This window comes from Stagnihabitans tardus (assembly GCF_009925085.1).
Lineage (GTDB): Bacteria > Pseudomonadota > Alphaproteobacteria > Rhodobacterales > Rhodobacteraceae > Stagnihabitans > Stagnihabitans tardus.
Map to the genome: position 1 here is coordinate 166,415 of NZ_JAABNR010000005.1, position 54,626 is coordinate 221,040.

The following is a 54,626-nucleotide window of genomic DNA, read 5'->3' on the forward strand; positions in this document are numbered from 1 at the left end:
GGGGCCGGGGCCCTGGAAGGACGTGGCCAGCATCGTGACCGGAATCCCCTCTGAGGTTCCCGCCCCGCCAGAGCCCGATCCGCTGTTGCCCGATGGCCCCCTGGCGCAGAACAAACGGCTGGTGGATGAAAGCGCCCTGACGCGGGATGCGATCACCAACCTGTTGAATTCCGTGCCGGTTTCCGATCCCTTGAGCCAATGACGCTCATCTTTGAGTAAGGAATGCCCGCTAACCTGTCGTCAAGCCTGACAGAATGGGGGCGACAGGGTGAAACCCGACCGAATCGAATATGCGCTGATGGCGGCCTGGCTTTGCCTGCCGCAGCTTGCGCTGGCCGCGCCTGATCCGTCAGGCCTTTGCGACCGTGCTGCCGGAATGGCGGCAGAGGAATCCGGCGTTCCGGTGGATATTCTCCTCGCGATCTCGCGGGTGGAAACCGGGCGGACGCAGGATGGCATCCTCTCGCCCTGGCCCTGGACGATCAATGCCGATGGCGCCGGCGCTTTCTATGACAGCAAGGAAGAGGCCGTCGCCGCCGCGACCTCGCATCTGACCGATGGCACCGGGACCTTCGACACCGGCTGCTTCCAGATCAACTACAGCTATCACGGGCAAGAGTTCATCGGGCTCGAGGACATGTTCGACCCGCTGTCGAATGCCCGCTATGCCGCGAAATTCCTGAACCAGCTCTATGCCGAGATGGGGAATTGGGCCGATGCGGTGGCCGCCTATCACTCCCGCACCCCCGACAAGGCCGAGGAATACCTGGCCGCCGTCAAATCCGTGATCGAGGGGCCCGAGGTGGCCGAGGCCGCCGCCGCCCCCCTGCCACGGATCAACAATTTCCCGCTGTTGCAGGCGGGCACGCCGGGGCTCTTTGGCTCCATCGTGCCGCAGACCGGCGGGTTGCAGCCGCTGATGGGCGCCGTCGCGCCCCTGATCGGAGGCTGAGGCGTGAAGTTCGACAGCGCCACCCTCTATCGTCCGACGATCCTCCTGGCGCTCGCGCTGATGGGGATCATCCTGATGATGGTCCTGCCGATCCCGGCCTGGGTGATGGACATCGGCCTGGCCATCTCCTTCGCGCTGGCCATCCTGATGCTGACGGTCACGCTCTTCATCGAGCGCCCGTTGGAGTTTTCGGCCTTCCCGACCATCCTCCTGGCCTCGCTGATGCTGCGGCTGTCGCTGAACGTGTCCTCGACCAAGCTGATCATCGGGCAGGGCCACACCGGAACCGATGCGGCCGGCCATGTGATCGAGGGTTTTGCCACCTTCATCATGGGGGGCAACCTGCTTCTGGGCCTGGTGATCTTCCTCGTCCTTCTGATCGTGAACTTCGTCGTGATCACCAAGGGCGCGGGGCGGATGGCCGAGGTTGGGGCGCGATTTGCCCTCGACGGGATGCCGGGCAAGCAGCTGGCCATCGACGCCGACATGGCGGCCGGGGCCATCACCCATGCCGAGGCCAAGGCGCGGCGCGAAAAGGAACTGGCCGAGACGAATTTCTTCGGCTCGCTCGACGGTGCGTCGAAATTCGTCAAGGGCGATGCGATCGCGGGGCTTCTGATCACGGCGCTGAACCTGATCATGGGCCTGATCGTCGGGGTCTTCGTCCATGGCATGCCCATGGGACATGCCTTTGAAACCTATTCGATCCTGACCGTCGGCGACGGCCTGGTCAGCCAGATCCCCGCCGTCATCATCTCGGTCGCCTCCGCGCTCTTGCTGGCGCGCGGTGGCTCGACCGGGGCAGCGGATGTCTCCTTCTTCGAACAGTTGGGCCGCTATCCGGGGGCGCTTGGCACCGTGGCCGCGCTGATGGCGCTGATCGCGGTCATCCCGGGGATGCCCTTTCTGCCTTTCATGGGGGGCGCACTGCTCTTGGGTTGGGCGGCCTGGCGGGCACGGACCTTGCCCCCACCTCCCGCGGCGGAGGCGGCGCCGACCACGCCACTGAAGAAGACCATCGCCGACGTCCTGGACTTCGACGAGATCCATATCGAGTTTGCGCCCAACCTCGTGAACATGGTGCTGGACCCGGCCACCGGGCTCGACGCGCGGATCACCAACATGCGCAACCATGTGGCCGCACAATATGGCCTGATCCTGCCCGAGATCCGCCTGACCGACGAGCCGAGCCTCGCCGCCGGGACCTATGTCATCCGACTTCAAGGGGTCGAAAAAGTCCGCGACCGGCTCTTGCCCGAACGCGCCCTGGTGCTTTTGGCCGATGGGGTCTCGGCCCCCGATGGGATCGCCGTGGCCGAGCCGGTCTATGGCGCCCCCGCCCGCTGGATCCAGCCCGAGATGCAGGAGGAGGCCGCGCTCGCCGGCCTCACCGTCGTCTCTGCGCCCGAGGTTCTGGCCACCCACCTGCTGGAGATCATCAAGGCCAATCTTGCGCGCCTTCTGACCCTGCGCGGCATGCGGCGGCTGATGGACGAGTTTACCCGCGTCACCGATCCGCAGCGCGCCGATCAGAACAAGCGCCTGCTGGAGGAGCTCATCCCCGAGAAGATCCAGGTCGATACGCTGATGTCGGTCCTGCGCCTTCTCTTGGAGGAACGCGTTTCGATCCGCAACCTGCCCCTGATCCTCGAGGCCACGGCCGAGGCGCGGGGCCTGGGCGCGCCCGAGGCGATCTGCGAACATGTCCGCCAGCGGCTGGGCTTCCAATTGGTGGCCGAACTCAAGCGCGGCGACGGGACGATCCCGCTGATCCAGCTTGCCCCCGAATGGGAGAAAGCCTTCGCCGCCCACCAGGTCGAGGGCAACCGCGACGTGGCCCTGCCGCCCGATCTTTTCTCACGCCTCGCCAATGGCTTGGCCGAAAGGCTGAACAAGGCGGCCGAAAGCGGGACCTTCCCGGCCTTGGTCACCTCGACGCTGCGACGGCGGTTCCTGCACACGGTCATGGGGGCCAAGGGGCTCTCGGCGCCGGTCCTGTCCTACGAGGAAATCGGGATGGAGGCGCGTCCAGCCCTGGTCGGCGTGGTGCCGCCATGAACGCGATCATCCAACAGGCGCTCGACTTTGTCCGGCCCCTGCAAGACCTGATCTGGATCGCCGGGCTGATCTTCCTGCGCGTCTCGGCGGCCGTCTCGCTGATGCCCGCCTTCGGCGAGCAGTCCGTGCCGCAAAGGGTCAAGCTGATCATCGCGCTCTCCTTCACCGCCGTGATCTTTCCCGCCGTCTCGCCGCTGATGCGCGACCTGCCCTCCCTGCCCATCGCCGCGGCGGAGGAGGTCTTGGCCGGGCTCTGCCTTGGCATTGGCATGCGGCTTTTCATCTTTGCCCTGCAGATCGCGGCGGCGATTGCGGCCAACACGACCTCGCTGACCCAGATGTTCGGCGGCGCCTCGCCCGAACCGCAGCCCGCCTTCGGCAACCTCCTGACCATGGCGGCCCTGGCGCTCGCCGTGACCACCGGCCTGCATGTCCGGGCCGCAAGCCTCTTCATCCTGTCTTACGAGGCCTTTCCGGCCGGGCGCTTCCCCAGCATCGCGGATGTCTCGGACTGGGGGCTGCAAAACGTGGTCCATGCCACGACCCTGGCCTTCTCTCTGGCCGCCCCCTTCGTCATCGGCTCGATCATTTACAACCTCGCGCTTGGCGTCATCAACAAGGCCATGCCGCAGATGCCGGTCTCGCTGGTGGGCGCCCCGGCGATGACGATCGGCGCGCTGATCCTGATGGCGGTGGCTTCGCCCATCCTTCTGGGCATCTGGCTGCATGAGTTCCATGGCTTTCTGGCCCAGCCGACAAGGCTTGGACCATGAGCGAGGACAATGACGCCGAGAAAAGTCACGAGCCGTCCCAGCGACGGCTTGATGAGGCCCGACGAAAGGGCGACGTCCCGAGGTCGATGGACCTGGCCTCGGCGGCGGTTTACGGTGCGGCGGTCCTCTCGGTGATGGTCACGGGGGCCTGGGTCGTCGACCGTTTTGGCAGCTCGGCCATGGGGTTGATCGAACAAAGCGACCGCATCTCGCTGATGATGACCCATGGCGCGCGGCCGATGACGAAAGAGCTTCTGATCGACTTCGGCCTGCCGCTCTTGCCCTTGTTCCTGATCCCGATGCTTGCGGCGATCCTTGCCATCGCGGCGCAGCGCGGCTTCATCTTCGCGCCCGACAAGATCGCGATGAAGGGGGACCGCATCAATCCCCTGACCGCGCTGGGCCAACGCTTTGGGCGCGAGGGGATTTTCAATTTCCTCAAGGGCCTCTTCAAGCTGATCGCGGTCTGCGTCATCGTGGCGATCATGGTGCCCGATCATGCCCAGGCCGTGCTCGCCACTGCCAGCCAGGATGCGGGGCAATCTTCCGTCCTGATGATGCAGATCATGATGGAGTTCCTGATCCTCTCCTTCCTCGTCAGCCTGGTTTTCGGCGGGGCGGATTACGGCTGGCAATGGTTGCAGCACCGGCGCCGCAACATGATGACCCGGCAAGAGGCGATCGAAGAGCACAAGGACCAGGAAGGCGACCCACACGTCAAGATGCAGCGCCGCCAAAAGGGCCGCGAGATGGCGATGAGCCAGATGCTGGCCGCTGTCAGTGGCGCGGATGTGATCGTGGTCAACCCGACGCACTATGCCGTGGCGCTGAAGTGGAAGCGGGGCGACCGCAATGCGCCGGTTCTCTTGGCCAAGGGCGTGGACGAGGTTGCGGCCCGGATCCGCGAAAAGGCGATCGAGGCCGGCGTGCCGATCCACCGCGATCCGCCCACCGCGCGCGCGATCTATGCCAGTGTCGAGGTGGGCGATCCGATCCGGCCGGATCAGTACAAGGCGGTCGCGGCCGCCATCCGCTTCGCCGAGACGATGCGCAAACGGGCAAGGAGACGGGGATGAGCGAGAAGCAGAAGCTGGGGCGGCTGACCGAGATCAGCCAGCTCTTGTTCGATCAGAAGATGATGGTGCTGGAACGTGCCGCCCGTGCCCGGCAATCCAGTCTCGACCGTCTGGCCGAGCTCGACCGCCCCATGGAGGCCGCCGACCTGCCCCTTGTCACCGCGCAAGAGATCGCCTTTCGCCACGCGCTCTGGGCCGATCACAAGCGCCGCGAGATCAACGAGATGCTGGCCCGCCAGACCGCGGAATGGATCGAGGCGCGGGAGGAGGCCTCCCGCGCCTTTGGTCGCAACCAGGTCTTGAACCGGCTTCGCTCTCAGCTGTCCTGACGGACGAGGTCGGTGATCAGCACATCCTTGACCTTCTCGCCCAGGATCGACTTGGCGGATTCGAGCAGGGCCTCGCGCAGGATCACCAGGTTGGCGCCGTCAGTATAGACCCCGGCGAAGCCACCGGCATTGGCATGGTCGAAGAGCACCTGCAGGAACATGTCGCGCAGCTTGGGCTCGACATTGTAGACCTCGGGCGAGGCGCCGGTCTCGACCTCCAGGCTGAAGGAGAGGATGACCATGGCCGAGATCTTGCCGCCCTCCATCACCGGGACGACGAACTGGTTCTGCAGCTTGGCGAATTCGGGCAGGATGGCGGCCTCGCCCTCCCCCTCGGCATGGGGGTCGGCGGCGGCATGTTCGGTGGCGGCGCCCTCGGCCGCGGGTTCAGGGGCGGGGCGCAGGAAAAAGCCCGCGCCGCCGCCGATCAGGAGACCAAGGATGCCGAGGATGACGGGGATGAGTTTCTTGACCATGGCTCAGAACGGCAGGATCTGGTCGGTGACTTGTTGACCCCAGGGCGGGGATTGCACGTCCGAGATCGTCCCGCGCCCGCCGTAAGAGATCTGGGCATTGGCGATCTTGTCGTAATTGACCTCGTTCTGGCGCGAGATGTCGTCGGGGCGGATATAGCCGGTGACCAGGAGGTCGCGCATCTCTTCATTGACCAGGACCTGCTGCATCCCCTCGATCCGCAACACGCCGTTCGGCAGTTCCTCGACGATGGTGGCGGCGAGGCGCAGGGTGACCTTCTCGTTGCGCGTGATGTTGCCGGTGCCCGAGAAGGTCGAGCTCGAATCGGTCGACACCAGGCTGGAGGAGCTGGCGCCCTCGGGCAGGATCGCCGCGTCCAGACGCTGCGGGATGCCGAAAAGCTGCGGGATGCCGGCCGTGGTCGTCGACTTGCGCGTCCGGCCCGAGCTGTCCTTCAAGGTGGCCTGGTCGTCGATCTCGACCACGACGGTCAGGATGTCGCCGCGATGGCTGGCGCGGTGATCGCCCAAAAGCGAGGACCTCTGCGCCGTCCAGAGCGAGGAGGCGCTGGTCGCCGTCGCAGGCTCGCTGCTTTCGGGCAGGGCGGAATACATGGCGGCACGCTCGTTGCTGCTGTCGAGCGGCGAGAATTCGGGCGCGCGCCCGACCCGGTCGAGATTGCCGCAACCGGCAAGGATCAGGCAGGCGGCGATGGTCTTCTTCATTCACTCATTCCTTGGCTTGCGCCCACGCGGATCGTGCCATCAGGCGCCACGATCCCGGTGACGGTCTGGCGCGATGTCATGTTCATCGCGCGGATCGGGTCACCCGCCCCGCCACGGTCCAGGGCGCGGCCTTCGACGCGGATGGTCAGGCCCTTGGATTGGAAAAGCAGGATGACGTTCTGATTGCGGTCCACCAGGGTCGGTGCACCGAGGTCTTCGGCCCGGATCGCCCGTCCGGCGTAAAGCGTGACCCGGGTCTCTTTGCCCACGGCCTGATCCGTCTCGGTCAAGGCGCCGGGAATGGCTGCGGCGACGAGGGCCACGTCTTCGGCAGAGATGACGGACTTGGCCTTGATCGTGCGTGTCGCAATCATGCTGTCGGCCAGGGCCGGAGCGGTCAGAAGCAGCATCACGGCAAGGGCGCGCATCACTTCACCTGCGTCGTCGTGGCCATCATCTCGTCGGCCGCCGTGATCACCTTGGCGTTCAGCTCATAGCCGCGTTGGGCCTTGATCAGCTCGGTGATCTCGGCCACGGCATCGACGGTGCTTTCCTCGAGATAGCCCTGCCGCAGGTTGCCGAACCCATCGACCCCGGGCGTCCCGGTGATCGGCGGGCCCGAAGCAGAGGTTTCAAGGAAGAGGTTCGAGCCCGTCGCCTCCAGCCCCTTTTCGTTGGTAAAGGTCGTCAGGGTGAACTGGCCCAGAAGTGTCGGCTCGATCTGGCCGTCGAAATAGGCATAGACCTCGCCATTGCCGTTGACGGCGATGCGGTTGGCATCCGAGGGGATCGTGATGCCGGGGTTCACCTGGTAGCCATCCGAGGTCACGACCAGCCCATCGACCGACCGTTTCAGCGCCCCGTCGCGGGTATAGGCGGTTCCGCCCGAGGGCAGCTCGACCTCGAGATAGCCGGTGCCGTCGACCGCGAAATCCAGGTCGCCCCGCGTCTCGCTGAGCGAGCCCTGTTTCAGGATCACCGAGACCGAGGTCGGCCGCACGCCCATGCCCAGCTGCACGCCGGTGGGCAGCATGGTCCCGGTCTGCGAGGAAATCGCCCCCGGCCTTTGCACCTGTTCATACATCAGGTCGGCAAAGTCGGCGCGGCGGGCGTTGTAGCCCGTGGTCGACATGTTCGCCAGGTTGTTCGAGACGACATCGACCTTCATCTGCTGGGCCGACATGCCGGTCGCGGCGATTTGCAGCGCGTTCATCTATGCCTCCTATCGGCCAAGGGTCTGAATGACATTGCGGGCGCGATCATCCTCGCGGTCGAGGAAGCTCTGCCCCATCTGGTAGGCGCGCTGGACCGAGATCATCGTCGCGATCTCGTTGATCGGGCTGACGTTGCTCTCTTCCAGGTAGCCCTGCATGATCTTGGAGCCCGTGACCGGCTGGTAACCGCTGGCGGTGAAGAGCGTGCCTTGGGAGTGGGTCAAGGTCAGGGGATCGGTCGGGTTGAACAGGCCCATGCGCCCGATCGGCGACCCATTGGCCGACAAGGTGCCGTCCTGCGCGATCGTCACCTTGCCCGCGCCCGGCGGGATGAAGACCCGGCTGCCGGATTCGTCCAGCACGGGGAAGCCGTCTTCGGTCTGCAAGGTGCCGTCCGGGCCGATCACGAAGGCCCCGGCCCGGGTCAGCATCTGCTGCGCATTCGGCCCCTCGACCATGAAAAACCCTTCGCCCTCGACCGCGAGGTCGAAGGCGCCGCCGGTCTGGCTCAGGCCCGCCTGCATGATGTCGACCACGCGGGTGTTGCCATAGCCCATCGACAGCGAGGGGCTGTCCCCGGTCTTGGCGACCCATTCGGAGAACAGCGTCCCCTCGCGCTTGAACCCGGTGGTCGTGGCGTTCGCGATGTTGTTGGCAATCGCATCCATCTGGTTCAAGAGACCCGATTGGCGCGAGAGCGTGATATAGCCGGTGCTGTCCATCTTATCCTCCCGCGATCAGCGGCAGGATCGACCCGTTGAAGAAGGTGAGCAGGGTCGAGGTCATGAAGCTCATCGAGACCCAGAAGACCAGGATCATCGCGCCAACCTTGGGCGCGAAGGTGAGGGTCTGTTCCTGGATCGAGGTGAGCGCCTGGAAGAGGCCGATGACGAGACCGACGACGAGGCCGACGCCCAGGAGCGGCAGCGACATCTTGACCGAGATCCACAGCGCCTCGCGCAGCGCGTCGAAAAGGACAGCCTCGTTCATATCGGCATCCTCAGGATTTCCTGGTAGGCCTCCACCACCTTGTCCCGCAGGGTGGTGACGGTTTCCACCGCCAGCTGCGAGTTGGCGAGCGCCTCGACCAGGGCCTGGCTGTCGGCTTCGCCTGACATGGCCGCCTTTGCCGTGGTTTCGCCCCGGGCGAGGGTGTCTGCGAAAGACTGCGCAAACTTCGCCAACCCGCTTTCAGCAGTATCCGGTTGCGGCGTTGCCGCCGCCGCCGTGCGCGCCTTTGCATAAAGCTCGGCTGCGTAGGACGTTCTGACATCCATTCTGGATTACCTCCGCAACAAATCGTACAGGCCCTTGGTCATGTCCCGGGCCTGGTCGAAGATTTTGAGGTTCGCCTCATAGCTGCGCTGCGCTTCGCGCGCGTCAGCGATCTCGACCACCAGATCGACATTCGATCCATCATAGTGGCCGGTCTCATCGGCCAGCGGATTTCCCGGATCATAGACCTTGTCCAGGGGACTTCTGTCCAGCTGAACCCTTCCGGTCTCGACCGTGCCGCTGTCGATGTTTTCGTGGAACGACACGAGCTTGCGTTGATAGCCGGGCGTGTCGACGTTCGATATGTTTTCGGAGATGTGGCGCAGGCGGTCGGCCTGGGCGCGCATCCCGGAGGCTGCATAGGACAGCGAAGAGATCATGTCGGTCATGGCTTACTTCCGACCGAGGCTGGCGCGCAGGATGTCGCGAGCATTGCCATAGACCGCCATGGCCATGTTGTGATCCTTGCGGATCATCACCGATTTGACCATTTCTTCTTCAAGCGAGACCGTGTTGCCATTGGGCGAGGCGCCGCCGGTCGAGGGCCGGGGCACCTCGGTCATCACGGTTCCAGCAGAGGTGAAATGGCCCGGACGGGTGGCACGCATGCCACCGGGGGCGCTGTCCTGGTAGACTTCGGAGAATTCGGGCAGGTCCGTGGCCTTGTAGCCCGGCGTTGCCGATTGCGCGACATTCTTGGCCACCAGCTCCATGCGGCGCGAGGCATGTTCTGCCATGGCGCCTGCCATACGGGTGACATTCAGTGTTTCCAACATCTCGGGCTTCTCCCTCGACCTTCATAAACCAAGGCTTAAGGGTGATTCCTTTAGAAAGGGTTCAAGAGAACAGAGGGAGAATCCCGTGGCCGGAATATTTGATGCACTGGTTTCCGAAATTTCTACGGTTTCCCGTAAGGCCCGGTTAGGACGTGTGGCTGAAATCGGCCGCGGCACCGTGGTGGTGAAGGGGCTGGAGGATGCGGCGACGCTCGGCGACCGGGTCATGATCGGCACCAACCTTGGTGGTGAGGTCGTGGCCCTGCGCGCCGATTCCATCACCGTCCTGACCGACCGCATGGCGGAGGGCTTAGGGATCGGGACCTCGGTCCGGCTGATGGGGCAGGCGGGGATCTCTCCGGACAATTCCTGGATCGGGCGGGTGATCGACCCCTTCGGCAACCCCTTGGATGGACGCATCATTTTCAAGGGGCCGAGGATGCGGCCACTCTTGGCAGCGGCGCCCTCGGCCTCGACCAGGCGGCGCTTGGGGGAGCGGCTGGAGACCTCGGTCGCGGTCTTCGACACCCTGCTGCCCCTGGTGCGCGGGCAGCGGATCGGTCTTTTCGCGGGCTCTGGCGTGGGGAAATCGACGCTTCTTGGCAAGTTCGCGCGGGGGGTCTCGACCGATGTCGTGGTCATCGCGCTGATCGGGGAACGGGGCCGGGAACTGCGGGAGTTCATCGAGACGGTCCTGGGGCCCGAGGGGATGAAGCGGGCGGTCGTGGTCACCGCCACCTCGGACCAGTCGCCCCTCGTGCGGCGGCGCTGCGCCTGGGCTGCCATGGCCGTGGCCGAACATTTCCGCGACCAGGGGCTGCATGTGCTGCTTCTGGCCGACTCCGTCACCCGCTTTGCCGAGGCGCATCGCGAAGTGGCGCTGGCGGGGGGCGAAGAGGCCAGCCTGCGCGGCTATCCGCCCTCGGTGGCCCCTGCGATCATGGCCTGGGCCGAACGCGCAGGCCCGGGGGCGGAGGGGTCGGGGGATATCACGGCGATCTTCTCGGTGCTGGTCGCGGGGTCGGATATGGAGGAAACCATCGCCGATATCCTGCGCGGCGTGCTGGATGGTCACGTCGTCATGGACCGCAAGATCGCCGAACGCGGGCGCTATCCGGCGATCGACCTGTTGCGGTCGGTCTCGCGAAGCCTGCCCTGGGCGGCCAGCAAGGAGGAGAACGAGGCGATCAACGAGGCGCGCAAACTGCTTGGCGCCTATGACCGGGCCGAGCTGATGATCCAGGCCGGGCTTTACACCAAGGGCTCGGATCCCCTGGTCGATGCCTCGATCCGGGTCTGGCCGGCCTTGGACGCCTTTATCGGCGAGGATGCGCCAAATGACGGTGCGGCGGGCAGTTTCCGCAGGTTGCGGGCCGCGCTGGGCCGCAAATCAGCGTAGCCGCGTCTGCAACAGCGTCAGCGCGATCGAGGTGGAGGAGGTCTGGCTCGTCAGCTCCTCCGCCTGGGCGCGGGTCAGGAAGCGCTTGACCAGGCTATCCACCTTGGTCGTATCGGAAAACTGGCTCAGGCTGCTGTTGCCGAAAACCGTCTTGGCCCGTGATTGATAGATCGCAAGCTGCTGGTCCAGGTCCAGCGAGCCCACCGATTTCGGAATGCCAAGCGCCTTTTGAAAGACCGAGGCGAGGGCCGCATTTCCAATCACTTTCAACCACTTCGTCGTGTCGGACCCGGTCGAGGCGGCAAGGCTCGCCACCTCGGACTGGGCGTTCAGGGCCAGGCGAAGGTTCTGGTCCTGGTTGCCCACGGCGACTTCGAACTGCTTGTCCAGGAACTTGGTGACGATCTCTTGCCCAAAGCTCGACACCTGGGTCGAGGGCGTCGCCAAATCAAAGCCGAAGGCCTGGGTCAGGGACAGATAGCGCTTGTCCGTCATGCGGTTGGCCAGCGCCGTCGTGGTCAGCGACCCATCGGCCAGGATCTTCTTGATGAAGGCCTTGTTGTTGATGTCATCGTCGAGCCCGAAGGCCCCCAGCGCGACGCGCAGGAGCCTTCGGTCCTTGACGAGGTCGTCCGCCGTCTTCACCTTCGCGATATTCGCCTTGAAATACTCCGTATCGCGGAGAACGTCGGGCGACTTGTTGAAGGCGGCGGTCTGAACCGATTTCGTGCGGTTCAAGAGGGTCCAGCCCGCATAGCCAGTCAGGGGCAGGACCGGTTGGTAGGTCACGACGCCTCTCCCTCGCGGGCGGCGGCGGCAGCGGCGAAGAGACGCTCTTCGCGCGGAAGAAGGGCGCGCAGAGCCTTCAGCACCTGGTAGTGCTGGTCGTCCAGCACGGCCTTGGTGGCCATGTTCAGCTGGGTCCGGCTGTCGTGATCGGTCAGAACCTGGCTCAGCTGTTCGATCCCGCGCAAAAGCTGTTGGCGGGTGTCTTCGGCCGTGGCATCGCCGGTCAGGACCAGCTGGGCCACGTAGCACACCCGTTTGACCGGGGTGTTGGCCTCCTGCGGGTGGATCGCATCGCGCAACCGCAGGATATTGGCGTTGGGGGTCATGATGGCCAAGCGCGAACGCTTGTCCCCATTCTCCACCACGGCGCCGTTGATCAGGACCCGCTCATGGGGCCCCAGCTTCAGGACAAGGCCGCTCATGATGCGCCCCCGTCGCCTCTCAGTCCGCGCATGACGGCGGTGTTGATGTCGATCAGCACCTCCACCGAGGCGCGGTTGTCCAGGACCGAGCGGGTATGCCCGGCGGTGAACTCGTACAGGTAGAAGAGCTGGGCGCGCAGCGGAGGCGGCAGGCCATTGCCCTTTTCGGCGACATCGGCGGCCAGCGCCGACCAGAGTTGCAGGTTTTCGGTCAGGGCCGTGGCCAGCATCGGGAAGTCTTCCTTCCGCCGCATCCAGGCCATCGACAATTTCTGGGTACACCGCGCGAGCAGGTCGTATTCGTGGGCACGGGGCGTGCGCACGGGGGCCTCGCGGCGGCCATAGGCCGCGCGGGCATTCGAAGTAGCAGTGGACACGATTTATTCCTTCCGGTCTTGCGTGGGGTTGCGCAGCTGGACCGGGGGGCCGGTAGAAAGGCCCCCCGGATCAGTCGCTTACCGGAAGAGGGAGAGCAGGGCTTGCGGCTGCTGGTTGGCGATCGACAGGGCCTGCGTCGACAGCTGCTGCTGCACCTGGAGGGCCTGCAGGCGGGCGGAGGCTTCCTCCATATCGGCATCGACCAGCGAGCCGATGCCAGCCTTCATGGAATCCACCAGCTTGCTGACGAAGTCCTTTTGCGTGTCGACCCGGGTCTGGTCCGAGCCGAAGGAGGCAGAGGCGTTGATTGCGGTTTGCATCATGGTCTCGATGTTGCCCAGCGCCGCCGCAGCATCGGTCGCATTCGCCACGCTGATCGAGGACAAGGCACCAAGACCACCGGCCCCGGCATTCTTGAACTGAAGCGAGACGTTGATGTCGGTGTCGACCGGCGTCGAGGCGTTCGACTGGGTATTGTTGGTGATGACGAGCGTTCCGGCATTGGCCTGGTCGTAGTCCACCGTCAGGCCGGTGATGCCCAGCGATTCGATGGCCTTCTTCAGGCCGACTGCCACCAGATCCGAGGGCGAAGCCGAGGCCACGTCCTCGGCCGTCACCGTATAGCTCGCCGCCTTGCCGCCGATGTTGATCGACACGCTGTCCCCCGCCGCGAAGGCGTCGGTGCTGTCATCGATCACGATCGTGCCGGTGTCCCCGCCGCCGTCGATGGTGAAGCCCGCGGTGTCCATCGCGGTCGAAACACCATCAGAGCCTGCGAGCACGCCCTTGGCCACATAGGCGCCGATCGAGAGGTCCTGCGCCGTCACCCCGATCGAAGAGGCGGTCACCGACGAGCCCGAGCGGTCCAGCGAGGCCAGAATCGGCACGGTGGTGGTCTGCGAACCGTCGACGAGGTTCAGCCCGTTGAACTGGGCGGCACCGATCACCGACTGGATCTGGCTGCGAAGCGCAACGATATCCGTCTGGATCTTGGCCCGGTCGACGTTTTCGCCCTGGGCCGCGACGATCTTGGTCTTCATCTGGGTCAGGTAGCTGGTCACCGTCTCCGCGGCCTGGCGGGCCACGGCGATGGTCGAGGACCCAAGCGCGAGGCTGTCCGAGATGCCTTTGAAGCCCTCGACGTCAGCCTCCATCACCTTCGAGATAGCCCAGACAGCAGCATTGTCCTTGGCCGAAGCCACACGTTTGCCCGTCGAGATCTCCGCGGTGGTCTGGCTCAGACTGGTGGAGATGGTCTTCATCGTCTGAAGAGCCACCATCGCACTGTTGTTGGTCAGAATGGACGACATTTCCGTTTCCTTTGCGGTCAGCCGGCGCTTTGCGCCCGGCCTGTTGCACCATCACTCAAGATGGCCGTTGGGCTTTCTATCCAATGCGACCGGTCTGCCCGGGACGCGCCACCCCACCTGGGATGCAAGGTCAATCAAACGCCTCAAGCGCTAAGAGTTTCCTAATCGCCAAGGGGCATTTTCCTGCGATTTGATTGAAGCTCGTTTCAGATCAGAAGCGTCCAAGGGGCGGACCGCCCGCTGCACCGGGATCAGGCGTCTCGTGTCGGCCCGTGCGGTCATAGGTCACCATCCCGCGGGCGACTTGCCGCACCTCGGCGAGGCGCCGCAGGGCAGAGCGGATGCCCTGGGTCGTGGCCCGCAGCGTGGCTGCATTGCGGTCGGCCCGGGCCCGGATCAGCGCCACCGCCGCCGCATCCAGCCGCTGGGAGGGCTGGTCGAGCTCTGCCTCCAGCGCCTGACCAAGCGGGCCGAGCGCGGGGTAGTCATGTCGCAACAGCGCCCCGTGGATTTCGTCCAGGAGAAGCACTGCCTTGGGATCAGGAAGGGATGTCATCGCGTTCCGCCAATGCTTTGAAGATGGATTCGGCCAGCCCGATGCCGCCTGCCTTGACCATGGCCTTGGCCTGTTCGGCGCGCAGGAAGGACGAGAACTGGTCCTCGCCGCTGCCGCCGGCAAAGTCCGATGTCGCATTCAAGCCCGTGTAGGACAGCATTTCCGACAGGAAACCGGCCTCGAGTTCCTCGGCCTTTTGGCGCAGGAGCTTCTCCCGCTCTGGCGGGAGGGTCGGTTGAGCCGCCGGTTGCGGGCGGCTGGGGGGCAATTCCATCGGTTTCTCCGATCATGCGGATTTTCTGCACTATCCGGCATCCGGGTAAACAAGTGGTAACTCTTCACGCTCTAGCTTTCCGGAAGTTTCGCAAGCGCAGTTTCGGCAGAAGTCGGGAACAGATGGACAGTATCGAACTCTTGGCCGTTCCGGTGGGAACGATGACGACCGCTCAGCCGCAAGAGCTTCCGGCGGACGATGGTTTCGCTCAGGTCCTGGGGGCAGAGGGTCGCCTCGACAAGGAGACATCCGCGCTTCCCGTCCCGGCCAAGCTCCCCGGACCGCGACCCGACCTTCTCGCGGCACCCCAGACTCCTCCGCCAGAGACCTTGCCAGAACCCCTGCTGGTTGCTGTGCCCGAACAGGACCTGCAATCCGCCCCCCCCGCGCCAGAGGACCCCGCCCCCGAGCCGCTCGAGGCTGCGGATGCGACCGATCCCGCGACACTGGTGCTTCCCGTCCCGGTGATCGCCGCCCTTCCCCCGCCATCCGCCCCCACGCCGGTCGAGGAGGGGGCGGCCCTGCTCCCCGCTGCCCCGGCAGAGGCTTCCCGCGCTGCGGTTCAGGCCGCGCCTGATCGCGGCGTCATTGACCCGGAAGCGGAGCCTGTGACACAAGGGCAACCCCCGGCCGAGCGGCGCCCGGAAGCTGGCCCGCGTCTGGAAACGGGGGCGGAGGGGGCTTCGACCGAGCTTGCCCCCGCTCATGCCCCGCGTCTTGGCGACAGCGGCTACCAGGCCGCCCGGCAGGCCCTCGGTGCCCCGCTGGCAGAGGGCGCGACGGCAGCAGCGCCCGGAAAGGCGCTTCCCGTTCAAGGCATTGAAATTCCAGAGAGTAACGATCCCAGGCTCCAGCAGGACACCCCTGCCCCGGCCACATTGCTGCCCGAGGCCGCGCCGACCTCGCCTCGCCCCTCAGCCGGACAGATCCAGGCGTCGATCTTGGCCGACCTCCCCGCATCCGAGGCGCCTGCCGCCCCTGAAGCCCTGGATGTGCCAGGGGCCCCCCCTCTCAAGGCACCAAACCAGACCGCTCCGCTGCAGGGCGAACGGGCCCCCGATGCCCCTGTCGCAAGCGCGCGCCCTCAGCCCGCCTCGCTGGAAACAGGGCCCGCCGCCCCGGACTTGAACCTCGTCTCGCTGCGCCACCAGGCAGCCCTGACCGAGGTGCAGGAAGGGCCCGCGCCTTCTGCGCAAGATGTCGTCCAGGTCGCCGCGCTTGCCCCTTCGGCAACGGCAGAGGTCTTGCCCGATCCGGAAATCGCCGAAGTCTCCCTGCCCGGGGCGGCTCAACGGACCGCCACGCCGCCGCTGGAGGCCGAGGCCAGCCTGCCGGCTCCGCTGCCCCCTGTGTCACGCCTTGCCGCGCCTGACCCCGTCGAAGCGCTCCCCCGCATCAAGCAGGAACCCCTGCCCGCGACCCGGCAGGAATTGGCGCCGACCGACCCGCTGACGGCAGCCGAGGAGGGTGGGACCGCTGCCTCCCGTCCGATCCTCTTGCCGGCCAGCTTGGGCGAATCCGTGATCCTGACGCGGAGCCTCCCCTCCTTTGCTTTGGCCACGGGCGATTCGGTCGCCCTGCCAAGGCCGGCGACGGCAGTTGCGGCACCGCCCCTCTCGATGACGGCCCTCGTTTCGCCTGTATCTGAAACGCTGGCCCCCGTGATCGAGGCCCCCCAAACCCTGGCTCCCGTGAAGCTTGAGCCTGAAACCCCGGCCCCAATCCCGCCGGAGCCCGCGCCTCGATCGCTTGCCGCCCCGACCCTCGCAAGCCCGACCCTCGCAAGCCCGACCCTCGCAAGTCCGACGCCTGAGAGTCTGGCCCTTGAAAGACCGGCCCCTACGAGACTGGCTCCTGAGAGTCCTGCGCTTGCTCCACAGCCCCCGGCTCCTGCCACCCGCCCCGACGCAACGGCGACCGCAGCGCCCCAGGTCTTCACCCCGGATGGGCCGCAGCCCCTTCCGACCGAAGGGGCAGAGCCCGTTGCACTGCCGGGCAAGGTCCAGGCCGACCCGGCTTCGGCGGAGACCTCCGCTCCTCGAGATCTCCGCCGCGCCACCCCGGAGGGGACCTCCGCCGAGGGCCCTTCCCCCGAGCTGCGCCCGATGGGGACCGAAAGAGAGGCGTCCCGCGCGACCACCTTGCCCGACGCCGCCCTGCGCCAAGCTCCCCTGGCCGTTCCCCCAAACCCCAAGGCCGAAACCCAGCGCCTGTTGCAGGCCCTGCGGGCGGAGCCCGTGGTCGTCCCCGCGCCGCAGTCCCAGGACACCAGGGTCACAGAGGCCGCAAGCGCGGCGACCGCTCGGCCGATTGCCGACCTGGCCCCGGCCCCGTCAAGTCCCCGCCAGACCGAGGCCACGACCTTGGCCCCACAGACCGCACGGCCGCCGGTTCTGCCCGATCTGGCCCTGCCTGTGGACCCCGTGCCCCCGGCGAATCTGGTCGGCGAAGCGCTTGTCGACGCGGTCTCGGCGCCGGTCACGCCCGGGCCGACCCCCGCCGACCCCAGGCCCGCGGCCCCGGCAGAACGACACGCCCAGCCCCTGGCCCAACCCTCCCGGCCCCATCCGGCCCAGCTTCGCCCTGCCGATCCCCCGTCGATGGCCGATGTGGTGTCCCAAGCTGCCCGGGCCGAGGCCGGCCCGCGTCCCGGCCCCGTCGACGAGGCTCCGCGCCCCTCCCGGCGCATCGCCACAAGCGCCGAACCCCTGGCCCCCAAGGCGGAGGGCCGCGCCGCCGATCCGGTGCAGGTCGTGACCGAGGCCCCCTTGGCCGCCGCTCCGCCTCCCGATCTGCCCCGCAAAGAGGTCGAAGTTGCACCGCAACCCGTGGCCCCATCTGTGCAAGAGGCAAAGGCCCCTGCACAACAGACCTCCGCCCCCGTCGTCGCGCCCTCGACTCTCGCCGCCTCGGAAGCCACGCGCAAGGCGGTCGAAACCGCCCGCGACTTCGCACCCCGACTGGTGAAACGCATCGCCGAAACCGGATCGCGCAAGTCCGAAATCGTGCTGGAACCGGCCGAGCTTGGAAGGCTGCGCTTCGAGCTGATCACCCGGGGCGACCGGGTCGAGGTCCACATGACCGCCGAACGCCCCGAAACGCTTGAGCTCTTGCGCGCGAATGTCACCGAGTTGCGCCAGGAATTCCGCTCGGCCGGGCTTGATACCGGCACGATGAACTTTGGCCAATGGGGGCAGGGCGCCCGCGAAGAGCGCAACCTTGCCCCCTTTGCCGACCCCTTGGCCGAGCCCGGCTTCGACGCCGCGCCCATGGCCGCCCTCACCCCGCCGCCCGAACGCCGCAGCGTCGCGGGCGGGCTCGATCTCAGATTGTGAAAGGATCAGCCATGGCTGTGACCGCAACCACCTCGACGACCACGACCACGACCCCGACGACGACCGCGGCTTCCTCCACCGCGGCGGACAACAAGAAGAATTACGAAACCTTCCTCAAGATGATGACGACGCAGATCAAGAACCAGGATCCGCTGAACCCGATGGATGCCGACCAGTTGGCCGTGCAATTGGCGACCTTCAGCCAGGTGGAACAGCAGACCAAGACCAATGATCTTCTGTCGCAGATGGTGTCGCAGACCAATCTGGGCGCCATGGGGCAGATGGTGGGCTGGGTCGGCAAGGAGGCCAAGGTGACCGCCCCGGTGGCCTTTGATGGTGCAACGCCGATCGGGGTGGAGCTTCAGCCGCGCACCGGGGCGACAAAGACCGTGCTGGTGGCCAAGGATGGGGCGGGCAACATCGTCAGCCAGACCGAAGTCGCGGTTACGCCCGGGACCTATGAATGGCAGGGTCTGGACAATGAGGGCGACGCCCTGGCCAAGGGCAAATACACGCTGAGCCTGGTCAGCTACTCGGCCACCGGAGAGCTGGGGACCGACCCGGTCTCTTACTACCAACGTGTCAGCGAGGTGCGCAGCAGCGGCAGCGGGGTCAATCTCTATCTCGCCAATGGCACCGAAGTCGCGGCTTCTGCCGTGACCGCGATCCGCGAGGCGGCGAATTGATCGCTTGGGCGGGGTCGCCCGAGCCCCGTCTGAGCGCTAAGAATTCCCTTTCCCGTCCAGATCGGCTAAGCCCGGTTGAAACAGCAGCGGGATCAGCCCTTGACCATCTATCTTCATCAGAACGACCTGCCCGACGGCCTGAACCTTGGCGCCGTCGTGGCCATCGACACCGAGACCATGGGGCTCGACCCGCGCCGCGACCGGCTTTGCGTGGTGCAGCTTTCGGCCGGTGACGGTCACGCGCATCTGGTGCAGATCGCCAAGGGCCAGACCTCGGCGCCGAACCTGACCCGTCTTCTGACCGATCCCAATGTGGTGAAGCTCTTTCATTTCGGGCGCTTCGACATTGCCGCGATGCAAAAGGCCTTTGGCGTGCGCACGGCTCCGGTCTGGTGCACCAAGGTCGCGGCCAAGCTGATCCGCACCTTTACCGACCGGCATGGGCTGAAATACCTCTTGAACGAGCTGGTGGGCGTCGATGTGTCAAAGGCGCAGCAGACCTCGGACTGGGGTTCGGTGACGCTGACCGAGGCCCAGAAGGAATATGCGGCCTCGGACGTGCTTTACCTGCACAAGCTGAAGGACGCGCTGGAGGCCGTGCTGATTCGCGAAGACCGGCTCGACCTCGCGCAGCGCTGTTTCGACTTCCTGCCGACCCGGGCCGAGCTGGATCTCCTGGGCTGGGACGAGCCGAATGACCTCTTCCACCACTGACCTCCTCGCCACCGCGCGGCGGGTCATCGCCACCGAGGCCGAGGCGCTGACCGCGCTGGGCGCGAGCCTGGACGGCAGTTTCACCCGCGCGGTCGGGCTGATCCTGGCGACCAAGGGGCGTGTGATCGTCTCGGGCATGGGGAAATCGGGCCATATCGCGAGGAAGATCGCCGCGACCTTTGCCTCGACCGGCACGCCCGCCCATTTCGTCCACCCGGCCGAGGCCAGTCATGGCGACCTTGGCATGGTGACCGAGGCCGATGTGGCGCTGGTCCTGTCGAACTCCGGTGAGACGCCGGAGCTGGCCGATCTCCTGGCCCATACCCGCCGCTTCAGCATCCCGTTGATCGGCGTGGCCTCCCGGCCTGACAGCACCCTGATGCGCAATGCCGATGTGGCGATCCTTCTGCCCCCGGCGCCCGAGGCCTGCCAGACCGGGATCGTGCCCACGACCTCGACCACCATGACGCTGGCCCTGGGCGACGCGCTGGCCATCGCCTTGATGGAACACCGGAAATTCACGCCAGAGCATTTCCGCGTCTTCCATCCGGGCGGGAAACTCGGGGCGAAACTGCTCAAGGTCCGCGACCTGATGCACACCGACCTGCCCCTGATCGGCGCCGATGCCCCGATGAGCGAGGTGCTTCTGACCATCACCCGTTACGGCTTTGGCGTCGTGGGCGTGACCGAGCGGGGCAGCCTGCGCGGCATCGTCACCGACGGCGACCTGCGGCGGCATATGGAGGGGCTCCTCTCCCACACCGCGCGCGAGGTGATGACCCGCGACCCCCGCACCATCGGCCCCGAGGCCCTGGCCGAGGCCGCCCTGGCCATCATGAACGACCGCAAGATCACCTGCCTTTTCGTCAAGGAGGGCGACACGCCCTGCGGCATCCTGCATATCCACGACCTTCTCCGCGCTGGAGTGGTCTGACATGGCCTTGGCGCGGCTCGATAATTTCCACTCGCGCCTGGTTCTGTGGCTGAAGATCGTCCTGCCGCTGGTGGCGCTTGCGCTTCTGGCGACGCTCTTCCTTCTGGGCCGCAAGGTGCAGCCCGAGGATGCGATTCCTTATGCGACGGTCGATGTCGAAGACCGCCTGCGCGAGCCGCGCCTGACCCAGCCGGAATATGCCGGGATGACCAATGACGGCGCCGCGCTGACGATCAAGGCGGCCGAGGCGCGGCCCGGGGTGGCCGGTTCGACCGACGCGGGCCAGGCCAAGGCGCTCAGCGCCTTGCTGGAGATGCCGCAGGGCGGCACGGCGGCGATGATGGCGGGCGCCGGGCGTCTGGATGCCGAGGGGGACCGGGTCGTTCTGACCGATGGGGTCAGCCTGACGACCTCCACGGGCTATCGGCTCACCATGCCGGGGGTGACCGTGGGCTTGACGCAGACCGATGTGACCTCCCAGGGCGCGGTCCTGGCCTCGGGGCCCTTGGGGCGGATCGAGGCCGGGGGGATGCACCTGGGGCAGGATGCTGCCGGGGGTTATATTCTGGATTTCACCCAGGGCGTGCGGTTGATATACCTGCCCCCAAAGGGGAATTGAGATGCGTTTGGCCGTTCTGATCCTGTCGATGTTGCCCCTTGCCGCCTGGGCCCAGGAAACCGGCGTGACGCTGGGGGGGCTGAAGGCTGACCCTTCGGCGGCGGTCGAGGTGACCTCGGACCGGCTCTCGATCAACCAGAAGGACGGGCTGGCGGTCTTCGACGGCTCGGTCGTGGTGGTGCAGGGCACGATGCGGCTGACGGCGGCGCGGATCGAGGTGACCTACGGCGCCGATGGGACCTCGATTGCCGCGATGACGGCGACGGGCGGGGTGCAGCTTGCGGCGGGCGAGGATGCGGCACAGGCGGCCGAGGCGGTCTATCGCCCGGGGGATTCGGCGCTGACCATGACCGGCGATGTGCTTTTGACGCAAGGGGGCGCGACGATCGCCGGGCAGAAGCTGGTGATGGATCTGCGCACCGGGCTTGGCACGATGGAGGGCCGCGTCACCACGACCTTCGCCCCCAAGGCAAAGGGCGGCTGATGGTGCAGGTCATCGAAGGCACGGGCGGGCTGGCGGTCCGCAACCTGCGGAAAAGCTACAAGAAACGGCTGGTGATCCGCGATGTCTCGCTGGACCTTGGCCGGGGGGAGGTCGTGGCTTTGCTCGGCCCCAATGGCTGCGGCAAGACGACGACCTTTTACTCGATTGCGGGTCTCGTGCAGCCCGAAGGCGGCCAGGTCCTGATCGACGGGCGCGATGTGACGGGCCTGCCGATGTATCGCCGGGCGCGGCTGGGGATCGGCTATCTGCCGCAGGAAATGTCGATCTTCCGGGGGCTTACGGTCGAGGAGAATATCCTCGCCGTGCTGGAGATCGTCGAGCCCGACCGCATGAAGCGGCGCGAGCGGCTGGAAGAGCTTCTGTCCGAGTTCTCCATCGACCACATCCGCCGCGCGCCCGCGCTGGCCCTCTCGGGCGGTGAGCGGCGCCGGGCCGAGATCGCCCGCTGCCTCGCCGCCAATCCGCTTTACCTTCTGCTGGACGAGCCCTTCGCGGGCGTTGATCCCATTGCGGTGGCCGAAATCCGCCATCTCGTCCATGACCTGAAGTCGCGCGGCATCGGCGTCCTGATCACCGACCACAATGTCCGCGAAACGCTCGAGATCGTGGACCGCGCCTATATCCTCCACGATGGCCAGGTGCTGAAATCGGGCACGGCGGATGAAATCGTGCGGGATGACACGGTCCGCCGGGTCTACCTGGGCGAGAATTTTCGGATCATCTGACAGTTTCGTAACCGCTTGTTGACAACTGGATGGCCTGATCCCCAAATGAGAGGGATGAAGGCAGGAACCGCCAGTTCTTTCGGCCCCATGCGGCCCCCACCGGGGCACCGCGGCTGGTTGGCGGTGTGCCCAAAACCCCCCAGTTTTTCGACCCTTCCCCAAGGACGGGTTTCATCGCAGAGGAGGCGAAACATGCGGTATCAGATCTCTGGCAAGCAAATCGACATTGGCGAGGCGCTGCAGACCCATGTGAAGGCGGAAATCGGCGAGATCATCGAGAAATATGCGCAGCGTCCGACCGATGCGCATGTGGTGTTCTCGCGCGCGGGGCATGAGCATGTCTGCGAGGCGACGATCCACCTGTCGACCGGGCTGACCGCCCAGGCCAAGGGCCATTCCTCCGAGATCTATGCCGCTTTCGAATCCTGCCGCGAGAAGATGGACAAGCAGATGCGGCGCTACAAGCGGCGTCTGCGCAATCACCACGCCACCCGCACGACGCCTGTTGAGTTCGGCATGTCCGCGGCCTATATCCTCGCGCCGAGCGAAGAGCCGGAGGAAGGTGACCAGGCGCCGCTGCAACCCGTGATCGTGGCCGAGATGGAGAAGAAGATCTCCACCCTTTCGGTCGGCGAGGCGGTGATGCAGATGGAGCTGAGCGGCCTGAAGTTCCTGGTTTTTCGGAACGAGAAAGACAATGGGGTCAATGTGGTCTACCTCCGCGAGGATGGGAACATCGGCTGGATCGACCCCAACAATGTGAAATAAGCCCCCGAGGGGGCTGAGCAGGTGACGATGGAACTGTCCAAGCTGTTGATGCCCGGAGCGGTCCGGGTTGTCGGGCAATTGACCGGCAAGAAGCGCCTGTTCCAGGAGCTTGGAGAGATGGCGGCCCAGGCCTATGGCCTGAACGCCGCCGCCGCCACCGATGGGCTGCAAGAGCGCGAGATGCTCGGGCCCACCGGCGTCGGCCACGGCATCGCTTTGCCCCATGCGCGGCTGGATGACATCGACCGGATCGTGGCGGTCTTCCTGCGGATGGAAAAACCGCTGGACTACGATTCGGTCGATCGTCAGCCCGTCGACCTGGTCTTCGGCCTTTTCGCGCCCAAGGACTCCGGGGTCGAGCATCTGAAGGCCCTGGCCCTGGTCAGCCGCACGATGCGCGACAGCGGCATCTGCGCGAAACTGCGCGCCAATACCGACACGGCCAAGCTTCATGCCATCCTGACCGAGGCGCGGTCGACCCAGGCGGCATGAGGCGGCTGCTTTTCGCCCTGGCGCTGCTGCCCGCGCCGCTTTCGGCCGAGCCCGGAATCGCGCATTTTTCGGGGCTTCTGCCGTTGAACGCCCCGGATGCGCCCGAGACGGCGGCGCTTCTGGCCTTCCTGCACGACAATGACGGCAAGCTGGTCTTTCTGGATATCGACATCGACACCTCGGTCTCGATCCAGCCGCAGATCGATGCCATGCGGGCCTGCGGGTTGCTGGCCGACGAAGAGGGGTTCGACGCCGCAGACCTTTTGAACACGCCGCTCGGGATTCCGACCCTGCGGGATGGCCAGGTCAATTGCTGGAACTCGGTCACTTTCGAGACCCCACGCAGCACACTTCCGATGAATGCCGCCTCCATGGGGATCGTGAGCTGGCGGCAGGAGGGATTCTTCCTCGTGCAAGGCCTGATGAAGGGCGGTCAGAACCCGCCCAGCTACCACCTGCGCGAGATCGCGGCGGATGCCGCAACCTGGGCCTTGCAGGTGAATAGCCGCTAACCCAGCATCAGTCCGGCCCAGAGCCCCAGGCCCAAGAGCGCCGCCGCTCCCACAAGCGTCAGCGGCCAGCCCAGGCCCCGGGGCGCCGGGGGCTCGGGGCGGTTCGTCTGCGCGATCAGCACATCCTCGACCAGCTTGGGGAGTTTCGGGCCGAAGCGGGCCAGGACCTTGATCGTATCGGCCAGGTCGCGTGCCAAAGCGATCGGCCCGACATGGGAGCGGATATAGCCCTCGACCACCGGTTTCGCGACCTGCCAGATGTTGATATTGGCGTCCAGGCTCCGCGCCACGCCCTCGACCACGACCATGGTGCGTTGCAGAAGGATCAGCTCGGTCCGCGTCTCCATTCCGAAACGTTCCGTGACTTCAAAGAGATAGGCCAGGAGCTTGGCCATGGAGATCCGGTTGGCCTCCATCCCGAAGATCGGCTCTCCCACCGCCCGCAGGGCCATGGCAAAGGCCTCGACATCGCGGTCGGCGGGGACGTAACCGGCCTCGAAATGGACCTCGGCGACGCGGCGGTAATCGCGGCGGATGAAACCGTAAAGGATCTCGGCATAGACGCGACGGGTATAGGCGTCGATCCGGCCCATGATGCCGAAGTCGAAAATGATCAGGTCGCCATTCGGCGCAGCCTTCAGGTTGCCCTGGTGCATGTCGCCATGGAAGAAGCCATCCCGCAGCGCATGGCTCAGGAAGACCTGCAGCACCTTGCCCCCCAGGGCCACGCGGTCGATCCCCGCCCGGTCCAGCGCGGAAAGGTCGGCCAGGTTGATCCCCTCGGCCCAGCCCATGGTCAGGACATTGCGCCCCGAGAGCCGCCACAGCGGCTCGGGCGCCTGGATGCCGTCCTCGGTGCCGATATTGGCGACGAATTCCGAGGCCGAAGAGGCCTCGAGCCGCAGGTCCAGCTCGGCCATCACCACGCCTTCGAAATGGGCGACGACATCCAGAGGACGCAGGCGGCGGGTCGAGGGCAGGAAAAGCTCGAAGAGGCCAGCGGCGAAGTAGAAGGCGTCGATATCCTTGCGGAAGGCGCGCTCGATCCCGGGGCGCAGGACCTTGACCGCGACAAGCCGCCCGTCATCGGCCAGGCGCGCTTTATGGACCTGGGCGATGGAGGCGGCCGCCACGGGCTCGGAGAAGTCGGCGAAAAGCGTGTCGACCGGCTGGCCCAGCTCTTCGGCCACCATCTGGCGGGCGACCTCGGTCGGGAAGGGCGGGAGCTGGTCTTGCAGGTATTTCAGCTGCTGCGCCATGTCCTCGCCGACGATGTCGGGACGGGTCGAAAGGATCTGGCCGAACTTGATATAGGCGGGCCCCAGCGCCGTGATCGCCCGCACGACCGGGGGCAGGGCCGGGTCGCCCCTCAGCCCCAGCCATTTGAAGGGCCAGCCGAGCGTCCGCACCAGCGCCCGCAGCTGCCAGGGGGCGGAGAGCCCCTCCAGCACCGCATCCATGGCCCCGGTGCGTTCAAAGGTCGCCCCGGTGCGGATCAGCCGGATCAGGTTGTGGGGGCCCCGCATCAGACCTTCCAGCCGGAGTGCAAGGCGGCCACGCCCATGGTCAGGTTGCGATACTTGACCTGTTGGAAGCCCGCCTGGCGGATCATGCCGGCGAAGGTCTCTTGATCCGGGAATTTGCGGATCGATTCCACCAGGTATCGATAGGAGTCGCGATCCCCCGTCACCAGCTTGCCCAAGGGCGGGATGACGTTGAAGGAGTAAAGGTCATAGGCCTTTTGCAGCAATTCGTTCGGGATCTGGCTGAACTCCAGCACCATGAGCCGCCCGCCGGGTTTCAGCACGCGGAAGGCCTCGTTCAGCGCCTCTTGCACGCGGGTCACGTTTCGGATGCCGAAAGAGATCGTGTAGACGTCGAAAGTATTCGCGGCGAAGGGCAGGGCCATGGCGTCGCCCACGACCCAGGTCAGGGCCTGGGCCAGGCTTTCCGCCTCGGCGCGCTTCTGGCCCTCGATCAGCATGGATTCGGTCATGTCCAGCACGGTTGCGGTCGCTCCGGGCGCGCGGGAGAGGAAGCGGAAGGCCACGTCTCCCGTCCCGCCCGCCACATCCAGCAGCTTCTGGTCGGGCCTCGGCGCCAGCCAATCCATCATCGCGTCCTTCCACAGGCGGTGGACGCCGCCCGACATCAGGTCGTTCATGATGTCGTATTTCGAGGCCACGCGGGTGAAGACGCCATGGACCAGCCCGGCCTTCTCGGTCTCGGGCACGGTCTGATAGCCGAAATGGGTGGTCTGGTCCGCCATGGCACTTGCCCTTCCTCGTGTTCCGCCCACCTTATAGGCGCGTGACGCTGCCGCCTCAACCGAGGGAATTATGCCGGAACTGCCAGAAGTCGAGACGGTTCGTCGCGGGTTGATCCCCGTGATGGAGGGGAGGCTGATCGCCCGGGCCCAGGTGAACCGGCCGGATCTGCGCTTTCCCCTGCCGGTCGGCATGGCAGAGCGGCTGACCGGGGCACGGGTGACGGGGCTGCGGCGGCGGTCGAAGTATATCCTTGCGGACCTCTCGACTGATGAGACCCTGCTGATCCATTTGGGCATGTCGGGGCGGATGCTGATTTCCGGCGCGGTGGTGGGGGAGTTCTATCACCCGGCCGGTGAGGCCCCGGGTCAAGCCCGGGGCAGCCCGGGTCTTGGGGAACCGGCGCATCCCGAGCCCCTGAAACATGACCATGTTGTCCTGGACATGGAGGGCGGGGCGCGGGTGACCTTCAACGACGCGCGGCGCTTTGGCGCGATGGACCTGATGGCGACCTCGACCTGGGCCGATCACAAGCTGATCGCGGGGATCGGGCCGGAGCCCCTTTCCAACGATTTCCACGAGACCTGGCTGGCAGGGCGGCTGAAAGGGGCGACGCCGATCAAATCCGCGCTTCTGGATCAGAAGAATGTCGCGGGGCTCGGCAATATCTATGTCTGCGAGGTCCTGCACCGGGCGGGCATCGCGCCTTCGCGCCTGGCCCGGGACGTGACGCGGGCCGAGGTCGCCCGCCTCGTGCCCCTCATCCGCGAGGTCCTCTCCGAGGCCATCGAGGCCGGGGGCTCCTCGCTTCGGGACTATCGCCAGGCGGATGGGGAACTGGGCTATTTCCAGCACACCTTCCGCACCTATGACCGCGAGGGAGAGCCCTGCACCACCTGCGCCACGCCCATAGCCAGGATCGTCCAATCCGGGCGCTCCTCCTTCTTTTGCCCGCATTGCCAGAGGTAAACATGGATACGCTGCTTCTTGAACGCCACGACGCGGTCCTTCTGATCCGCCTGAACCGGCCCGAGGCGCTGAACGCGCTCAGCCGCAAGCTGATGGGGGAGCTCTCTCAGGTCCTGGCCGAGGCGGAGGCCGATACAGCCGTGCGGGCCATCGTCATCACGGGCTCCGAGAAGGCCTTTGCCGCCGGGGCCGATGTGCGCGAGATGGCCGCCATGACCTATGCCGAGGTGGCCGCGCTCGACCTTTATGGCCCCGAGGCGGAGGCCATCGGGCGGATCAGGAAGCCCCTCATCGCGGCGGTTTCGGGCTATTGCCTCGGCGGCGGCTGCGAGCTGGCCATGATGTGCGACTTCATCCTGGCCTCCGAGACTGCGCGATTCGGTCAGCCCGAGATCAACCTTGGCATCAATGCGGGCATGGGCGGCACGCAGCGCCTGACGCGGCTGGTGGGCAAGGCCAAGGCCATGGAGATGAACCTCACGGGCCGCATGATGGATGCCACCGAGGCCGAACGCGCGGGGCTTGTCGCGCGAATCGTGCCGGGCGACGTGGTGGCCGAGGCCCTGAAAGTGGCCACGGGAATCGCCCAGAAATCGGCCCTGGCGGTCAGGGCCGTGAAAGAATCGGTCTCCCGCGCTTTGGAGCTTCCGCTTTCCGAAGGGCTGCGCTTCGAACGCCGGATGTTCCATTCCGCCTTCGCCACCGAGGATCAAAGCGAGGGAATGGCCGCTTTCCTCGAGAAACGCCCCGCCCAGTTCAAAGATTGCTGACGTTTCGCGGTTGACATGGGCAGGGGCAGCCTTTAGAGCCCCGACTTCAGAAATACTTACACCCGAAACGGACCCTACCCGAAATGGCAAATTCCGCCCAGTCCAAGAAGCGCGCCCGTCAGGCTGTCGCGCGTCAAGATGTGAACAAGGCGCGCCGTTCGCGGATCCGCACCTTCCTGCGCAAGGTCGAAGAGGCTCTGGCCTCTGGCTCCCAGGAGGCGGCCGCCGCCGCGCTGAAGGCCGCCCAACCCGAAGTGATGCGTGGCGTCACCAAGGGCGTGCTGCACAAGAACACCGTCGCCCGGAAAATCTCGCGCTTGAACCACCGCGTCAAGTCGCTGGGCGCGCAAGCGACCGCCTGAGACCTGTCAGGTCCTTGATTTGAAACGCACCCCCGAAACGGGGTGCGTTTTCTTTTGTCCTGACCGTTTCGACGCCGAAAAGAGCCACAGTTGCTCTTTTGCCAGAGGGGGTGGGATTCGGGGCCAAGGACTTCGTGTCAAGCGCATAGATCGGTTGAAACGGGCGAAGCCGGGGCGATAACGTAGGACTGCGATTCACGACGACTTGGGGGACGACAGGGATTCTGGACCGGACAAATTGATGACTGCTGCTGCCGCTAACGTCGTCGAGTGATAAAAAAGGTTCCAGAACAGTGCATTGGCAGGTCAGAGCGGGCAAAAGACCCGACGACTCACGCAAAGGCCGGCGAACCGCCCCGGCCCTTGATGCGCCAGTGCCCGAAAGCAGGTGACCGGGTGACCCGGCCACGCTTTTGACCTGCCCGATCCGTTGGGGATCAGGAAAGACAACATGAAAGGCGGAAAGCCCCCCCGGCTGCTCGGGGTGCGCGTTCCCGAACGGAAGACATGACGCAAGAGACTTGGGGACAGGTAAGGGAAAAGCTGGTCGCACGCCTGGGGCGGCACAATTACACCTCCTGGATCGAACCTCTGAAGCTCTCCACCCTGGCGGAGGGTGTGGCGCAGTTCGAGGCACCCTCTTCCTTCATCGGCAATTGGGTCAGCCGCAACTACACGGACCAGATCCTGAACGAGCTGCGCGCCTCGGGGGCCGAGGTCAGCCGCGTCGAATTCACCGTGACGGGCTTCGCCCAGCCCGAGCCGAAGAAAGCCGCCAAGCCCGCCGCGCCCAAGCGCGAAGAGGCCCTGCCGGGCGCGCCGCTTGATTCGCGCTTCACCTTCGACACCTTCGTCGTGGGCAAGCCGAACGAGCTCGCCCATGCCGCCGCGCGTCGCGTGGCCGAGGGCGGGCCGGTGACCTTCAACCCGCTCTTCCTTTATGGCGGCGTGGGTCTGGGCAAGACCCACCTGATGCATGCCATCGCCCATGAGCTGACCGCGCGCTCGCCCGAGCTGCGGGTTCTGTATCTCTCGGCGGAACAGTTCATGTATCGCTTCGTCCAGGCCCTGCGTGAAAAGCAGATCATGGATTTCAAGGAAATCTTCCGCTCGGTCGATGTGCTGATGGTCGATGACGTGCAGTTCATCGCGGGCAAGGATTCGACGCAGGAAGAGTTCTTCCATACGTTCAACGCGCTCGTGGATCAGAACAAGCAGATCGTGATTTCCGCCGACCGCGCGCCGGGCGAGATCAAGGACCTGGAAGAGCGCATCAAGAGCCGCCTGCAATGCGGGCTGGTGGTTGATTTGCATCCGACGGATTACGAACTGCGCCTCGGCATCCTGCAGACCAAGGCGGAAGGCTATCGCAGCCAGTATCGGGGTCTTCAGATCGCTTCGGGCGTGCTGGAATTCCTGGCGCACCGCATCACGACCAATGTGCGTGTCCTGGAAGGTGCGCTGACGCGCCTCTTTGCCTTCGCTTCGCTGGTCGGTCGCGAAATCACCCTGGAGCTGGCGCAGGACTGCCTCGCCGATATCCTGCGCGCCAGCGACCGCAAGCTGACGGTCGAAGAAATCCAGCGCAAGGTGGCCGAGCATTACAACATTCGCCTCTCCGACATGATCGGGCCGAAGCGCCTGCGCAACATCGCGCGGCCCCGGCAAGTGGCGATGTACCTGGCCAAGCACCTGACCTCGCGCTCCCTGCCCGAGATCGGGCGGCGCTTTGGCGGGCGCGATCACACGACGATCATGCATGGCGTCAAGAAGATCGAAGAGCTGATCATGACCGACAGCCAGCTGAACGACGATCTGCAGCTTCTGAAGCGCCTATTGCAGGGTTGAACCTCTGTGGAAACTCGCTAGGGTCGGGTTCCCGGGCTGCGTGTCTATAGAATGTAGGGATGGACGATGAAACTTTCGATCGAACGGGCTGTGCTGCTCAAGGCGCTGGCGCAGGCGCAATCGGTGGTCGAACGGCGCAACACCATCCCGATCCTGGCCAATGTGCTCATCGAGGCCGAGGGCGCGACCGTGGCCTTCCGCGCCACCGACCTGGACATCGAGGTCCTGGACCGCGCGCCCGCCATGGTGGAGCGTGCGGGCGCGACCACGGTTTCTGCCGTGATGCTGCACGAGATCGTCCGCAAGCTCCCCGATGGCGCGCTGGTCGTGCTGGCGGCCGATGCGGCGGCGGGGCGGCTGGCGATCACGGCGGGGCGGTCGAGCTTCTCCTTGGCGACCCTGCCGCGTGAGGATTTCCCGGTCATGGCCTCGTCGGAATATGCGACGAATTTTGCGGCTCCGGCGCCCGTGCTGCGCAGGCTCTTCGACAAGGCGAAGTTTGCGATCTCGACCGAGGAGACGCGCTATTACCTGAACGGCGTCTATATGCATGTCGCGCGGGGCCCCGAGGGCACCGTTCTGCGCTGCGTGGCCACCGATGGCCACCGCCTGGCGCAGATCGATGCGGCCTTGCCCGAGGGAGCCTCGGCCATGCCGGGCGTGATCGTTCCGCGCAAGACCGTGGGCGAGCTGCGCAAGCTTCTGGAAGACGACGAGGCGCAAATCGCGGTTTCCGTCAGTGAAACCAAGGTGCGCTTTGCGACGCCCCAGGTGACCTTGACGTCCAAGGTGATCGACGGGACCTTCCCGGATTACTCCCGCGTCATTCCCCAGGGCAATACCCGCAAGCTGGAGGTCGATGCGGCGGAGTTCGCCAAGGCGGTTGACCGGGTGGCGACGGTCTCGTCGGAGCGGTCTCGGGCGGTGAAGCTGACGCTGGAAGACGACCGGCTGATCCTCTCGGTCAATGCGCCCGACAGCGGCGCCGCCGAGGAAGAGCTTGCGGTCGCCTATGACGCCGACCGGCTGGAGATCGGCTTCAACGCCAAGTATCTTTTGGAAATCGCGGGGCAGGTCGATCGCGAGAACGCGGTCTTCCTGTTCAACGGCTCGGGCGATCCGACCTTGATGCGCGAGGGCAATGACATGTCGGCGACCTATGTCGTCATGCCGATGCGCGTGTGACATGCGCCGGGGCTCTGCCCCGGACCCCGGGATATTTGAGCCAGTATGAAAGGGAGGCGGGTGAGCGGGCTTGCCATCACGCGCCTGACCTTGGGGATGTTCCGCAGCCATAGGGCGGCGGACCTGGCCTTTGACGGGCGGCCCGTGGCGATTTCCGGGCCCAATGGGGCGGGCAAGACCAATATCCTGGAGGCGGTGTCGCTGCTCTCGCCGGGGCGGGGGCTGCGGCGGGCTGCGGTGGGGGAACTGTCGCGGCGGCCCGAGGCTTTGGGCTGGCGGGTCAAGGCCGAGGTGCGGGGGCTGTCGGGGTCTCACCTGGTCGAGACCTCCTCCGATGGCGAGGGCCCGCGCGAGGTGCGGATCGACGACAAGGCGGTGACGCAGACGGCTCTGGGGGGTGTCTTGCGGGTGCTCTGGCTGGTGCCCGCCATGGACCGGCTCTGGATCGAGGCGGCGGAGGGGCGGCGGCGCTTCCTTGACCGGGTCGTGCTGAGTTTCGTGCCTGACCATGGCGAGGTCTCCTTGGCCTATGAGAAGGCGATGCGCGACCGCAACCGGCTCTTGAAGGACCAGGTCAGTGATCCGCATTGGTATGCCGCGCTGGAGGCGCAGATGGCCGAGGCGGGCGCCCGGATCGCGGAGAACCGGCGCCTGGCGCTGGAGCGGCTGGCGGCGCAGGGCGAGGGGGCCTTTCCCCGGGCGGAGCTTTCGCTGGAGGGCGAGGTTGAAGACCTTGGCCTGGCCTTGGCGCAGGGGCGGCGGGCGGATATGGCGGCGGGGCGGACCCTGGTCGGCCCGCACCGGGTCGACCTGAGGGCCGTTTATGCGGCCAAGGGGATGGCGGCCGACCAATGCTCCACCGGCGAGCAGAAGGCGCTTCTGATCAGCCTGATCCTCGCCAATGCGCGGGCCCTGGCCGAGGATCTGGGGCGGGCCCCGGTGATCCTTCTGGATGAGGTGGCGGCGCATCTCGATCCCGGTCGCAGGGCGGCGCTGTATGACGAGATCTGTGCGTTGGGCGCCCAGGCCATCATGACCGGCACCGAGGAGGGGCTGTTTGACAGTCTGGGCGCGCGGGCGCAAAGCTTTCACCTGACCGAAACGGGGGGGGCATCATGGATTTCGGACAAAGGGTGACGCTGATTACCTTGGGCGTGCAGGACCTTGCCGCCGCGCGCGCCTTTTACGCCCGGCTGGGCTGGCAGGAGCATGGCGAAAGCCGCGAGAGCGTGGCCTTCTTCCAGCTTCATGGCGCCGCCCTGTCGCTCTTTGGCCGCGCGGCCCTGGCCGAGGATCAGGGGCGCCCCGGGGCGGCGCTTGGCACGGGCGCCATGACGCTGGCGCAGAATTTCGGCTCGGAGGCCGAGGTGGATGCGGCCTATGCCATGGCCCTTTCCGCCGGAGCCACGCCCCTGAAAGCGCCCGAGAAGGTGTTTTGGGGCGGCTATTCCGGCTATTTCGCAGACCCCGATGGCCATGTCTGGGAATTGGCCTTCAACCCCTATTGGGCCCTTTCCGCAGATGGCTCCCTGAGGCTTCCCGATGCATGAGACGATCCCCGAATGGGCGCTGACAGCTGACGACGAGGCGCAGATCGCGGGCCTTCTGGCGCGCTGTTTCGACACGGATTTCGGCGGGCGGAGCTTCTTTCAGACCCGCCAGCACCTGCGCATCGTCCATCGCGCCCCCGGCATCGTCGCCCATATGGCGGTGCAATTCCGCGCCATGCGGCTGGGCTCTCGGCTGATCACCGTGGCGGGGCTCGGCGATGTGGCGACCGACCCAAGCCAGCGCGGCAAGGGCCTGGCCGGGGCGCTTCTGACCCAGGCCATCGAGGTCGCGCGGCAAAGCCCGGCGGAGTTCTTCCTGCTGTTTGGCGACCGCCCGCTTTACGCCGGGGCCGGCTTTCGCCCCATGCGCAACATGATCAAGTGGTGCGAGATGCGCGGCGCGGTCACGGGCGAGATCATGCGCGAACCGGCCGAGAGCCTGATGGTCCTGGAGCTGAAGGGCTCCTGGGACGAGACGGCCGAGCTCGATCTTTTGGGGAACCTGTTCTGATGACTTTGACCTGGGTGCAACTCGGGCTCTATGCCCTTGGGATGGCAGGGCTTTGGGCCGTGCCGGGGCCGGTTTGGGTGGCTTTGCTGGCCCGCAGCCTCTCGGGAGGCTTTGCCAGCGCCTGGCCCCTGGCCGTGGGCGTGACGCTGGGCGATTGCCTTTGGCCCGCGCTGGCGATTTTCGGCATGGGCTGGGTGCTGAGCGTCTATGGCGATGCCCTGACGCTGCTGCGCTGGGTGGCGGCGGTGGTCTTTGCCATCATGGGGATCATGCTGATCCGCAAGTCGGGCGCGCTGATGGGGGCGGACAGCAAGCTGACGCGCCCCGGGCGGCTCGCGGGCTTCCTGGTGGGGGTGGCGGCGGTGATCGGCAACCCCAAGGCGATCCTCTTCTACATGTCGGTCCTGCCGGGGTTTTTCGGAGACCTCTCCAAGCTGCAAGCCCCTGATATCGTGGCGATCCTTGCGATCTCGGTCGCCGTGCCGCTGGTGGGGAACCTGGTGCTGGCGCTGTTTCTCGACCGTGTCCGCACGCTTTTGGCCGCGCCAGAGCGGGTGCAGATGCTCAACCGCGCCTCGGGCGGGCTTCTGATCCTGGTGGCCTGCGTTATTCCCTTCGTCTGACGCGATTTTCCGCCCCTCTGGCGTGACATTCGCGCGCGCGCGCGGTATGACTCGCGCGCGTGAAAAGGGGACCGAAATGGCCGAAACGACCGAAAGCTATGGCGCAAGTGCGATCAAGGTTCTGAAAGGCCTCGATGCGGTGCGCAAGCGCCCGGGCATGTATATCGGCGATACCGATGATGGCTCGGGCCTGCATCACATGGTCTATGAAGTCGTGGACAACGGCATCGACGAGGCCCTGGCGGGCCATGCGACCGAGGTGGTCGTAAAGATCCATGCCGACAGCTCGGTCTCGGTCCGCGACAATGGTCGCGGCATCCCGGTGGATATCCACGAGGAAGAGGGCGTCTCGGCGGCCGAGGTCATCATGACCCAGCTGCATGCGGGCGGAAAATTCAACAACACCGACGACAGCGGCAACGCCTACAAGGTCTCGGGCGGTCTGCATGGCGTGGGCGTTTCGGTGGTGAATGCCCTGTCCGAGTGGCTGGAGCTGACGGTCTGGCGCAACGACACCGAATACCGCGCGCGGTTTGAGTTCGGCGATTGCGTGACCCATGTCTATCCGGTGGGGCCTGCTCCGGGTCGCAAGGGGACGGAAGTGCGCTTCCTGGCCAGTGCCAAGACCAACCGGGCGGATGGGACCTTTTCCAACCTGGAATACCAGTTCAAGACGCTGGAAACCCGGTTGCGGGAGCTGGCCTTCCTGAATTCCGGCGTGCGCATCGTCATCGAAGACGAGCGCCCCGCCGAGCCCCTGCACACCGAGCTCTACTATGACGGCGGCGTGCGGGAATTCGTGAAGTATCTCGACCGGTCCAAGACCTCGATCATGGCCGAGCCGATCTATATGACCGGCGAGCGCGGCGGGATCGGTGTCGAGGTCGCCATGTGGTGGAACGACAGCTACCACGAAAACGTCCTGCCCTTTACCAACAACATCCCGCAGCGCGATGGCGGCACGCATATGGCGGGCTTTCGCGGCGCGCTGACCCGGACGATCAACGCCTATGCGCAATCTTCCGGGATCGCGAAGAAGGAAAAGGTCGATTTCACCGGCGATGACGCGCGCGAGGGTCTGACTTGTGTCCTGTCGGTCAAGGTGCCGGATCCGAAGTTTTCTTCGCAGACCAAGGACAAGCTGGTCTCCTCCGAAGTGCGGCCCGCCGTCGAAAACCTGGTGAACGAGAAGCTGGGCGAATGGTTCGAAGAGAACCCCCAGCAGGCCCGCATCATCGTGGGCAAGATCATCGAGGCGGCTTTGGCGCGAGAGGCGGCGCGGAAAGCCCGCGACCTGACGCGGCGCAAGACGGCGATGGATGTGAACTTCCTGGCCGGCAAGCTGAAGGATTGCACGGAAAAGGACCCGTCGAAGTCGGAAATCTTCCTCGTCGAGGGCGACTCCGCCGGCGGCTCCGCCCAGACCGGACGCGACCGCAAGAACCAGGCCATCCTGCCGCTCAAGGGCAAGATCCTGAACGTCGAGCGCGCCCGTTTCGACAAGATGCTGGGCTCCCAGGAGATCGGCAACCTGGTCATGGCCCTGGGCACCGGCATTGGCCGCGACGAGTTCGACATCAAGAAGCTGCGCTACCACAAGGTCGTCATCATGACCGACGCCGATGTGGACGGCGCCCATATCCGCACGCTGCTTCTGACCTTCTTCTTCCGCCAGATGCCTGCGCTGATCGAGGGCGGCTATCTCTATATCGCCCAGCCGCCGCTGTATAAGGTCGCGCGGGGCAAGTCCGAGGTCTACCTGAAAGACCAGGCCAGCCTGGACGAATACCTGATCGAACAAGGGGTTGAGGGCGCAGTTCTGCGCCTCGCCTCGGGTGAGGAGCTTGCGGGCGCCGACCTCCTGCGCGTGATCGAGGGCGCCCGCGCCTTCCGCCGCGTGCTGGACGCTTTCCCGACGCATTACCCGCGTCCGATCCTGGAACAGGCGGCGCTTGCCGGCGCCTTCGAGCCCGGCAGCGCCGATGCCGATCTCGCCCGCGTCGCGGCCCAGGTGGCACAGCGTCTGGACCTCGTCGCGCCCGAGTTCGAAAAGGGCTGGCAAGGCCGGATCACGCAAGACCACGGCATCCGCCTCTCGCGCATCCTGCGCGGGGTGGAAGAACTGCGGACGCTCGACGGCGCTGTCCTCCGCTCGGGCGAGGCGCGGCGGTTGGCCAGCGTGTCCTCCCCCCATAAGGAGGTCTATTCCGGCGTCGCCCGCCTGGTGCGCAAGGAGCGCGAGAACCTGGTCCATGGGCCCCTGGACCTCTTGAAGGCCATCCTGACCGAGGGCGAAAAGGGCCTGACCCTGCAACGCTACAAGGGTCTGGGCGAGATGAACCCCGAGCAGCTTTGGGAAACCACGCTGGACCCCGATGCGCGGGTGCTCTTGCAGGTGAAGGTCGATGACGTGGCCGAGGCGGACGACATTTTCACCAAGCTGATGGGCGACGTGGTGGAACCCCGCCGCGAGTTCATCCAGGCCAATGCGCTGAGCGTCGAGAACCTCGACGCGTAAGGGCTCCGGCCTCGCTGCGTAGCCCGGGGTATACCCCGGGTTACAACGGCAGGAACCACAGCGCGAGGAATGGCCCTGTCCCCGCCCGCATCGCATGGGTGATGCCGGGCGGGTTGTAGATGAAACCCTCCAGCCCCGGGTCGGTCCAGTCCATGGCGCTGTTCCACCATTCTCCGGCGGTCAGGGGGATATAGACCTCGGCAGGCGCGTGGTCGTGGTCGGGATAGAGCGTCCCGGGGGCCATCACCGTCACGCCCACCCAAAGATCCTCGCGCCGTTCCAGGCCCTTGGGCCCCAGGATCACCGTATTGGCATGGGCATCGTAATAGGCCTGGTCCGGGGTGGCCGTGGCCCGCCGCCCCCAGGACAGGCGCGGCGCCAGGGCCGCGAAGGCCTGGGCCAGGGGGGTCTTGGCCTCGGGCATCTGGTCGCAGACCGGCAGCCAGGCGGGCGCATCGGCGAGGGCGCCCGGCACCTGCCAGCGCGCCGTGACCTCGGCGGCCAGGGTGGCGGCGGGTCCGGTGCAGCGCCGCAGCGCCTCCTCGGCCAAGGCCAGGAAAGACTGAAGATCAGGGTCGCGCATCGCAGCTCCAGTGCTGGTGACCCCGGATGGATTCGAACCATCGACCTGCCGCTTAGGAGGCGGCCGCTCTATCCCCTGAGCTACGGGGCCATAAGGCCAGCACTGGGCTTGTCGCCCAATTTGCCCGCTTTGGCAACGGGTCAGGAAGGTGGGAAGAAAAGGGGGAGTGAATTTTGGCCCACCACTCCCCCGTGCTTCCCCCGCGTCCAGGTTGAGAGCTTGCAGGACGCCGGAGATCTGTCCGGAAACTGGGTTCCGTTAGCGGTAACATAACCCGGAAACCTTCTTTGGACAAGCGGAAGATTTGGGGGTAATGAGGGCGAAAAGGGGGACCCATGGGCTCGGACGATCCACGCCGCACCTTGACCTTGCGCGATGTCTCGGAGGCCTCGGGGGTTTCCGAGATGACGGTCAGCCGCGTCCTGCGCCAGCGCGGCGATGTCTCCGACGCGACGCGGGAACGGGTGCTGAAGGCCGCACGGGAGCTGGGCTATGTGCCCAACAAGATCGCGGGGGCTCTGGCGAGCCAGCGGGTGAACCTGGTGGGGGTGGTGATTCCCTCGCTCTCCAACATGGTTTTCCCTGAAGTCATGACGGGGATTTCTGCGGTTCTGGAAAACACGGGCCTGCAACCCGTGGTTGGCGTTACGAATTACCTGCCCGAACGCGAAGAGAAGACCGTCTACGAGATGCTCTCCTGGCGGCCCTCGGGGCTGATCCTGGCGGGGCTGGAGCATTCGGCCGCCTCGCGCGCCATGCTGCGCCAGGCGGGGGTGCCGCTGGTCGAGATCATGGATATCGACGGCCAGCCGGTGGATTCGGCGGTGGGGATCTCGCATCGCCGGGCGGGGCGGCAGATGGCGGAGGCCATCGTCGCCTCGGGCTATCGCAACATCGCCTTCATGGGCACGCAGATGCCCAACGACTTCCGCGCGAAGAAGCGGCTGGAGGGGTTCGAAGAGGCCCTGCGGCGGGCGGGTCTCGCCCTGGTTGACCGGGAGTATTACGACGGCGGCTCGGCGCTTTTGAAGGGGCGCGAGATGACGGCGGCGGTGTTGCGGCGCTCTCCGCAGGTGGATTTCCTCTATTATTCCAACGACATGATCGGGGCGGGCGGGCTTTTGTATTGCCTCGACCAGGGGATCGACGTGCCGGGCCGCGTGGGGCTTGCGGGTTTCAACGGGGTGGAGCTTCTGGACGGGCTGCCGCGGCGCCTGGCCACGATGGACGCCTGCCGGTTGGAGATCGGGACCAAGGCCGCGCAGATCATCGCGGCGCGGAATGCCGATCCGGAGCTTGGGCCGGAAGTGATCGAGCTTTTCCCGACGCTGCAACCCGGGGATACGATCCGCCAGCGGTAGGCCGGTCAGCGCGGGCCGTGCTCCCGCCCACCCACCCCGCACGTCCCGCGCTGACCTTCACGCCAGAAGTTGCGCGCCGTTGTGGCCCTGGATGGTGACGTCGAGGATCGCGCCCTCGGCCTGGTCGGTGGCAAAGGCCACTTCGGTAAACTGCGGCGTGCGGCCCAGGCGGGGCGTTTCGACCAGAACCTGATGCCGCGCGCCCTGCTGCGCTTGCAGGTGACGCAGCAAAGCCGCATCCCCCGCCGCGCGCAGCCGCGCCGCACGTTCCTTGATCAGCGGGCCCTTGACCTGCGGCATCCGCGCCGCCGGGGTGCCCTTGCGGGGCGAATAGGGGAAGACATGCAGGAAGGTGAGGCGGCAGTCCTGAACCAGACGCAGGGTGTTTTCGAACATCTCCTCGGTCTCGGTCGGGAAGCCCGCGATCAGATCGGCGCCGAAGACCATATCGGGGCGGGCTTCGAGGGTCTCGGCGCAGAAGCGGATCGAATCCTCGCGCGAATGCCGCCGCTTCATCCGCTTCAAGGTCAGGTTGTCACCGGCCTGCAGGGAGAGATGCAGGTGGGGCATCAGGCGGGGCTCGGTGGCGATGGCCTCGATCAGCGCCGGATCGGCCTCGATCGAATCGATGGAGGAGATCCGCAGGCGTTCGATCGTCGTCAGGGCGAGGATCTTCTGCACCAGTTGGCCCAGGTGCGGCGCGCCGGGCAGGTCGGCGCCCCAGGAGGTCAGGTCGACCCCGGTCAGCACGACCTCACGAAAACCCTTGTCGATCAGGCGTTTGATCTGGTCGATGACCACGCCCGCAGGGACGGAGCGCGAGTTCCCCCGCCCGAAGGGGATGATGCAGAAGGTGCAGCGATGGTCGCAGCCGTTCTGGACCTGGACGTAAGCCCGCTGGCGGCCGAAGCCGTCAATCAGGTGGCCCGCGGTCTCTTTCACCGACATGATGTCGTTGACCTGGACCTTTTCCGTGACGCCGATCAGGTCGGGCGCCGCCAGGCCCTCCCAGGTCGAGGCCTGCATCTTCTCATGGTTGCCCACGACGCGGGTGACCTCGGGCATCTCGGCGAAGGTCTCGGGCTCGGTCTGGGCCGCGCAGCCCGTCACGATGACCGGAGCGCCGGGGTTCTCGCGCGCCAGCCGCCGGATCTCCTGCTTGGCCTTGCGGACGGCCTCCGCCGTCACGGCGCAGGTGTTGACGATGACCGCGCCTTGCAGGCCAGCGGCCTCGGCCAGCTCTTTCATTGCCTCGGATTCATAGGCGTTCAGACGGCAACCCAGGGTCGCGAAGATCGGCACGCTCATGGATGGGCCGCCAGGTAAGAGGCCGAGATCACCCCGTCGAAGACCCGCGCCACCGGCCCGGTCAGCCAGACGCCATCCTCGCGCCAATCGACTTCCAGCACGCCGCCGTCCAGCTCCAGCACCACCTGCCGCCCGGTCAACCCGCGCAGATGCGCCGCCACCGCCGTCGCGCAGGCGCCCGAGCCGCAGGCGAGCGTCACGCCCGCCCCGCGCTCCCAGACCCGCATGCGCAGGTGATCGGGACCCAGGACCGAGGCGAATTCGACATTGGTCCGCTGCGGGAAAAGCGGGTCATTCTCGATCCGGGGGCCGATGGCCACCAGGTCCACCGTCTCGGCATCGCGGACGAAATGGACGCAATGCGGGTTGCCCATGCCGATGGCCACCGGATCGCCCGCCAGGGGCAGGTGCATGACATCGACGCGGTGCGCCAGCGGCACCTGGTCCCAGGCGCGCTGCGGATGGCCCATGTTGACCGAGACCCTTCCATCGGCCAGCCGCCGGGCAAAGAGCCTGCCGCGCGCGGTCACCAGCTCCAGGGAATCGCGGTTCAGGTCGCGCATCACCAGGTCGCAGACGCAGCGCGTGGCATTGCCGCAGGCGCCTGCCATGGTCCCGTCGCTGTTCCAGAAATCCAAGGCGAAATCCGCGACATCCGAAGAGCGGATCTCGGCCAGCTGATCGAAGCCGACTCCCCGGTTGCGGTCGCCCAAGGCCCGCGCGAGGCCAGGCGTCATCGCCGCCTCGCGCCCGCGCGAATCGATCACCACGAAATCGTTGCCCGCCCCATGCATCTTGATGAAGGGCAGGCCCTTGGTCACATTCTCTTCCATCGGGCGGATATAACCGCTTGCGGGGGATTCTGCCAGAGCGCGCCTTTTTCGCGCGAAAGGGTCCTTGACCCTGCCGCGCAAGCGGCCTAAACGGCCCCCACACCGCATGGGGCCGTTAGCTCAGTTGGTAGAGCAGCTGACTCTTAATCAGCTTGTCGCAAGTTCGATCCTTGCACGGCTCACCATGCGGTGTGAAATCCTCCTTTCAGATCAAGCGGACACCCGGGGCACGAACAGTGACATCCTGTTCATGAATTCGCGAAAAGCGGGTTGACGTCGTCCGTCGCGTGGCTTAGTCACCGCGCCGTGAGGGCCGGTAGCTCAGCTGGTAGAGCAACTGACTTTTAATCAGTAGGTCTCGGGTTCGAACCCCGACCGGCTCACCACCTCATCCAGGGCCCGCGCCACAAGCGCGGGCCTTTGGTTTTCTGCCTAGCCCGCTCGGCGTTCGCCCTCGGCCGGGGGTTTGCGCCTTGGGCGCAGGCGGGGCAGGTGGGCGATCCTGGCCCCGCCCGTCGCCGCCCCGAAGCCTGCGCCAGCGGGGTCGGCCTTGGCCGGGGCGCGGCGCAGTCTGATCCCGGCCGCCAGGAGCAAGAGGCCCGACAGAAGCGCCAACCAGCCGGGGGCAGCGGCATAGCGCGGCTCCCATGTCGGGGCAAAGGTCGACTTGAACTGATAGAGCCCCCGCGCCCGCGCGCTGAAGGGCCGCAGGCGCCGCCCCAGGGGGCCGCGCAGGCCGAAGCCTTCGCAGGGCACGGCGGCCAGGCTGAAGCGTGTGACCCCCGCGGCCCGCGCCGCCTCGATCGCCGTCTGGACGATCAGGTAAAGCGTGCCATCGGGCGTGTCGCGGCCAAAGCGCACCAGGTCCAGCACCCATTCCCCCGCCGTGGCATGAAAGGTCGCAAAGGCCAGGATCTGCCCCGCCGCGTCCTCGGCCAGGAAGAGCTTTTGACCGGCGATGTAATCCACCCCCCAGCGCCCCGTCGTCAGCCCCCGCTCGCCGCCATGGCGCCCGGCCCAGTCGGAGGCAACCTCGGCCATCCGGGCCACGACCTCTTCGGACATGGGGGCCGCGCGCACCCGCACCCCCGCCTTGGTCGCATGGCGCAGCTTGCGGCGCAGGCCCGCATGTCTTGGCCCCTCGGTCGAGTGGCGGCGCGGGTCGATCACCGCCTCCAGCGCGATATGCAGGACGGCGAGGCCCGCCGCCCGCGCCGCAAGGGCCTGCCGCGCCGCGATCTTGTAGAAGAGCACGCCCCGCCCCTCATCCCGGCAGAGGTCGAAGATCGGCTCGAGACTGCGCGACAGGGCTCGACCCGGCAGGACCGAAGGCCCCCCCACCACGACCCTTTGCGTGCCAAGCACCGTCGTCGCCCAAAGCTGCCCCATCGTGTCGCGCAGAAGATCAAGGTCGCCCTGCCGCGCCAATTGCACCTCGGCCCGGTCGTAAAGCGCATAGGCCACGGTTGCCGGAGGAAGAAAGGTCACCGGCTCGATCTGCGGGGGCGGCAGGATCGCCCGCCCGATCAGCGCCCAGCCCGCGCCGATCAGGGCCGGCAGCACATAGGCCACACCGCGAAAGGCCAGGAGCCCCGCCACCAGCGCCTCGGGCGGGACCTGGGGCAGTTGCAGCAGCACCAGCGCCTCGAACGGCCCCGTCCCGGCCGGGCTGCCCGACAAGAGCCCCAGTGAGAGGGCCAGGGTGAAGGCCACCACGACCTCTGACCAGCCCATGCCAGGACCGGTGGGCAGAAGCACCCAAAAGGCGAAGGACAGGGCCAAAAGATCGACCGCGACCCAGAAGGCCAGGGCCAGGATCGCGGCGGCCTTGGGCAGGCGCCCGCCCGCCCGGAAGGCGCGGGCAACCACGGCCCCCAGCGCTGCGACCAGCGCAAGCCCCGCCAGCACCGATCCCCCCAGGGCCAGGAAGGCCAGCGCCACCAGCGCCGCGCCGCCGAAGAACCCGACCGTGATCGCGGCCGAGATCAGGAAGGACTGTTTCAGGCTCAGCTCCGGCAAGAGCCGCGCCCGCACCACCGCGCCGACGAAGGGCCCGAAGCCCAGGGCCTGCGACACCGCCGCCGTGGCCATGGCCGCCCCCGTCGCATGGCGCCGGTCGATCCGGTGGCCGAAGTGGCGCAGAATCACCCGCTCTTGCCGCGAGACGGCGACGAAGGCCAGGACGACCGTCGCCAGGCCGCCGATCCATTGCAGCGGATGAAGGCTCGCCAGCCGGGCGCCGATGGCGCCATGGTCAAGTTCGGCCAGCTTGTGGGACAGAAACCACAGGCAGGTCAGCGCCACGGCCAGAGTGAAGCCCAGGCGCAGGGTCCGGCGCAGGGGCAGGGCGGGATGAAAGCGGCGCAGGGGGGGACTCCTTCTCTCTCGCCCCATGGCATCAGAGTTTTGCTAAGATTTCGGAAACGTCTTGCGCATTGCCGCAGACGCGCCCTGCGGCACAGCACCTTTCCCAAGACGGTTTTTCCCGCCATATCTGCGTCAAAGGAGACACAGATGGTCGAACTTGGCATTGATACTTTCGGCGATATCTCGCGCGATGACACGGGCGCGCTGAAGCCCGCACACCAGGTGCTGCGCGACGTGGTCGAAGAGGCCGTGGTCGCCGACCAGGCCGGGGTCGATTTCATCGGCCTGGGCGAGCATCACCGGTCGGATTTCGCCATCTCCGCCCCCGAGATCGTGCTGGCTACCATCGCGGGCCGCACCTCGCGCATCCGCCTCGGCACCGCTGTCACCGTCCTGTCGACCGATGACCCGGTCCGCGCCTTTCAACGCTTTTCCACGCTCAACGCGGTCTCGAACGGCCGCGCCGAGGCCATCGTGGGCCGCGGCTCCTTCACCGAAAGCTATCCGCTTTTCGGCTTTGAACTCGAGGACTACGACCAGCTTTTCGAAGAGCGCCTCGACCTGTTCGCCAAGCTGACACGGCAGGAAGAGGTCACCTGGGCGGGTCAGACCCGCTCCCCCCTCACCCGCGCCCGCGTCCAGCCCCCCCTGGGCCCCGAGGGTCTGACCCTCTGGGTCGGCGTCGGAGGCTCTCCCGAATCGGTCGTGCGCGTCGTGCGCCATGACCTGCAACTGATGCTGGCCATCATCGGCGGCGACCCGCGCCGCTTTGCGCCCTATGTCGATCTTTACCAGCGCGCCTGCCAGCAGCTTGGCAAACCGCTGCGCCCGGTGGGCGTCCATTCCCCCGGCTTCGTCGCCGCCACCGACGAGCTCGCGCGCGAGATCGCCTGGCCGGCCTATCAAGAGATGTTCGGGCGCATCGGACGCGAGCGCGGCTGGCCCCCGACCACGAAAGAGCGCTTCATCGACGAGGTCGAACACGGCTCGCTCTACATCGGCAGCCCCGAGACCGTGGCCAAGAAGATCGCGGCAACCGTGCGCGACCTGGGGCTTCAGCGATTCGACATGAAGTATACGACCGGACCGATCCCGCATGGGCGCCTGGTCGAAGGGCTCGCGCTTTACGGGGAGAAGGTCATCCCCCGCGTGCGCGAGCTTCTGGGCTGATCACTCCGCCTCGGTTTCCGGATCGGCCTTGGGGGTCAGGGTCATTTCGACGCCCGATTTCTTCAGCGCCAGAAGGGCCTTGCGGAAGGTCTTGGAATGCGTGGCGAATTGCTCGGCCCGCGCTTCCTTCCAGGCGGCCACGCGCTCGGCGCTGGTCCCCTTGGGATTGTTGGTCTTCCAATCCTCGATCCAAAGCGCGCGCACCAGAAGCTTGGCGATCTGCGTTTCCGGGGCGGGTTTGATCTCTTTGGGGGCGGATTCTTGCATGGATGTCTCCTTGATCATGCGGTTTGACTGAACCCTTTGCTGCTCAAAGTCAACGCTTTGGACCTGTTTCGGCCCCTTCCTGCTCATTTCCAAGGCCTTTCCGGTTTTCTTCAGTTTGTTTTCCCGGCCGAAAGGTTCTGTTAAGCCCTTAACCATAGTGTCCGATCATCAAGGTCGAACGAAGCGGGAACTACAGGGGCTGGAATTGTCGAAAAACTTTCTGATGGTCGGTGCGGGGCTTTCGGGCGCGGTGATCGGGCGGCATCTGGCGATGCTCGGTCACAAGGTGACCGTGGTCGATGCGCGCGGCCATGTGGCGGGGAATTGCCATACCGAACGTGACCCTGCGACCGGGGTCATGGTCCATGTCTATGGGCCCCATATCTTCCACACCGACGATGCCGAGGTCTGGGACTACGTCAACCGCTTCCAGACCTTCATGCCCTACAAGAACCGCGTGAAGACGATCTCCCGGGGGGAGGTGTTTTCGCTTCCCGTCAACCTGCACACGATCAACCAGTTCTTCCGCGCGACCATGGGGCCTGCCGAGGCCAAGGCCTTCATCGAATCCAAGGCCGATACCTCGATCACCGACCCCCAGACCTTCGAAGAACAGGCGCTCCGCTTCGTCGGCCGTGACCTCTACGAGGCCTTCTTCAAGGGCTATACGCAAAAGCAATGGGGGGTCAGCCCGACCGAGCTTCCCGCCTCGATCCTGAAGCGGCTGCCGGTGCGCTTCAACTATGACGACAATTATTTCTTCCACAAATTCCAGGGGATGCCCCGCGACGGCTATACGGATATGGTGGAAAAGATCCTCGATCACGACGGGATCACCGTGCAGCTGAACACCCGTTTCGACCGCGCCCAGGCGGGGGAGTGGGACCATGTCTTCTACTCCGGCCCGCTGGATGGCTATTACGGCTATGACCGCGGCCGGCTGGGCTACCGGACGCTCGATTTCGAGCGTTTCACCCATCAGGGCGATTACCAGGGCACCGCCGTGATGAACTATGGCGAGGTCGCGGTCCCCTGGACCCGCATCACCGAACACAAGCATTTCTCCCCCTGGGAGACGCATGAGGGGTCCGTGCTTTACCGCGAATTCTCGCGGCTTTGCGGGCCCGAGGACATCCCCTATTACCCGATCCGCCTGACCGCCGAACAAAGCCTGCTCCGCGATTACGTCGCCCGGGCCGAGACCGAGACCGGCGTCACCTTCGTGGGGCGCCTCGGCACCTATCGTTACCTCGACATGGATGTCACCATCCGCGAGGCGCTGGATTGCGCCCGCCGCTTTGAAGCCACGCTCGCCACGGGCGAAAGGATGCCCGCCTTCACGGTGAAGGCATGAGCCGACTGGTTGCCATCGTCGTGACCTTCAACCGCCTGGCGCAGTTGCAGGTCACCGTCCCCCGGCTCTTGGCCGAGGCGCTGGATGCGGTGGTCGTGGTCGACAATGCCTCCACCGATGGCACCGGTTCCTGGCTGGCGGGCCTGTCCGATCCCAAGCTTCATGTCCTGAGCCTGGGGGCCAATACCGGCGGGGCAGGGGGCTTCGCCGCGGGGCTGGAGGCGGCGCAGAGCCGCTTCGACCCCGATTGGTATGTCCTGATGGACGACGACGCCCGACCCCATCCCGGCGCCTGCGCTTCCTTTCTCGCCCGCGAAGGCGGCCTCCGCGCCGAGGGCTATGAGGCCGTCGCCGCCGGGGTCTTCTACCCCGACGGGCGGATCTGCGACATGAACCGCCCCTCGCGCAACCCCTTCTGGCATATGGCGGATTTCCTGCGCACCCTGACCGGAGGGCGCGAGGGCTTCCATGTCACGGACGAGGCCTATGCCCCCGCCCTGGCCTCGATCCCCCAGCCGATCGACGCGACCTCCTTCGTGGGCTTCTTCCTCTCGCGCGCGGGGCTGGAACGGGGTGGCCTGCCCGATGCCCGGCTCTTCATCTATGGCGACGACGTCATCTATACCCTGACCCTGGTCAAGCGCGGCGGGAAGATCGCCTTCCTCTCCGCCATCGGATTCGAGCATGATTGTTCGACCTACGTCGCCCAGGGAGGCGACATCTACCGCCCGCTCTGGAAGGTCTATTACAACTACCGCAACTCGCTTTTGGCCTATCGCGTCGCCGCCGGGCCGGTGCTGTTCTGGCCCGTCCTCCTGCTCGCCGCCGCCAAATGGCGCCTGCGCGCCCGCCATGCCGGGGCCGACCGCGCGACCTATCTGAAGCTCTGGCGCCTCGCGCTCCGCGATGTGCTCATGGGCGATCTCTCCCGCCCCTCCGAGGCGATCTTCCGTCTTGCCCAACCCTGAGGTGTCCCCGTGTCCGCCCATCTGCACCAATATGACCTCCGCGCCCCGGTCCTGTCGAAACCCGCGACCCCCCGCCTCCTGGCCGAGGAGGTGGCGGGCTGGACCACCCTGCAAAACCTGGTCCTGAGCGATTACCCCGTCTCGACCGAGCCGGATTTGTTCTATCATTCCCGCCACTTGCGCCAGGTGGGCGCCTCTTCCTCGGGCCTGCGCATCACCGGCAGCGGCGCGGTGCAGATGGATGGCGCGCTGAACCTCCTGGCGCTTGGTGCGCTCCGCCGCGCCTGCCGCCTGGGCCGGCTTGCCCTCGCGCTGCATGGCACGGGCCGGTTCGAGGTCACCCTCCACCAAAGCTTCGCCAACCGCAGCGCCGAGCGCCTTTTGACCGAGGTCGTGACCCTGGAACCCGGCCGCGAAACCATCATCGAGATCGACCCCGACCAGCTGATCCTCCGCGACGGCCTCCTCTGGGTCGAGCTTTCGACCCAGGGCCTGACCGTCGAAGAGGCCGTGCTTTTCGGCGGCCGTTTCCTCACCGACCAGCGCGCCGCGCCCGGCTTCTCGCTGGCCGTCCTGCGCCTGACTGCCGGGCCCGACCGGCTGGCCGCGCCCTTGGCCGCCTGGACCGCCACCCGCCTGCACAAAACCACGATCCTCACCGCCGAGATCGACCCCAACCGGGCCGAGGCGCATGACGCCGCCCTGACCGACCTTCTGGCGCGCGCGAAGGGCCATTCCCACGCCCTGATCCTGGAGCACGACAGCCTGGTCTCGCCCGAATTCCTCGACCGCGCCGCCGCCGCACTGGCCCTGCAAAGCGCGCCGGCCCTGATCTCCGCCGCCCGGCTCGACCCCTCAGACGCCGCCACGCTCTCCGACATGGGCCTGACCGAGGGCCTGCGCGGTCTGACCCCCATCGCCGCCCTGACCGATCTGCACAGGCTCGCGGGCGCGCTTTCGGCGACCGAGGCCGCCCTGCAAGCCGCGCAGGAGGGCCGCCTCATCCCCCATGCCGCAGCGCTGGGCCTGCCGCTTGCCGCGCTCGACGGCATCGACTGCCCCGTCACCATCGCCCGCGCCGGGGCCGAGCCCGTGCTGCGCATCGCCGCTGGCCTTCTTCAGGCCCAACCGCTGCCCGGGTTAATCCTGCGTAAAGAACATTCTGGCAACCCCTCCAAGGGCTTGACCGCGCTGCAAAACACCATCCTGCCCGAACGCGGGCTCTGCACCGAAGAGCGGCTCTATTTCAACGCCCAAGGCGCCGTGACCCATGACGATGTCGCCGACAGCGTCATCCTGGCCGAGGGCGCCAAGGTCTTCTTCGACACTTTCTTCAACGGCCTCTCCATCGGCAAATGGCACGCCGCCTGCGCTTTGGAGGGTCTCTGGCTCGGCCTGCGCGGGCGCGGAAAGGTCGAGGTCAAGGTCTATCACGCCATCCCCGACCGCTCGTGGGAGTGCCTGGCCACCCGCATCGCCACCCTCTCGCCCACCGCCGACCTGCTGATCGACCTCTCGCATTACCCCGAGGTCGCCACCGACGGCGTCATCTATTACGAGGTCCAGGCCCTCACCGCCGCCGCCCTCACCGCCGGCCGCTTCCTGACCGCAGCCAGGCCCGACCTCGACCGCCGGTTGATGCTCTCGATCACCACCTTCAAGCGCGAGGCCCAGGTCGAGAACACCGCCCGCCGCCTCGCCCGCTATCTCGACACCTGCGACTTCGCCACGCAAATCCACGCGCTGATCGTCGACAATGGCCACTCTGCCAATATCCAATCCCATCCCCGCATCCGCATGATCCGCAACGAGAATCTCGGCGGCGCCGGTGGCTTCACCCGGGGCCTGATCGAGGGCGAGGCCCAAGGCTTCTCCCATGTCCTCTTCATGGACGACGACGCCTCCATCCCGATGGAGGCCCTGCACCGCACCTATGCCTTCCTCGCCCTCGCGAAAGACCCCCGCGCCGCCGTGGCGGGGTCGATGATCACCACGACCGCCCGCTGGCGCATGGCCGAAAACGCCGCCGTCTTCGACCGGGGCTGCCGCCCGCTCCATGCCGGAACCGACCTCCGCGAACGCGCCCCCGTCTTCGCGATGGAGTGGGAAAGCGCCCGCAAGACCCCCGACAAGACCTATGCCGGCTGGTGGTATTTCGCCTTCCCCGTCTCACAGGTCCAGCACTACCCCTTCCCCTTCTTCGTGCGCGGCGACGACGTGAATTTCTCGCTGTCGAACGATTTCAAGATCACGACCCTGAACGGCGTCGTCACCTTCGGCGAGGATTTCACCGAGAAAGAGACCCCCCTGAACTGGTATCTCGACCTGCGCAGCCACATGGTCCACCACCTGAGCCTCGACCGGATGGAGGTCGGGCGCCTGGGCCTGTTGAAAATGGCGCTCTCCTTCTTCAAGCGCAACATCGCGAAATTCCAGTATGAATCGCTCGATGCCGTCTACCTCGCCTGGGAGGATGTGCTGAAGGGCCCCGATTTCTTCGCCAACAATGCCGATGCCAGCGGCGCCCGCGCCGCGATCAAGGCGCTGGTGAAGAACGAATCCTTCAAACCCGCAGGCCAGATCGACACCACCCCGCGCAAGGGCCTCCTCGACCGCCTGCCCGGGCTGCGCCGCAAGATCGGCGTCCTGACCCTGAACGGCCATTTCCTGCCCTTCACGAGCCGCCTCGGCGCCCATCGCATCGTCCCCGCGGCCTCCCGCGGCCACCTGGAGGCCGTCTGGGGTGCCAGCCAGATCACCTTCCTGAACATCGCCGGCGACAAGGGCTATACGACGCGGAAATCGACCGCCAAGGGCCTCCGCGCGCTCCTGCGCTTCCTCACCCTCTCCGCCCGCACGGCCTGGGCCTATGACGACCTCCGCCGCGCCTATCGCCAGGGCCACGACCGCATCTGCCGCCGCGCCTGGTGGAGGCCGAAACTCGGCCTCGACCCCGACCGCCAGCCCTGAACGGAAAATGCCGCCCGAAAGGGCGGCACCCGAGCCGGTTGGGGCGTCAGCCCCAGAGGCGAGACAAAAACAACGCGCCGCAGGCGCTCCGCTAGGTCACGCCTGCCGCACTCGGCGCCCTATGCCTTGCCCGCCCCGGGGTCCCGCAGACCAAGCGCAAGCCCCTAGGCCAGAAAGCCCCGGAACTCCGCCACCACCGCCTCATAGACCGCGCGCTTGAAGGGCACGATGGCGCCCAGCATCTCGTCGGCCTTCATCCATTGCCAGCGGGCAAACTCCTGGTGCGGCTGGACGATCTGGACCTGGTCATCGCGCCCCAGGTAGCGCATGGCGAACCATTTCTGCTTCTGCCCGCGATACTTGCCGCCCCAGACCTTGCCCAAAAGCTCCGGCGGCAGGTCATAGGTCAGCCAGTCCGGGGTCTTGCCCAGGACCTCGACCAACCCAGGCCCAACCCCCGTCTCCTCCCCCAGCTCCCGCAAGGCGGCGTCCCGAGGCTTTTCCCCCTCGTCGATCCCGCCCTGCGGCATCTGCCAGGCCGCAGCCGCCCCCGAAGCGGCCCCATCCAGCCTTTGCCCCACGAAGACCAGGCCCGCAGGGTTGATCAGCATGACGCCCACGCAGGGACGATAGGGCAAATCGCTCACTTCGACACCGCTTCCAATCCGCGCAGGATATCGACCGCATAGGCCAGCTGGTAATCCTCACCCCGCAGCTTGGCCGTATCCTCGACCCGCGCGCGATCTTCCTCCAGCTGCTTCTTCTCTTCCTCGGTCATCGAGTCATTCGACAGGATCCCGTTCAGATCGGCCTCCGAGATCTGCTTCGGCGCCTCTTCCTCCTCGGGCTTCACGGCATTCGGATCGACCGCCGGCTGGTTCACCACCACATCCGGCATCACGCCAAGCGCCTGGATCGACCGACCCGAGGGCGTGTAATACCGCGCCGTCGTCAGCCGCATCGCGCCCTCGCCCTTGATCTGGATGATCGTCTGGACCGAGCCCTTGCCGAAGCTCTTCGTCCCCACGACGATCGCCCGGTGATGGTCCTGAAGCGCGCCCGACACGATCTCCGAGGCGCTTGCCGAGCCGCCGTTGATCAGCACGACCATGGGTTTCCCCGCGATCAGGTCGCCGGTCTCGGCATTGAAGCGCTCGTTGTCCTGCGGGTTGCGGCCGCGCGTCGAGACGATCTCGCCCTCGTTCAGGAAAGCATCCGAGACCTGGACCGCCTGCATCAGCAAGCCCCCGGGATTGTTGCGCAAATCCAGAACCACGCCGTTGATCTTGTCCAGGCCGCCCGCCTCTTCGGCGGCCTTCTTCAGCTCGGCCTCAAGGCCCGAATAGGTCTGTTCGGTAAACGACGAAATCCGCAACACCACCGTGTTGCCGACCAAGCGCCCCTTGGTCGCCTGCACCTTGATCGTATCCCGGATGATCGAGACATCGAAGGGCTCCTGCACGCCTTCACGCACCACGGTGATGACCACTTCCGAGCCCAGCGGCCCGCGCATCATGTCCACCGACTGGTCCATGCTCAGGCCCGAGAGGCTTTTCCCGTCCACCGCCGTGATGATGTCTCCGGTCTGGATCCCCGCCTTGTCGGCCGGGGTCCCATCGATGGGCGAGACCACCTTGACCCAGCCATCAGCCTGGGTGACCTCGATCCCGAGGCCGCCGAACTCGCCCTTGGTCTGCTCGCGCATGTCGCCATAGTCGGCCGCGTTCATATAGCTGGAATGCGGGTCCAGCGACGAGAGCATCCCGTTGATCGCCGCCTCGATCAGCTTCTGGCTGTCGGGCTTCTCGACATATTGCCCGCGGATGCGTTCAAACGCGTCGCCGAACATGTCCAGCTGCTGATAGACCTCCAGGTTCGGACCGCCCTCCTGCGCCAACAAAGGCCCGACGAGCTGCGTCGAGATCAGAACCCCTGCCACTGTCCCGCCCAGAGCGGCCATAAGAACCTTGTTCATGCCTTTTTACTCTCCCTCCGGGACGAACCATGCCATCGGGTCGATGGGCTCGCCGTCCTTGCGCAATTCCACATAAAGCGTTTCGCTGTCACTTGCACCAGCCCCCGTGCTTGACAGGATATCGGCGGCAGCGCCCTCCGTCCCCCCCATCAGCCCGAGGGCCGCGCCTTTCGACACGACCTCGCCCACTTCTCCATAGACCTGTTCCAGGCCGCCGAGGATCAACAGATAGCCCTCTCCGGGCTCCAGGATCATCACATTTCCGTAGTCGAGCAAGGGACCGCGATAGCGCACCGTCGCGGCCCAGGGCGCCGTGACCAGGCCCAGGGGCCGCGTGGCCAGCGTCACGCCCGGCCGGGTGACCCCCCGCGCATCGGTTTCGCCCGCCCGCAGGATCACCGGACCCAGCACCGGCCAGGCCAGCCGCCCCTGCATGGCGCCAAAGCCTTCGGCCAGGCCCGTATCGGGCGCCAGCCCCGCCGCAAAGTCGCCCAGCGTCTTGGCCGCCTCGGTCAGGGCCGCAAGCTTTTCGGGGTCGTCGGTGATCCGGCGCGGCAGGTCGGTGCGGTCCGACATGGCCTGGGACAGCGCGGTCCGCGCCTCTTGCACCACGCCAAGCCCTTGCGACAGAACGCTTTCCGCCTGGGCCTGAAGCGCACGCAGGTCGCGCAGCTCCGTCAGGTCGGCGCGCAGGCCCTCGGCCTGGCCCTGAAGCGCGGGGGCCACATCCGACAGGATCATCCCCGAACGCACCGTCCCCAGGGGGCCGGTCGGGTGCAGCAGCAACAGGGGCCCCGGATCGGCCTCCAGGTTGGCCAGCACCCCCAAAAGCTGCGCGACCTCTTGCCGCTTGGCCTGGAACTGCGTGGTCAGCTCGGAGTCCCGCAGATCGGCCTGACGCAGCGCCTCGCGCATCGCGGCAAGGCCATCCTCATAGGCGCGGATCGTGCGGGTCAGCGCCGCGATCCGGTCCTTGGCGCCCTTGGCCGTCTCGAGCCCGGCGACCGAATCCTGCAAGGCCTCCGCCGCCTCCAGCGCCTGTTTCGCCACCGGAGAGGTCTGGGCCGCCAGGGGCAGCGTCGTCAGGAAGAGGACAGCCAGCCATTTCATGCCAAAAGAAGGCTCCGCCCGGTCATCTCGGCAGGTTGCGGCAGCCCCATCAGCGCCAGAAGCGTCGGCGCGAGGTCAGCGAGCCGCCCGCCCGGACGCAGCACGGCGCCCGAGGGCCCGCCGACCAGCACCACCGGCACCGGGTTGACGGTATGCGCCGTATGGGGCTGAAGGGTCACGGGATCGGTCATCAGGTCGCAATTGCCATGGTCGGCCGTGACGATCATCGCCCCGCCCACCTTCTCCAGCGCGGCAAGCGCCCGCCCCAGCCCCTGGTCCACCGCCTCGCAGGCCTTGATGGCGGCGGGCAGGCTGCCGGTATGGCCCACCATGTCCGGATTGGCGTAATTCACCACGATCAGGTCATAGCCCTTCTCGATCCCCGCCACCAACTGGTCAGAGACCTCCCCCGCGCTCATCTCGGGCTGAAGGTCATAGGTCGCGACTTTCGGAGACTTCGCCATATAGCGATCCTCGCCCGCAAAAGGCACTTCCCGTCCGCCGTTCAGGAAGAAGGTCACATGGGGATACTTCTCGGTCTCCGCCAGCCGCAGCTGGGTCTTGCCCTGCGCCGAGACCCATTCGCCGATCGTGTTGCGGATATCCCGCTTCGGGTAAGCCGTGGCCAGATAGGCGCTATGGGCCGTGGAATACTCCACCATCCCCAGAAGCGCCGACCACTGGGGCCGCCCGGCCACGTCGAAATCGGCAAAGCCCGGAGCCCCCACGCCCGCCATGATCTCCCGCGCCCGGTCAGAGCGGAAGTTCAGGCAGAAGAACCCATCCCCATCCCGCGCGCCCTTGTATCCGCCAATGACGGAGGGCGCGATGAACTCATCCGTCTCCCCCTTGGCATAGGACGCCGCCACCGCCTCGGATGCCGTCCCGAAGGCCGCCCCTTCGCCCCGCACCATGGCGGCATAGGCGCGCTCCACCCGGTCCCAGCGGTTGTCGCGGTCCATGGCCCAATAGCGCCCGATGACCGTGGCCACCCGCGCCCCGACCGGAAGCGAGACCCCCAGCTGCTCCACGAACTCCACCGCCGAAGAGGGCGCCACGTCGCGCCCATCGGTCACCGCATGCAAAGCCACCGGCACGCCCAAGGCGGTCAGCGCCCGGCAGGCCGCCAGCACATGGTTGATATGCCCATGCACCCCGCCATCCGAGACCACCCCCATCAGATGCGCCACCCCGCCCGCAGCCTTGACCTTGGCCGCAAAGCCCACGACCTCCTCGTTCAGCGCAAAGGAGCCATCCTCGATGGCCAAGTCGATGGCCCCAAGGTCCATGGCGACCACCCGTCCCGCGCCGATATTGGTATGGCCCACCTCGGAATTCCCCATCTGCCCGGTGGGCAGCCCGACATCCGGCCCGAAGGTCGTCAAGGTCGCATGCGGGCATTCCGCCCAAATACGGTTGAAATGCGGCACATCCGCCTGCGCCGGAGCCGAATACTCCGGCAAAGCCCCAATCCCCCAACCATCCAGAATGCAAAGAACGACAGGTTTCGGCGCGGTCATGGTGAAACTCCTTCAGCTTGCCCCGGTTCTACAAGCGCAGCCCCGCCCCGTCCACTGACCTCGCGCCGCCATGCGAAGACCTTGGCCATCCGGGCCTCTTTCCCATTCATCTTTTCACAAATATCCCACGGGGGTCCGGGGGTGTGAAACCCCCGGCTTCTGAAACG

58 protein-coding genes and 3 tRNA genes (1 of these 61 cut by a window edge) are annotated in these 54,626 nt (G+C 66.3%); 34 read left to right on the forward strand and 27 right to left on the reverse strand.

Annotated features, from left to right (window positions below; genetic code table 11):
- The 6 genes from GV832_RS06985 to GV832_RS07010 all read left to right on the forward strand — a co-directional run.
- Window positions 1-202 carry the final stretch of a hypothetical protein gene (locus tag GV832_RS06985; RefSeq protein ID WP_168774124.1) on the forward strand. The gene continues 2,273 nt to the left of window position 1, outside the view, so the window shows 202 of its 2,475 coding nt (coding positions 2,274-2,475); its start codon lies beyond the left edge, outside the window; its stop codon occupies window positions 200-202.
- 66 nt (window positions 203-268) lie between these two features.
- Window positions 269-952 carry a lytic transglycosylase domain-containing protein gene (locus tag GV832_RS06990; RefSeq protein ID WP_168774125.1) on the forward strand — a complete coding sequence of 228 codons (684 nt, stop codon included), beginning with the start codon at window positions 269-271 and terminating at the stop codon, window positions 950-952.
- Window positions 953-1,012: 60 nt separating this feature from the next.
- On the forward strand, window positions 1,013-3,010 hold the full coding sequence (locus GV832_RS06995; RefSeq protein ID WP_435531746.1) for a flagellar biosynthesis protein FlhA: 1,998 nt from the start codon (window positions 1,013-1,015) through the stop codon (window positions 3,008-3,010).
- A complete protein-coding gene (locus GV832_RS07000) occupies window positions 3,007-3,783 on the forward strand; it encodes a flagellar biosynthetic protein FliR (RefSeq protein WP_168774127.1) in 777 nt (258 codons plus the stop codon). The genes GV832_RS06995 and GV832_RS07000 overlap by 4 nt, the downstream gene beginning before the upstream one ends.
- Window positions 3,780-4,859, forward strand: a complete 1,080-nt coding sequence (locus tag GV832_RS07005) for an EscU/YscU/HrcU family type III secretion system export apparatus switch protein (protein ID WP_168774128.1) — start codon at window positions 3,780-3,782, stop codon at window positions 4,857-4,859. The genes GV832_RS07000 and GV832_RS07005 overlap by 4 nt, the downstream gene beginning before the upstream one ends.
- Complete coding sequence (locus GV832_RS07010) at window positions 4,856-5,188, forward strand: hypothetical protein (RefSeq protein ID WP_168774129.1); 333 nt, start codon at window positions 4,856-4,858, stop codon at window positions 5,186-5,188. Before GV832_RS07005 ends, GV832_RS07010 begins: the two co-directional genes overlap by 4 nt.
- Here the strand turns inward: GV832_RS07010 and GV832_RS07015 are convergent.
- Genes GV832_RS07015 through GV832_RS07055 form a run of 9 tightly spaced genes read right to left on the reverse strand, consistent with a single transcriptional unit; the run spans window position 5,176 to window position 9,652 of the window.
- Window positions 5,176-5,664 (reverse strand): flagellar basal body-associated FliL family protein, encoded by a 489-nt coding sequence (locus GV832_RS07015; RefSeq protein WP_168774130.1) that lies wholly within the window; start codon window positions 5,662-5,664, stop codon window positions 5,176-5,178. The genes GV832_RS07010 and GV832_RS07015 overlap by 13 nt on opposite strands.
- Window positions 5,665-5,667: 3 nt before the next feature.
- Window positions 5,668-6,387, reverse strand: a complete 720-nt coding sequence (gene flgH / locus GV832_RS07020; RefSeq protein ID WP_168774131.1) for a flagellar basal body L-ring protein FlgH — start codon at window positions 6,385-6,387, stop codon at window positions 5,668-5,670.
- Window positions 6,384-6,815 carry a flagellar basal body P-ring formation chaperone FlgA gene (gene flgA / locus GV832_RS07025; protein WP_168774132.1) on the reverse strand — a complete coding sequence of 144 codons (432 nt, stop codon included), beginning with the start codon at window positions 6,813-6,815 and terminating at the stop codon, window positions 6,384-6,386. The genes flgH and flgA overlap by 4 nt, the downstream gene beginning before the upstream one ends.
- Window positions 6,815-7,600: a flagellar basal-body rod protein FlgG gene (gene flgG, locus GV832_RS07030; RefSeq protein WP_168774133.1), complete on the reverse strand. Its 786-nt coding sequence runs from the start codon at window positions 7,598-7,600 to the stop codon at window positions 6,815-6,817. Before flgG ends, flgA begins: the two co-directional genes overlap by 1 nt.
- 9 nt (window positions 7,601-7,609) lie before the next feature.
- Window positions 7,610-8,323, reverse strand: a complete 714-nt coding sequence (locus GV832_RS07035) for a flagellar hook-basal body complex protein (protein ID WP_168774134.1) — start codon at window positions 8,321-8,323, stop codon at window positions 7,610-7,612.
- 1 nt (window position 8,324) lies between these two features.
- Window positions 8,325-8,591 carry a flagellar biosynthetic protein FliQ gene (locus GV832_RS07040; RefSeq protein ID WP_168774135.1) on the reverse strand — a complete coding sequence of 89 codons (267 nt, stop codon included), beginning with the start codon at window positions 8,589-8,591 and terminating at the stop codon, window positions 8,325-8,327.
- Entirely contained in the window at window positions 8,588-8,878 is a 291-nt protein-coding gene (gene fliE / locus GV832_RS07045) for a flagellar hook-basal body complex protein FliE (protein WP_168774136.1), read from the reverse strand. Before fliE ends, GV832_RS07040 begins: the two co-directional genes overlap by 4 nt.
- 6 nt (window positions 8,879-8,884) lie before the next feature.
- A complete protein-coding gene (flgC, locus tag GV832_RS07050) occupies window positions 8,885-9,265 on the reverse strand; it encodes a flagellar basal body rod protein FlgC (protein WP_168774137.1) in 381 nt (126 codons plus the stop codon).
- 3 nt (window positions 9,266-9,268) lie between these two features.
- A complete protein-coding gene (locus tag GV832_RS07055) occupies window positions 9,269-9,652 on the reverse strand; it encodes a FlgB family protein (protein WP_168774138.1) in 384 nt (127 codons plus the stop codon).
- Between the two features lie 85 nt (window positions 9,653-9,737).
- Here GV832_RS07055 and GV832_RS07060 point away from each other — a divergent pair, with 85 nt between their 5' ends.
- Window positions 9,738-11,051, forward strand: a complete 1,314-nt coding sequence (locus GV832_RS07060; RefSeq protein ID WP_354001936.1) for a FliI/YscN family ATPase — start codon at window positions 9,738-9,740, stop codon at window positions 11,049-11,051.
- Here the strand turns inward: GV832_RS07060 and GV832_RS07065 are convergent.
- The 6 genes from GV832_RS07065 to GV832_RS07090 all read right to left on the reverse strand — a co-directional run bounded on the left by GV832_RS07065 (window position 11,043) and on the right by GV832_RS07090 (window position 14,780).
- Window positions 11,043-11,840, reverse strand: coding sequence for a DUF1217 domain-containing protein (locus GV832_RS07065; protein WP_168774140.1), 798 nt, complete (start codon window positions 11,838-11,840; stop codon window positions 11,043-11,045). The two genes, GV832_RS07060 and GV832_RS07065, sit on opposite strands and share 9 nt — an antisense overlap.
- The gene (flbT, locus tag GV832_RS07070; RefSeq protein ID WP_168774141.1) at window positions 11,837-12,262 is read right to left on the reverse strand and encodes a flagellar biosynthesis repressor FlbT; all 426 of its coding nucleotides are present in this window, start codon (window positions 12,260-12,262) and stop codon (window positions 11,837-11,839) included. The genes GV832_RS07065 and flbT overlap by 4 nt, the downstream gene beginning before the upstream one ends.
- The gene (flaF, locus tag GV832_RS07075) at window positions 12,259-12,639 is read right to left on the reverse strand and encodes a flagellar biosynthesis regulator FlaF (protein WP_168774142.1); all 381 of its coding nucleotides are present in this window, start codon (window positions 12,637-12,639) and stop codon (window positions 12,259-12,261) included. Before flaF ends, flbT begins: the two co-directional genes overlap by 4 nt.
- Before the next feature lie 78 nt (window positions 12,640-12,717).
- Window positions 12,718-13,950: a flagellin N-terminal helical domain-containing protein gene (locus GV832_RS07080; RefSeq protein ID WP_168774143.1), complete on the reverse strand. Its 1,233-nt coding sequence runs from the start codon at window positions 13,948-13,950 to the stop codon at window positions 12,718-12,720.
- A 211-nt stretch (window positions 13,951-14,161) separates the two neighbouring features.
- Complete coding sequence (locus tag GV832_RS07085; protein WP_168774144.1) at window positions 14,162-14,506, reverse strand: hypothetical protein; 345 nt, start codon at window positions 14,504-14,506, stop codon at window positions 14,162-14,164.
- Complete coding sequence (locus GV832_RS07090) at window positions 14,490-14,780, reverse strand: rod-binding protein (RefSeq protein WP_168774145.1); 291 nt, start codon at window positions 14,778-14,780, stop codon at window positions 14,490-14,492. The genes GV832_RS07085 and GV832_RS07090 overlap by 17 nt, the downstream gene beginning before the upstream one ends.
- Before the next feature lie 2,105 nt (window positions 14,781-16,885).
- Here GV832_RS07090 and GV832_RS07095 point away from each other — a divergent pair.
- The 10 genes from GV832_RS07095 (at window position 16,886) to GV832_RS07140 (ending at window position 24,070) form a co-directional block, all read left to right on the forward strand.
- Window positions 16,886-18,115 carry a flagellar hook-length control protein FliK gene (locus tag GV832_RS07095; RefSeq protein WP_168774146.1) on the forward strand — a complete coding sequence of 410 codons (1,230 nt, stop codon included), beginning with the start codon at window positions 16,886-16,888 and terminating at the stop codon, window positions 18,113-18,115.
- Between the two features lie 11 nt (window positions 18,116-18,126).
- Window positions 18,127-18,801: a flagellar hook capping FlgD N-terminal domain-containing protein gene (locus GV832_RS07100; RefSeq protein WP_168774147.1), complete on the forward strand. Its 675-nt coding sequence runs from the start codon at window positions 18,127-18,129 to the stop codon at window positions 18,799-18,801.
- Window positions 18,802-18,900: 99 nt separating this feature from the next.
- Window positions 18,901-19,515, forward strand: coding sequence for a ribonuclease D (locus GV832_RS07105; RefSeq protein ID WP_168774148.1), 615 nt, complete (start codon window positions 18,901-18,903; stop codon window positions 19,513-19,515).
- Window positions 19,496-20,449, forward strand: a complete 954-nt coding sequence (locus tag GV832_RS07110; RefSeq protein ID WP_168774149.1) for a KpsF/GutQ family sugar-phosphate isomerase — start codon at window positions 19,496-19,498, stop codon at window positions 20,447-20,449. Before GV832_RS07105 ends, GV832_RS07110 begins: the two co-directional genes overlap by 20 nt.
- 1 nt (window position 20,450) lies before the next feature.
- Window positions 20,451-21,068: a hypothetical protein gene (locus GV832_RS07115; RefSeq protein ID WP_168774150.1), complete on the forward strand. Its 618-nt coding sequence runs from the start codon at window positions 20,451-20,453 to the stop codon at window positions 21,066-21,068.
- A 1-nt stretch (window position 21,069) separates the two neighbouring features.
- On the forward strand, window positions 21,070-21,552 hold the full coding sequence (lptA, locus tag GV832_RS07120) for a lipopolysaccharide transport periplasmic protein LptA (RefSeq protein ID WP_168774151.1): 483 nt from the start codon (window positions 21,070-21,072) through the stop codon (window positions 21,550-21,552).
- Entirely contained in the window at window positions 21,552-22,298 is a 747-nt protein-coding gene (gene lptB, locus GV832_RS07125) for an LPS export ABC transporter ATP-binding protein (protein ID WP_168774152.1), read from the forward strand. The genes lptA and lptB overlap by 1 nt, the downstream gene beginning before the upstream one ends.
- 192 nt (window positions 22,299-22,490) lie before the next feature.
- Complete coding sequence (hpf, locus tag GV832_RS07130) at window positions 22,491-23,066, forward strand: ribosome hibernation-promoting factor, HPF/YfiA family (RefSeq protein WP_168774153.1); 576 nt, start codon at window positions 22,491-22,493, stop codon at window positions 23,064-23,066.
- 27 nt (window positions 23,067-23,093) lie between these two features.
- Window positions 23,094-23,558, forward strand: coding sequence for a PTS sugar transporter subunit IIA (locus tag GV832_RS07135; protein ID WP_168774224.1), 465 nt, complete (start codon window positions 23,094-23,096; stop codon window positions 23,556-23,558).
- Entirely contained in the window at window positions 23,555-24,070 is a 516-nt protein-coding gene (locus tag GV832_RS07140; protein WP_168774154.1) for a hypothetical protein, read from the forward strand. Before GV832_RS07135 ends, GV832_RS07140 begins: the two co-directional genes overlap by 4 nt.
- Here GV832_RS07140 and ubiB read toward each other — a convergent pair.
- Both ubiB and ubiE read right to left on the reverse strand, forming a co-directional pair.
- Window positions 24,067-25,596, reverse strand: coding sequence for a 2-polyprenylphenol 6-hydroxylase (gene ubiB, locus GV832_RS07145; RefSeq protein WP_168774155.1), 1,530 nt, complete (start codon window positions 25,594-25,596; stop codon window positions 24,067-24,069). The two genes, GV832_RS07140 and ubiB, sit on opposite strands and share 4 nt — an antisense overlap.
- Window positions 25,596-26,339, reverse strand: a complete 744-nt coding sequence (gene ubiE, locus GV832_RS07150) for a bifunctional demethylmenaquinone methyltransferase/2-methoxy-6-polyprenyl-1,4-benzoquinol methylase UbiE (RefSeq protein ID WP_168774156.1) — start codon at window positions 26,337-26,339, stop codon at window positions 25,596-25,598. The genes ubiB and ubiE overlap by 1 nt, the downstream gene beginning before the upstream one ends.
- A 70-nt stretch (window positions 26,340-26,409) precedes the next feature.
- Here ubiE and mutM point away from each other — a divergent pair, with 70 nt between their 5' ends.
- From mutM to gyrB, 10 genes are all read left to right on the forward strand, one after another.
- A complete protein-coding gene (gene mutM, locus GV832_RS07155; RefSeq protein WP_168774157.1) occupies window positions 26,410-27,306 on the forward strand; it encodes a bifunctional DNA-formamidopyrimidine glycosylase/DNA-(apurinic or apyrimidinic site) lyase in 897 nt (298 codons plus the stop codon).
- 2 nt (window positions 27,307-27,308) lie between these two features.
- Window positions 27,309-28,076, forward strand: coding sequence for an enoyl-CoA hydratase-related protein (locus GV832_RS07160; protein WP_168774158.1), 768 nt, complete (start codon window positions 27,309-27,311; stop codon window positions 28,074-28,076).
- A gap of 83 nt (window positions 28,077-28,159) precedes the next feature.
- Window positions 28,160-28,438 (forward strand): 30S ribosomal protein S20, encoded by a 279-nt coding sequence (rpsT, locus tag GV832_RS07165; RefSeq protein WP_168774159.1) that lies wholly within the window; start codon window positions 28,160-28,162, stop codon window positions 28,436-28,438.
- Window positions 28,439-28,945: 507 nt separating this feature from the next.
- Window positions 28,946-30,286: a chromosomal replication initiator protein DnaA gene (dnaA, locus tag GV832_RS07170; RefSeq protein ID WP_168774160.1), complete on the forward strand. Its 1,341-nt coding sequence runs from the start codon at window positions 28,946-28,948 to the stop codon at window positions 30,284-30,286.
- Between the two features lie 66 nt (window positions 30,287-30,352).
- The gene (gene dnaN / locus GV832_RS07175) at window positions 30,353-31,471 is read left to right on the forward strand and encodes a DNA polymerase III subunit beta (protein WP_168774161.1); all 1,119 of its coding nucleotides are present in this window, start codon (window positions 30,353-30,355) and stop codon (window positions 31,469-31,471) included.
- A gap of 60 nt (window positions 31,472-31,531) precedes the next feature.
- The gene (recF, locus tag GV832_RS07180) at window positions 31,532-32,608 is read left to right on the forward strand and encodes a DNA replication/repair protein RecF (protein ID WP_168774162.1); all 1,077 of its coding nucleotides are present in this window, start codon (window positions 31,532-31,534) and stop codon (window positions 32,606-32,608) included.
- A complete protein-coding gene (locus tag GV832_RS07185; RefSeq protein WP_168774163.1) occupies window positions 32,587-33,021 on the forward strand; it encodes a VOC family protein in 435 nt (144 codons plus the stop codon). The genes recF and GV832_RS07185 overlap by 22 nt, the downstream gene beginning before the upstream one ends.
- Window positions 33,014-33,532: a GNAT family N-acetyltransferase gene (locus tag GV832_RS07190; protein ID WP_168774164.1), complete on the forward strand. Its 519-nt coding sequence runs from the start codon at window positions 33,014-33,016 to the stop codon at window positions 33,530-33,532. Before GV832_RS07185 ends, GV832_RS07190 begins: the two co-directional genes overlap by 8 nt.
- Entirely contained in the window at window positions 33,532-34,155 is a 624-nt protein-coding gene (locus tag GV832_RS07195) for a LysE family translocator (RefSeq protein WP_168774165.1), read from the forward strand. The genes GV832_RS07190 and GV832_RS07195 overlap by 1 nt, the downstream gene beginning before the upstream one ends.
- A gap of 76 nt (window positions 34,156-34,231) precedes the next feature.
- Window positions 34,232-36,673: a DNA topoisomerase (ATP-hydrolyzing) subunit B gene (gene gyrB / locus GV832_RS07200; RefSeq protein WP_168774166.1), complete on the forward strand. Its 2,442-nt coding sequence runs from the start codon at window positions 34,232-34,234 to the stop codon at window positions 36,671-36,673.
- Window positions 36,674-36,713: 40 nt separating this feature from the next.
- Here the strand turns inward: gyrB and GV832_RS07205 are convergent, their stop codons facing one another.
- A complete protein-coding gene (locus tag GV832_RS07205) occupies window positions 36,714-37,256 on the reverse strand; it encodes a dimethylsulfonioproprionate lyase family protein (protein WP_168774167.1) in 543 nt (180 codons plus the stop codon).
- A gap of 14 nt (window positions 37,257-37,270) precedes the next feature.
- Window positions 37,271-37,346: transfer RNA gene (locus GV832_RS07210), tRNA-Arg, on the reverse strand.
- A 245-nt stretch (window positions 37,347-37,591) separates the two neighbouring features.
- On the opposite strand from GV832_RS07210, the gene GV832_RS07215 reads away from it, so the two are divergent.
- On the forward strand, window positions 37,592-38,617 hold the full coding sequence (locus GV832_RS07215; RefSeq protein WP_168774168.1) for a LacI family DNA-binding transcriptional regulator: 1,026 nt from the start codon (window positions 37,592-37,594) through the stop codon (window positions 38,615-38,617).
- A 57-nt stretch (window positions 38,618-38,674) separates the two neighbouring features.
- Here GV832_RS07215 and mtaB read toward each other — a convergent pair whose 3' ends face one another.
- A complete protein-coding gene (mtaB, locus tag GV832_RS07220; RefSeq protein ID WP_168774169.1) occupies window positions 38,675-39,925 on the reverse strand; it encodes a tRNA (N(6)-L-threonylcarbamoyladenosine(37)-C(2))-methylthiotransferase MtaB in 1,251 nt (416 codons plus the stop codon).
- The gene (gene dapF, locus GV832_RS07225; RefSeq protein ID WP_168774170.1) at window positions 39,922-40,758 is read right to left on the reverse strand and encodes a diaminopimelate epimerase; all 837 of its coding nucleotides are present in this window, start codon (window positions 40,756-40,758) and stop codon (window positions 39,922-39,924) included. Before dapF ends, mtaB begins: the two co-directional genes overlap by 4 nt.
- A gap of 109 nt (window positions 40,759-40,867) precedes the next feature.
- Between dapF and GV832_RS07230 the strand changes: the two genes are divergently transcribed.
- Window positions 40,868-40,943 (forward strand) — tRNA-Lys (locus GV832_RS07230).
- A 125-nt stretch (window positions 40,944-41,068) separates the two neighbouring features.
- Window positions 41,069-41,144 (forward strand) — tRNA-Lys (locus tag GV832_RS07235).
- Between the two features lie 46 nt (window positions 41,145-41,190).
- On the opposite strand, the gene GV832_RS07240 is transcribed toward GV832_RS07235, so the two are convergent.
- Entirely contained in the window at window positions 41,191-43,152 is a 1,962-nt protein-coding gene (locus tag GV832_RS07240) for a phosphatidylglycerol lysyltransferase domain-containing protein (protein WP_168774171.1), read from the reverse strand.
- A gap of 120 nt (window positions 43,153-43,272) precedes the next feature.
- Here GV832_RS07240 and GV832_RS07245 point away from each other — a divergent pair, with 120 nt between their 5' ends.
- Window positions 43,273-44,295, forward strand: a complete 1,023-nt coding sequence (locus GV832_RS07245) for an LLM class flavin-dependent oxidoreductase (RefSeq protein WP_168774172.1) — start codon at window positions 43,273-43,275, stop codon at window positions 44,293-44,295.
- On the opposite strand, the gene GV832_RS07250 is transcribed toward GV832_RS07245, so the two are convergent.
- Window positions 44,296-44,562 carry a hypothetical protein gene (locus tag GV832_RS07250; protein ID WP_168774173.1) on the reverse strand — a complete coding sequence of 89 codons (267 nt, stop codon included), beginning with the start codon at window positions 44,560-44,562 and terminating at the stop codon, window positions 44,296-44,298. It lies immediately after the preceding gene.
- Between the two features lie 223 nt (window positions 44,563-44,785).
- Here GV832_RS07250 and GV832_RS07255 point away from each other — a divergent pair, with 223 nt between their 5' ends.
- Genes GV832_RS07255 through GV832_RS07265 form a run of 3 tightly spaced genes read left to right on the forward strand, consistent with a single transcriptional unit; the run spans window position 44,786 to window position 49,854 of the window.
- Complete coding sequence (locus GV832_RS07255) at window positions 44,786-45,916, forward strand: UDP-galactopyranose/dTDP-fucopyranose mutase family protein (RefSeq protein ID WP_168774225.1); 1,131 nt, start codon at window positions 44,786-44,788, stop codon at window positions 45,914-45,916.
- On the forward strand, window positions 45,913-46,884 hold the full coding sequence (locus tag GV832_RS07260) for a glycosyltransferase (RefSeq protein ID WP_168774174.1): 972 nt from the start codon (window positions 45,913-45,915) through the stop codon (window positions 46,882-46,884). Before GV832_RS07255 ends, GV832_RS07260 begins: the two co-directional genes overlap by 4 nt.
- A 9-nt stretch (window positions 46,885-46,893) precedes the next feature.
- The gene (locus GV832_RS07265) at window positions 46,894-49,854 is read left to right on the forward strand and encodes a glycosyltransferase family 2 protein (RefSeq protein ID WP_168774175.1); all 2,961 of its coding nucleotides are present in this window, start codon (window positions 46,894-46,896) and stop codon (window positions 49,852-49,854) included.
- A 164-nt stretch (window positions 49,855-50,018) separates the two neighbouring features.
- Here the strand turns inward: GV832_RS07265 and GV832_RS07270 are convergent, their stop codons facing one another.
- The 4 genes from GV832_RS07270 to gpmI are packed head-to-tail and all read right to left on the reverse strand — an operon-like array spanning window position 50,019 to window position 54,459.
- Entirely contained in the window at window positions 50,019-50,519 is a 501-nt protein-coding gene (locus GV832_RS07270) for an RNA pyrophosphohydrolase (protein ID WP_354001940.1), read from the reverse strand.
- Entirely contained in the window at window positions 50,498-51,829 is a 1,332-nt protein-coding gene (locus tag GV832_RS07275; protein WP_168774177.1) for a S41 family peptidase, read from the reverse strand. The genes GV832_RS07270 and GV832_RS07275 overlap by 22 nt, the downstream gene beginning before the upstream one ends.
- A gap of 6 nt (window positions 51,830-51,835) precedes the next feature.
- The gene (locus GV832_RS07280; RefSeq protein WP_168774178.1) at window positions 51,836-52,939 is read right to left on the reverse strand and encodes a murein hydrolase activator EnvC family protein; all 1,104 of its coding nucleotides are present in this window, start codon (window positions 52,937-52,939) and stop codon (window positions 51,836-51,838) included.
- The gene (gene gpmI, locus GV832_RS07285) at window positions 52,936-54,459 is read right to left on the reverse strand and encodes a 2,3-bisphosphoglycerate-independent phosphoglycerate mutase (RefSeq protein ID WP_168774179.1); all 1,524 of its coding nucleotides are present in this window, start codon (window positions 54,457-54,459) and stop codon (window positions 52,936-52,938) included. Before gpmI ends, GV832_RS07280 begins: the two co-directional genes overlap by 4 nt.
- Window positions 54,460-54,626 lie beyond the last annotated feature (167 nt).

Bases quoted from the DNA above. Each gene is read 5' to 3' on its own strand.
- flgC (WP_168774137.1), bottom strand. From the start codon at position 9,265: ATGACCGACATGATCTCTTCGCTGTCCTATGCAGCCTCCGGGATGCGC.
- GV832_RS07255 (WP_168774225.1), top strand. From the start codon at position 44,786: ATGGTCGGTGCGGGGCTTTCGGGCGCGGTGATCGGGCGGCATCTGGCG.
- GV832_RS07090 (WP_168774145.1), bottom strand. From the start codon at position 14,780: ATGGAATTGCCCCCCAGCCGCCCGCAACCGGCGGCTCAACCGACCCTC.
- mtaB (WP_168774169.1), bottom strand. From the start codon at position 39,925: ATGAGCGTGCCGATCTTCGCGACCCTGGGTTGCCGTCTGAACGCCTAT.
- dnaN (WP_168774161.1), top strand. From the start codon at position 30,353: ATGAAACTTTCGATCGAACGGGCTGTGCTGCTCAAGGCGCTGGCGCAG.
- GV832_RS07005 (WP_168774128.1), top strand. From the start codon at position 3,780: ATGAGCGAGGACAATGACGCCGAGAAAAGTCACGAGCCGTCCCAGCGA.
- GV832_RS07195 (WP_168774165.1), top strand. From the start codon at position 33,532: ATGACTTTGACCTGGGTGCAACTCGGGCTCTATGCCCTTGGGATGGCA.
- GV832_RS06995 (WP_435531746.1), top strand. From the start codon at position 1,013: ATGGGGATCATCCTGATGATGGTCCTGCCGATCCCGGCCTGGGTGATG.
- GV832_RS07135 (WP_168774224.1), top strand. From the start codon at position 23,094: ATGGAACTGTCCAAGCTGTTGATGCCCGGAGCGGTCCGGGTTGTCGGG.
- hpf (WP_168774153.1), top strand. From the start codon at position 22,491: ATGCGGTATCAGATCTCTGGCAAGCAAATCGACATTGGCGAGGCGCTG.
- GV832_RS07250 (WP_168774173.1), bottom strand. From the start codon at position 44,562: ATGCAAGAATCCGCCCCCAAAGAGATCAAACCCGCCCCGGAAACGCAG.
- GV832_RS07115 (WP_168774150.1), top strand. From the start codon at position 20,451: ATGGCCTTGGCGCGGCTCGATAATTTCCACTCGCGCCTGGTTCTGTGG.
- GV832_RS07245 (WP_168774172.1), top strand. From the start codon at position 43,273: ATGGTCGAACTTGGCATTGATACTTTCGGCGATATCTCGCGCGATGAC.
- ubiB (WP_168774155.1), bottom strand. From the start codon at position 25,596: ATGCGGGGCCCCCACAACCTGATCCGGCTGATCCGCACCGGGGCGACC.
- dnaA (WP_168774160.1), top strand. From the start codon at position 28,946: ATGACGCAAGAGACTTGGGGACAGGTAAGGGAAAAGCTGGTCGCACGC.
- GV832_RS07140 (WP_168774154.1), top strand. From the start codon at position 23,555: ATGAGGCGGCTGCTTTTCGCCCTGGCGCTGCTGCCCGCGCCGCTTTCG.
- GV832_RS07185 (WP_168774163.1), top strand. From the start codon at position 32,587: ATGGATTTCGGACAAAGGGTGACGCTGATTACCTTGGGCGTGCAGGAC.
- GV832_RS07190 (WP_168774164.1), top strand. From the start codon at position 33,014: ATGCATGAGACGATCCCCGAATGGGCGCTGACAGCTGACGACGAGGCG.
- GV832_RS07100 (WP_168774147.1), top strand. From the start codon at position 18,127: ATGGCTGTGACCGCAACCACCTCGACGACCACGACCACGACCCCGACG.
- GV832_RS07205 (WP_168774167.1), bottom strand. From the start codon at position 37,256: ATGCGCGACCCTGATCTTCAGTCTTTCCTGGCCTTGGCCGAGGAGGCG.
- fliE (WP_168774136.1), bottom strand. From the start codon at position 8,878: ATGGATGTCAGAACGTCCTACGCAGCCGAGCTTTATGCAAAGGCGCGC.
- mutM (WP_168774157.1), top strand. From the start codon at position 26,410: ATGCCGGAACTGCCAGAAGTCGAGACGGTTCGTCGCGGGTTGATCCCC.
- GV832_RS07080 (WP_168774143.1), bottom strand. From the start codon at position 13,950: ATGTCGTCCATTCTGACCAACAACAGTGCGATGGTGGCTCTTCAGACG.
- gyrB (WP_168774166.1), top strand. From the start codon at position 34,232: ATGGCCGAAACGACCGAAAGCTATGGCGCAAGTGCGATCAAGGTTCTG.
- flgG (WP_168774133.1), bottom strand. From the start codon at position 7,600: ATGAACGCGCTGCAAATCGCCGCGACCGGCATGTCGGCCCAGCAGATG.
- GV832_RS07160 (WP_168774158.1), top strand. From the start codon at position 27,309: ATGGATACGCTGCTTCTTGAACGCCACGACGCGGTCCTTCTGATCCGC.
- GV832_RS07275 (WP_168774177.1), bottom strand. From the start codon at position 51,829: ATGAACAAGGTTCTTATGGCCGCTCTGGGCGGGACAGTGGCAGGGGTT.
- ubiE (WP_168774156.1), bottom strand. From the start codon at position 26,339: ATGGCGGACCAGACCACCCATTTCGGCTATCAGACCGTGCCCGAGACC.
- GV832_RS07010 (WP_168774129.1), top strand. From the start codon at position 4,856: ATGAGCGAGAAGCAGAAGCTGGGGCGGCTGACCGAGATCAGCCAGCTC.
- lptA (WP_168774151.1), top strand. From the start codon at position 21,070: ATGCGTTTGGCCGTTCTGATCCTGTCGATGTTGCCCCTTGCCGCCTGG.
- GV832_RS07085 (WP_168774144.1), bottom strand. From the start codon at position 14,506: ATGACATCCCTTCCTGATCCCAAGGCAGTGCTTCTCCTGGACGAAATC.
- GV832_RS07015 (WP_168774130.1), bottom strand. From the start codon at position 5,664: ATGGTCAAGAAACTCATCCCCGTCATCCTCGGCATCCTTGGTCTCCTG.
- lptB (WP_168774152.1), top strand. From the start codon at position 21,552: ATGGTGCAGGTCATCGAAGGCACGGGCGGGCTGGCGGTCCGCAACCTG.
- gpmI (WP_168774179.1), bottom strand. From the start codon at position 54,459: ATGACCGCGCCGAAACCTGTCGTTCTTTGCATTCTGGATGGTTGGGGG.
- rpsT (WP_168774159.1), top strand. From the start codon at position 28,160: ATGGCAAATTCCGCCCAGTCCAAGAAGCGCGCCCGTCAGGCTGTCGCG.
- GV832_RS07095 (WP_168774146.1), top strand. From the start codon at position 16,886: ATGGGGACCGAAAGAGAGGCGTCCCGCGCGACCACCTTGCCCGACGCC.
- GV832_RS07055 (WP_168774138.1), bottom strand. From the start codon at position 9,652: ATGTTGGAAACACTGAATGTCACCCGTATGGCAGGCGCCATGGCAGAA.
- GV832_RS07215 (WP_168774168.1), top strand. From the start codon at position 37,592: ATGGGCTCGGACGATCCACGCCGCACCTTGACCTTGCGCGATGTCTCG.
- GV832_RS07110 (WP_168774149.1), top strand. From the start codon at position 19,496: ATGACCTCTTCCACCACTGACCTCCTCGCCACCGCGCGGCGGGTCATC.
- GV832_RS07240 (WP_168774171.1), bottom strand. From the start codon at position 43,152: ATGGGGCGAGAGAGAAGGAGTCCCCCCCTGCGCCGCTTTCATCCCGCC.
- GV832_RS07040 (WP_168774135.1), bottom strand. From the start codon at position 8,591: ATGAACGAGGCTGTCCTTTTCGACGCGCTGCGCGAGGCGCTGTGGATC.
- GV832_RS07000 (WP_168774127.1), top strand. From the start codon at position 3,007: ATGAACGCGATCATCCAACAGGCGCTCGACTTTGTCCGGCCCCTGCAA.
- flbT (WP_168774141.1), bottom strand. From the start codon at position 12,262: ATGAGCGGCCTTGTCCTGAAGCTGGGGCCCCATGAGCGGGTCCTGATC.
- GV832_RS07280 (WP_168774178.1), bottom strand. From the start codon at position 52,939: ATGAAATGGCTGGCTGTCCTCTTCCTGACGACGCTGCCCCTGGCGGCC.
- GV832_RS07260 (WP_168774174.1), top strand. From the start codon at position 45,913: ATGAGCCGACTGGTTGCCATCGTCGTGACCTTCAACCGCCTGGCGCAG.
- flgA (WP_168774132.1), bottom strand. From the start codon at position 6,815: ATGCGCGCCCTTGCCGTGATGCTGCTTCTGACCGCTCCGGCCCTGGCC.
- dapF (WP_168774170.1), bottom strand. From the start codon at position 40,758: ATGGAAGAGAATGTGACCAAGGGCCTGCCCTTCATCAAGATGCATGGG.
- GV832_RS07035 (WP_168774134.1), bottom strand. From the start codon at position 8,323: ATGGACAGCACCGGCTATATCACGCTCTCGCGCCAATCGGGTCTCTTG.
- flgH (WP_168774131.1), bottom strand. From the start codon at position 6,387: ATGAAGAAGACCATCGCCGCCTGCCTGATCCTTGCCGGTTGCGGCAAT.